Origin of the sequence: uncultured Aquimarina sp. (assembly GCF_947495315.1) — a bacterium.
Classification (GTDB): domain Bacteria; phylum Bacteroidota; class Bacteroidia; order Flavobacteriales; family Flavobacteriaceae; genus Aquimarina.
In genome coordinates this window covers 346,030-403,700 of record NZ_CANLYD010000003.1, presented here as the reverse complement: position 1 = coordinate 403,700, position 57,671 = coordinate 346,030, and the positions used below count along the sequence as shown (strand labels likewise).

56 protein-coding genes (1 of these 56 running past the window's edge) are annotated in these 57,671 nt (G+C 33.0%); 17 read left to right on the top strand and 39 right to left on the bottom strand.

The features are described 5' to 3' along the window. The 4 genes from Q0910_RS07650 to Q0910_RS07635 all read left to right on the top strand — a co-directional run. Nucleotides 1-789, top strand: partial view of an iron ABC transporter permease gene (locus Q0910_RS07650; RefSeq protein WP_299214406.1) — the 3' end only. It extends 849 nt beyond the left edge of the window; the window shows 789 of its 1,638 coding nt (coding positions 850-1,638); its start codon lies off the left edge, out of view; its stop codon occupies nucleotides 787-789. An 8-nt stretch (nucleotides 790-797) separates the two neighbouring features. Next, nucleotides 798-1,802 (top strand): ABC transporter ATP-binding protein, encoded by a 1,005-nt coding sequence (locus tag Q0910_RS07645; protein WP_299214403.1) that lies wholly within the window; start codon nucleotides 798-800, stop codon nucleotides 1,800-1,802. A gap of 120 nt (nucleotides 1,803-1,922) precedes the next feature. Beyond that, nucleotides 1,923-2,306 carry a BlaI/MecI/CopY family transcriptional regulator gene (locus Q0910_RS07640; protein ID WP_299214400.1) on the top strand — a complete coding sequence of 128 codons (384 nt, stop codon included), beginning with the start codon at nucleotides 1,923-1,925 and terminating at the stop codon, nucleotides 2,304-2,306. After that, nucleotides 2,299-3,627 carry a M23/M56 family metallopeptidase gene (locus tag Q0910_RS07635; RefSeq protein WP_299214397.1) on the top strand — a complete coding sequence of 443 codons (1,329 nt, stop codon included), beginning with the start codon at nucleotides 2,299-2,301 and terminating at the stop codon, nucleotides 3,625-3,627. The genes Q0910_RS07640 and Q0910_RS07635 overlap by 8 nt, the downstream gene beginning before the upstream one ends. Before the next feature lie 70 nt (nucleotides 3,628-3,697). Here Q0910_RS07635 and Q0910_RS07630 read toward each other — a convergent pair whose 3' ends face one another. Next, entirely contained in the window at nucleotides 3,698-6,877 is a 3,180-nt protein-coding gene (locus Q0910_RS07630; protein WP_299214394.1) for a TonB-dependent receptor, read from the bottom strand. Between the two features lie 231 nt (nucleotides 6,878-7,108). After that, entirely contained in the window at nucleotides 7,109-8,278 is a 1,170-nt protein-coding gene (locus Q0910_RS07625; RefSeq protein ID WP_299214391.1) for a FecR family protein, read from the bottom strand. A gap of 88 nt (nucleotides 8,279-8,366) precedes the next feature. Here Q0910_RS07625 and Q0910_RS07620 point away from each other — a divergent pair, with 88 nt between their 5' ends. From Q0910_RS07620 to Q0910_RS07600, 5 genes are all read left to right on the top strand, one after another. Then, nucleotides 8,367-8,924, top strand: a complete 558-nt coding sequence (locus tag Q0910_RS07620; RefSeq protein ID WP_299214388.1) for an RNA polymerase sigma-70 factor — start codon at nucleotides 8,367-8,369, stop codon at nucleotides 8,922-8,924. A 159-nt stretch (nucleotides 8,925-9,083) separates the two neighbouring features. Continuing rightward, nucleotides 9,084-9,980, top strand: coding sequence for a MerR family transcriptional regulator (locus Q0910_RS07615; RefSeq protein ID WP_299214385.1), 897 nt, complete (start codon nucleotides 9,084-9,086; stop codon nucleotides 9,978-9,980). A gap of 20 nt (nucleotides 9,981-10,000) precedes the next feature. Then, nucleotides 10,001-11,497, top strand: a complete 1,497-nt coding sequence (gene crtI / locus Q0910_RS07610; RefSeq protein ID WP_299214383.1) for a phytoene desaturase family protein — start codon at nucleotides 10,001-10,003, stop codon at nucleotides 11,495-11,497. 92 nt (nucleotides 11,498-11,589) lie between these two features. Then, a complete protein-coding gene (locus Q0910_RS07605) occupies nucleotides 11,590-12,429 on the top strand; it encodes a phytoene/squalene synthase family protein (protein ID WP_299214380.1) in 840 nt (279 codons plus the stop codon). A 27-nt stretch (nucleotides 12,430-12,456) separates the two neighbouring features. Continuing rightward, on the top strand, nucleotides 12,457-12,906 hold the full coding sequence (locus tag Q0910_RS07600) for a beta-carotene hydroxylase (RefSeq protein ID WP_299214377.1): 450 nt from the start codon (nucleotides 12,457-12,459) through the stop codon (nucleotides 12,904-12,906). A 4-nt stretch (nucleotides 12,907-12,910) separates the two neighbouring features. On the opposite strand, the gene Q0910_RS07595 is transcribed toward Q0910_RS07600, so the two are convergent. From Q0910_RS07595 to Q0910_RS07500, 20 genes are all read right to left on the bottom strand, one after another. Beyond that, nucleotides 12,911-13,471 carry a redoxin domain-containing protein gene (locus tag Q0910_RS07595; protein ID WP_299214374.1) on the bottom strand — a complete coding sequence of 187 codons (561 nt, stop codon included), beginning with the start codon at nucleotides 13,469-13,471 and terminating at the stop codon, nucleotides 12,911-12,913. A gap of 392 nt (nucleotides 13,472-13,863) precedes the next feature. After that, complete coding sequence (locus Q0910_RS07590) at nucleotides 13,864-15,609, bottom strand: hypothetical protein (RefSeq protein WP_299214371.1); 1,746 nt, start codon at nucleotides 15,607-15,609, stop codon at nucleotides 13,864-13,866. 74 nt (nucleotides 15,610-15,683) lie between these two features. After that, nucleotides 15,684-16,352: a Crp/Fnr family transcriptional regulator gene (locus Q0910_RS07585; protein WP_298544342.1), complete on the bottom strand. Its 669-nt coding sequence runs from the start codon at nucleotides 16,350-16,352 to the stop codon at nucleotides 15,684-15,686. A 355-nt stretch (nucleotides 16,353-16,707) separates the two neighbouring features. Then, on the bottom strand, nucleotides 16,708-17,778 hold the full coding sequence (locus tag Q0910_RS07580) for a M12 family metallo-peptidase (RefSeq protein ID WP_299214368.1): 1,071 nt from the start codon (nucleotides 17,776-17,778) through the stop codon (nucleotides 16,708-16,710). Between the two features lie 326 nt (nucleotides 17,779-18,104). After that, the gene (locus Q0910_RS07575; protein WP_299214365.1) at nucleotides 18,105-19,550 is read right to left on the bottom strand and encodes a nicotinate phosphoribosyltransferase; all 1,446 of its coding nucleotides are present in this window, start codon (nucleotides 19,548-19,550) and stop codon (nucleotides 18,105-18,107) included. Nucleotides 19,551-19,647: 97 nt separating this feature from the next. Further along, a complete protein-coding gene (locus tag Q0910_RS07570) occupies nucleotides 19,648-20,802 on the bottom strand; it encodes a hypothetical protein (protein ID WP_299214362.1) in 1,155 nt (384 codons plus the stop codon). A 76-nt stretch (nucleotides 20,803-20,878) separates the two neighbouring features. After that, a complete protein-coding gene (locus Q0910_RS07565; protein ID WP_299214358.1) occupies nucleotides 20,879-21,613 on the bottom strand; it encodes a metallophosphoesterase family protein in 735 nt (244 codons plus the stop codon). Between the two features lie 53 nt (nucleotides 21,614-21,666). Next, nucleotides 21,667-22,215, bottom strand: coding sequence for an RNA 2'-phosphotransferase (locus Q0910_RS07560; RefSeq protein ID WP_299214355.1), 549 nt, complete (start codon nucleotides 22,213-22,215; stop codon nucleotides 21,667-21,669). Between the two features lie 239 nt (nucleotides 22,216-22,454). Then, nucleotides 22,455-22,970, bottom strand: coding sequence for an O-acetyl-ADP-ribose deacetylase (locus Q0910_RS07555; protein WP_299214352.1), 516 nt, complete (start codon nucleotides 22,968-22,970; stop codon nucleotides 22,455-22,457). Next, complete coding sequence (locus tag Q0910_RS07550) at nucleotides 22,967-23,602, bottom strand: DUF4291 domain-containing protein (protein WP_299214349.1); 636 nt, start codon at nucleotides 23,600-23,602, stop codon at nucleotides 22,967-22,969. Before Q0910_RS07550 ends, Q0910_RS07555 begins: the two co-directional genes overlap by 4 nt. Further along, nucleotides 23,599-24,057: a nucleoside 2-deoxyribosyltransferase domain-containing protein gene (locus tag Q0910_RS07545; RefSeq protein ID WP_299214346.1), complete on the bottom strand. Its 459-nt coding sequence runs from the start codon at nucleotides 24,055-24,057 to the stop codon at nucleotides 23,599-23,601. Before Q0910_RS07545 ends, Q0910_RS07550 begins: the two co-directional genes overlap by 4 nt. Before the next feature lie 86 nt (nucleotides 24,058-24,143). Continuing rightward, the gene (gene prs / locus Q0910_RS07540) at nucleotides 24,144-24,965 is read right to left on the bottom strand and encodes a ribose-phosphate diphosphokinase (RefSeq protein ID WP_299214343.1); all 822 of its coding nucleotides are present in this window, start codon (nucleotides 24,963-24,965) and stop codon (nucleotides 24,144-24,146) included. Nucleotides 24,966-25,197: 232 nt separating this feature from the next. Further along, the gene (locus Q0910_RS07535; RefSeq protein WP_299214340.1) at nucleotides 25,198-25,878 is read right to left on the bottom strand and encodes an NUDIX domain-containing protein; all 681 of its coding nucleotides are present in this window, start codon (nucleotides 25,876-25,878) and stop codon (nucleotides 25,198-25,200) included. Nucleotides 25,879-25,975: 97 nt separating this feature from the next. Continuing rightward, nucleotides 25,976-28,243 (bottom strand): aconitate hydratase, encoded by a 2,268-nt coding sequence (locus Q0910_RS07530; RefSeq protein WP_299214337.1) that lies wholly within the window; start codon nucleotides 28,241-28,243, stop codon nucleotides 25,976-25,978. Nucleotides 28,244-28,563: 320 nt separating this feature from the next. Beyond that, the gene (locus Q0910_RS07525; protein ID WP_299214334.1) at nucleotides 28,564-29,028 is read right to left on the bottom strand and encodes a hypothetical protein; all 465 of its coding nucleotides are present in this window, start codon (nucleotides 29,026-29,028) and stop codon (nucleotides 28,564-28,566) included. A gap of 448 nt (nucleotides 29,029-29,476) precedes the next feature. Next, nucleotides 29,477-29,932: a hypothetical protein gene (locus Q0910_RS07520; RefSeq protein WP_299214331.1), complete on the bottom strand. Its 456-nt coding sequence runs from the start codon at nucleotides 29,930-29,932 to the stop codon at nucleotides 29,477-29,479. A 28-nt stretch (nucleotides 29,933-29,960) separates the two neighbouring features. Beyond that, entirely contained in the window at nucleotides 29,961-30,914 is a 954-nt protein-coding gene (locus Q0910_RS07515; protein WP_299214328.1) for a MoxR family ATPase, read from the bottom strand. 1 nt (nucleotide 30,915) lies between these two features. Then, complete coding sequence (locus Q0910_RS07510; protein WP_299214325.1) at nucleotides 30,916-32,367, bottom strand: peptidylprolyl isomerase; 1,452 nt, start codon at nucleotides 32,365-32,367, stop codon at nucleotides 30,916-30,918. Next, nucleotides 32,330-33,178, bottom strand: a complete 849-nt coding sequence (locus tag Q0910_RS07505; RefSeq protein ID WP_299214322.1) for a peptidyl-prolyl cis-trans isomerase — start codon at nucleotides 33,176-33,178, stop codon at nucleotides 32,330-32,332. The genes Q0910_RS07510 and Q0910_RS07505 overlap by 38 nt, the downstream gene beginning before the upstream one ends. Continuing rightward, entirely contained in the window at nucleotides 33,179-35,137 is a 1,959-nt protein-coding gene (locus Q0910_RS07500) for a peptidylprolyl isomerase (protein WP_299214319.1), read from the bottom strand. Nucleotides 35,138-35,318: 181 nt separating this feature from the next. Between Q0910_RS07500 and Q0910_RS07495 the strand changes: the two genes are divergently transcribed. Continuing rightward, nucleotides 35,319-35,558, top strand: a complete 240-nt coding sequence (locus tag Q0910_RS07495; RefSeq protein WP_299214317.1) for a hypothetical protein — start codon at nucleotides 35,319-35,321, stop codon at nucleotides 35,556-35,558. Nucleotides 35,559-35,647: 89 nt separating this feature from the next. Next, a complete protein-coding gene (locus Q0910_RS07490; RefSeq protein ID WP_299214314.1) occupies nucleotides 35,648-36,154 on the top strand; it encodes an OmpH family outer membrane protein in 507 nt (168 codons plus the stop codon). 47 nt (nucleotides 36,155-36,201) lie between these two features. Here Q0910_RS07490 and Q0910_RS07485 read toward each other — a convergent pair whose 3' ends face one another. From Q0910_RS07485 to guaB, 3 genes are all read right to left on the bottom strand, one after another. Beyond that, on the bottom strand, nucleotides 36,202-37,050 hold the full coding sequence (locus Q0910_RS07485) for a hypothetical protein (RefSeq protein ID WP_299214311.1): 849 nt from the start codon (nucleotides 37,048-37,050) through the stop codon (nucleotides 36,202-36,204). Next, the gene (locus tag Q0910_RS07480) at nucleotides 37,022-38,116 is read right to left on the bottom strand and encodes a hypothetical protein (RefSeq protein WP_299214308.1); all 1,095 of its coding nucleotides are present in this window, start codon (nucleotides 38,114-38,116) and stop codon (nucleotides 37,022-37,024) included. Before Q0910_RS07480 ends, Q0910_RS07485 begins: the two co-directional genes overlap by 29 nt. A gap of 83 nt (nucleotides 38,117-38,199) precedes the next feature. Continuing rightward, complete coding sequence (guaB, locus tag Q0910_RS07475; RefSeq protein ID WP_299214305.1) at nucleotides 38,200-39,672, bottom strand: IMP dehydrogenase; 1,473 nt, start codon at nucleotides 39,670-39,672, stop codon at nucleotides 38,200-38,202. 307 nt (nucleotides 39,673-39,979) lie between these two features. Between guaB and Q0910_RS07470 the strand changes: the two genes are divergently transcribed. Then, complete coding sequence (locus Q0910_RS07470) at nucleotides 39,980-40,750, top strand: phosphatase PAP2 family protein (protein WP_299214301.1); 771 nt, start codon at nucleotides 39,980-39,982, stop codon at nucleotides 40,748-40,750. 10 nt (nucleotides 40,751-40,760) lie between these two features. Here the strand turns inward: Q0910_RS07470 and Q0910_RS07465 are convergent, their stop codons facing one another. After that, nucleotides 40,761-41,270, bottom strand: a complete 510-nt coding sequence (locus Q0910_RS07465) for a DinB family protein (RefSeq protein WP_299214299.1) — start codon at nucleotides 41,268-41,270, stop codon at nucleotides 40,761-40,763. Nucleotides 41,271-41,845: 575 nt separating this feature from the next. Between Q0910_RS07465 and Q0910_RS07460 the strand changes: the two genes are divergently transcribed. Further along, the gene (locus tag Q0910_RS07460; protein ID WP_299214296.1) at nucleotides 41,846-42,211 is read left to right on the top strand and encodes a hypothetical protein; all 366 of its coding nucleotides are present in this window, start codon (nucleotides 41,846-41,848) and stop codon (nucleotides 42,209-42,211) included. 61 nt (nucleotides 42,212-42,272) lie between these two features. Here the strand turns inward: Q0910_RS07460 and Q0910_RS07455 are convergent, their stop codons facing one another. After that, the gene (locus Q0910_RS07455) at nucleotides 42,273-42,920 is read right to left on the bottom strand and encodes a hypothetical protein (protein WP_299214293.1); all 648 of its coding nucleotides are present in this window, start codon (nucleotides 42,918-42,920) and stop codon (nucleotides 42,273-42,275) included. A gap of 223 nt (nucleotides 42,921-43,143) precedes the next feature. Then, on the bottom strand, nucleotides 43,144-44,043 hold the full coding sequence (locus tag Q0910_RS07450; protein ID WP_299214291.1) for a glycoside hydrolase family 16 protein: 900 nt from the start codon (nucleotides 44,041-44,043) through the stop codon (nucleotides 43,144-43,146). A 642-nt stretch (nucleotides 44,044-44,685) separates the two neighbouring features. Here Q0910_RS07450 and Q0910_RS07445 point away from each other — a divergent pair. Next, the gene (locus Q0910_RS07445) at nucleotides 44,686-45,429 is read left to right on the top strand and encodes a slipin family protein (RefSeq protein ID WP_299214287.1); all 744 of its coding nucleotides are present in this window, start codon (nucleotides 44,686-44,688) and stop codon (nucleotides 45,427-45,429) included. 25 nt (nucleotides 45,430-45,454) lie between these two features. Here Q0910_RS07445 and Q0910_RS07440 read toward each other — a convergent pair whose 3' ends face one another. The 3 genes from Q0910_RS07440 to Q0910_RS07430 are packed head-to-tail and all read right to left on the bottom strand — an operon-like array spanning nucleotide 45,455 to nucleotide 46,906. Beyond that, nucleotides 45,455-45,892 (bottom strand): nucleoside deaminase, encoded by a 438-nt coding sequence (locus tag Q0910_RS07440; protein WP_299214285.1) that lies wholly within the window; start codon nucleotides 45,890-45,892, stop codon nucleotides 45,455-45,457. A gap of 4 nt (nucleotides 45,893-45,896) precedes the next feature. Next, entirely contained in the window at nucleotides 45,897-46,145 is a 249-nt protein-coding gene (locus Q0910_RS07435) for a hypothetical protein (RefSeq protein WP_299214283.1), read from the bottom strand. 8 nt (nucleotides 46,146-46,153) lie between these two features. Further along, complete coding sequence (locus tag Q0910_RS07430) at nucleotides 46,154-46,906, bottom strand: DUF5995 family protein (RefSeq protein WP_299214280.1); 753 nt, start codon at nucleotides 46,904-46,906, stop codon at nucleotides 46,154-46,156. A gap of 117 nt (nucleotides 46,907-47,023) precedes the next feature. Between Q0910_RS07430 and Q0910_RS07425 the strand changes: the two genes are divergently transcribed. Further along, nucleotides 47,024-48,106 carry an acyloxyacyl hydrolase gene (locus tag Q0910_RS07425; RefSeq protein WP_299214277.1) on the top strand — a complete coding sequence of 361 codons (1,083 nt, stop codon included), beginning with the start codon at nucleotides 47,024-47,026 and terminating at the stop codon, nucleotides 48,104-48,106. Between the two features lie 13 nt (nucleotides 48,107-48,119). On the opposite strand, the gene Q0910_RS07420 is transcribed toward Q0910_RS07425, so the two are convergent. The 6 genes from Q0910_RS07420 to Q0910_RS07395 form a co-directional block, all read right to left on the bottom strand. Beyond that, nucleotides 48,120-48,722: a hypothetical protein gene (locus Q0910_RS07420; protein ID WP_299214274.1), complete on the bottom strand. Its 603-nt coding sequence runs from the start codon at nucleotides 48,720-48,722 to the stop codon at nucleotides 48,120-48,122. Continuing rightward, nucleotides 48,715-49,209 carry a sigma-70 family RNA polymerase sigma factor gene (locus Q0910_RS07415; protein ID WP_299214271.1) on the bottom strand — a complete coding sequence of 165 codons (495 nt, stop codon included), beginning with the start codon at nucleotides 49,207-49,209 and terminating at the stop codon, nucleotides 48,715-48,717. Before Q0910_RS07415 ends, Q0910_RS07420 begins: the two co-directional genes overlap by 8 nt. Beyond that, entirely contained in the window at nucleotides 49,202-50,041 is an 840-nt protein-coding gene (locus tag Q0910_RS07410; protein WP_299214268.1) for an alpha/beta hydrolase, read from the bottom strand. The genes Q0910_RS07415 and Q0910_RS07410 overlap by 8 nt, the downstream gene beginning before the upstream one ends. Nucleotides 50,042-50,287: 246 nt before the next feature. Beyond that, nucleotides 50,288-50,479, bottom strand: a complete 192-nt coding sequence (locus tag Q0910_RS07405; RefSeq protein ID WP_091410689.1) for a cold shock domain-containing protein — start codon at nucleotides 50,477-50,479, stop codon at nucleotides 50,288-50,290. Between the two features lie 287 nt (nucleotides 50,480-50,766). Continuing rightward, nucleotides 50,767-50,997, bottom strand: coding sequence for a hypothetical protein (locus tag Q0910_RS07400; protein WP_299214266.1), 231 nt, complete (start codon nucleotides 50,995-50,997; stop codon nucleotides 50,767-50,769). A gap of 286 nt (nucleotides 50,998-51,283) precedes the next feature. After that, nucleotides 51,284-51,820, bottom strand: a complete 537-nt coding sequence (locus Q0910_RS07395) for a DinB family protein (RefSeq protein WP_299214263.1) — start codon at nucleotides 51,818-51,820, stop codon at nucleotides 51,284-51,286. A gap of 187 nt (nucleotides 51,821-52,007) precedes the next feature. Here Q0910_RS07395 and Q0910_RS07390 point away from each other — a divergent pair, with 187 nt between their 5' ends. Continuing rightward, a complete protein-coding gene (locus Q0910_RS07390) occupies nucleotides 52,008-52,982 on the top strand; it encodes a YitT family protein (RefSeq protein ID WP_299214260.1) in 975 nt (324 codons plus the stop codon). Nucleotides 52,983-53,296: 314 nt separating this feature from the next. Then, nucleotides 53,297-54,235 (top strand): hypothetical protein, encoded by a 939-nt coding sequence (locus tag Q0910_RS07385; protein ID WP_299214257.1) that lies wholly within the window; start codon nucleotides 53,297-53,299, stop codon nucleotides 54,233-54,235. Between the two features lie 295 nt (nucleotides 54,236-54,530). Here Q0910_RS07385 and Q0910_RS07380 read toward each other — a convergent pair whose 3' ends face one another. Both Q0910_RS07380 and Q0910_RS07375 read right to left on the bottom strand, forming a co-directional pair. Continuing rightward, nucleotides 54,531-55,940 (bottom strand): hypothetical protein, encoded by a 1,410-nt coding sequence (locus Q0910_RS07380; protein WP_299214255.1) that lies wholly within the window; start codon nucleotides 55,938-55,940, stop codon nucleotides 54,531-54,533. Nucleotides 55,941-56,049: 109 nt separating this feature from the next. Beyond that, nucleotides 56,050-57,618: a serine hydrolase gene (locus Q0910_RS07375; protein ID WP_299214253.1), complete on the bottom strand. Its 1,569-nt coding sequence runs from the start codon at nucleotides 57,616-57,618 to the stop codon at nucleotides 56,050-56,052. Nucleotides 57,619-57,671: the final 53 nt, after the last annotated feature.

The window sequence follows — 57,671 nt, the reverse complement described above, 5'->3', positions numbered from 1 at the left end:
GTCACTACAAAAAGACAGTTATTGTTATTTTTTATTGTTAGTATTCCAATAGTATTTGGTTTTATAATTCCTCTTTCACAATTAATTTATTGGTCATTCTTAACCTATAAAGATGTTTTATCATCTTCATTTTTCATTATTGCACTTCAAAGTTTAGGTATTTCTTTTTTAACAGCTTTTTTTACGGTATTCACAGCATTAATGATATTATATTTCCCTAAATGGAACCGATTAAAAGCATTAAAAAAGGTTTCTAGAATAACAATCTTAGGGTATGCAATACCAGGCGCAGTTATTGCAGTTGGAGTAATGATTCCTTCTCTTACATTAGACAAGTGGTTTATAAAAATTGCAAAAGACTTATGGAGTATCAAAATAGGATTACTTATCAATGGTACCATTTTAGTTCTTTTATATGCCTACGTTATTCGGTTTCTAGCTGTTGCGTATAATCCAATAGAAGCGAATCAATTAAAAATAGGAAAATCACTATCAGAGTCTTCTAAATTATTAGGAAAAGGAAATATTAGAACATTTTTTAATATAGAATTACCTTTATTAAAATCGGGTGCGATTGGTGCTTTTATCTTAGTTTTTGTAGATGTAATGAAAGAACTACCATTGACACTTATCCTAAAACCTTATCATGTAAACACCTTAGCTGTTAAAGCTTATGAGTATGCTAGCGATGAACTTATTATGGAATCAGCCTTACCTTCGTTATGTATTATAGCTACCGGTATCGTCCCTATAATAATACTTAATCGATTGATATTAAACGAAAAATAAAAAACTGAGTGAGTCACATTTTAAAAATAAAACAATTATCAAAATCTTTTAATAATGGAAAAGATTTGGTTATCAACGATATCAATTTATCAGTTAAAAAAGGTGAAACGATTGCTATTGTCGGCGAAAGTGGTAGTGGAAAAACCACACTTACTCGATTAATCTCTGGGTTAGAAACTCCTGATAGCGGTACAATTAGTATCAATAATACTGAAGTCGCTTCTGAGCATAGTTTTGTTCCTCCTGAGAAACGAAATATTGGACTTGTTTTTCAGGATTATGCGTTGTTTCCTCATCTAACTGTTTTTAAAAACATTGCTTATGGCCTTTCTAAATTGGAGAATAAGAAAACAAGAGTCTCTGAAATGTTAGCTTTAGTAAACTTAACTGGCTACGAAAATCGATATCCGCACCAATTATCTGGAGGACAGCAACAAAGGGTCGCTCTTGCACGAGCATTAGCACCAAAACCTAAATTACTATTACTTGATGAACCATTTAGCAATCTAGATGTAATGCTACGCGTTCAACTTAGAAATGAGATTTTTGATATTATAAAAAAAACAGAAGTTACTGCCATATTTGTAACACATGACACACAAGATGCTATAGCTATTGCTGACAAAATTATAATATTACAAGAAGGAAAAAAAATTCAGAAAGGGTCTATCAAAAAACTATACAAAAAACCTAAAGATTATTATGTCGCCTCACTTTTTAGTACAATTTCACAATTATCAGAAGAAGATTTAACCTGTTTTGGATACAATACAAAAGAAGAAGAAAATAAAAAATATGCTATTCGAATTAATCAATTCAAAATCAACACCTCATCTGATTTTAATCTAAGTATAAAAATAGACAAGACTGTTTTTATGGGGGATCATTTTATGCATACCACAATACTACCCAACAATACTGTTCTAAACTTTACATCCGAACACAAATTAACAGATCAAGTAACTATTGGGTTTGACACAGATACGATTTTATCCTTTAACAAAAAACAATGAATCTACATAATTCATTTAAAAACAACTAGTTAAACATAACTCCTTTTAACTATTACTACAAAAATAGTATAATTACTATATTTATAGTTTTATTACTAAAAATATAGTTATATTTGTCATATGAAAGATTTGACAAAAGCAGAAGAACAGATTATGAGATATCTCTGGAAGCTTGAAAAAGCATTTCTAAAAGATATTGTAGAACAATTTCCTGAACCACGCCCTGCTTACACTACTATATCCACTGTAATTAGAACTTTGGTAACCAAAAAATTTATAAGCTTTACTACTTATGGCAGAATAAAAGAGTATTACCCACTAATATCTAAAGAAACTTATTTCAAAAATCATTTTAAAGGAGTGGTTAAAAACTTCTTTAGTGGATCCATAAGTAAGTTTGCCATGTTTTTTACAAATGATGAAGATCTAAATGTGAACGAGTTAGAAAAAATGAAACTTCATATTCAAAAAAAAATAGATAAACTAAAAAAAGAAGATGAATAATTTTTTCATATACCTTATACAGGCAAGTATTTGTTTAGCTGTTTTATACAGTTCGTATTATGTTTTCTTTAGAAAATTAACTTTTCATAAAATCAATAGAATCTTATTATTGCTTTTATTACCAATATCACTATGTCTTCCTTTCTTAAATCAGGTAGAAATTCACATTGCAAATCAAACCCTTATCATACCAGATTTTGATGATATTATACCTATAGAGCATCCAACCCAAGAAGTCTCTTTGGAACCTTCAGAACCTTCAGAAAAAGATTGGAATCCGATTCATTTACTATGGTTTGTTTATAGTATCGGTATGTTTATCTATCTACTAAGACTGTTATTATCCATTACACAACTATATAAACTAAAGAAAAAATCCGAAACTTTCGTTAAAGATGGGTTTTGCTTTATTGCTGCGGACATACAGAGTATATTCTCTTGTTTTCGCTGGATTTTCCTTCCAAAAGATGAAATAAATGAAATCGATCCATCAATCTTGGAGCATGAGAAAGTACATATAAAACTTGGTCATACCATCGATCTAATAGTAACAGAAATATACTTGGTTGTATTCTGGTTTAATCCATTTTCGTATTTATTCAGAAAATCTATCAAGTCAATTCACGAGTATCAAGCAGATCAATCTATAATTAACAGTCAAATCAAAAAATCAAATTATTTAGAACTCCTGGCAAAAAATCTAGGAGCAAAGCAAAGTGTAAAATTATATAGTTATTTCAATCATTCATTAATCAAAAAACGAATAGACATGATCACAAAAACAAATTCTAATCAAAAAAATCTTATCCGATACATTTTACTCATTCCTGTTCTGGCAGTACTTTTTATGGCATTTATAAAACCTAAGTCTAATAATAATCATATTATAGAACAGGCATTGACAGAAGAAATAGTCATAGAAACTCCTCCTTCTGTTTTCCCAATCCAAAATGGATCAAAAGATGATATCACGGCTGCTTATGGTAAAAATTTTAATCATCCGATACGAAAAAAGAAGGTATTCCACGGTGGTATAGATATCAGAGCAAAAATAGGAACTCCAATTATTGCTACTGCAAACGGAACTATCACTCTTGTTAAAAACGAAGGTGATTGGGGAAATCTAATTGTCATTTCTCATGCTGATGGGTATGAGACCTGGTATGCGCATTTGGAAAGCTTCAATACTAAGAAAAACCAACAAGTTCAAAAAGGACAGATTATAGGTTATAGCGGAAATACTGGACTTTCTACAGGACCTCATCTTCATTATGAAGTAAAACATAATGGAAAAAGAGTAAATCCTATGGATTATTTTTAATAGTACTATTAGAAAACAGGCAAAGATGCTTTTTGATCCTTGCCTGTTTTAACATATTAAACTAACTCAACTAAAGGCTAAAATTTACTCTTGCAAATAAAAATCTACCAGAATATCCAAACTGTGAAGTTCTTCTGGAATATACAAATTGATCACCTGCAGTTCCTCCTTCTCTATTCTCATCAGGATACACATCTAACAAATTATTGGCTCCAATAGTTATGTTTAGATTTTCTAACAATTTTGCTGAAAAAGAAAGATCTGTAACGACTTTTCCTCCATATACGGCATCATCACTTACAACGGTTCCATCTACTCTTGGATCTCCATTAAAATCATCCGGATCTGTCACTTCACCAAAGAATACATTTCTTAATAAAATATCATATCTACCAAAAGATAAAACATTTGTTAAGCTGAGTTTAGTTCTTGGTTGCGCAAGTGTTAGGAATGCCTCTTCCTGTCCATCAAAGAAATTAACACTTTGACCTGCATTGGCAATTCTTTCTGGAACTCGGATTTCTTCTACTTCAGTCTTTGCAAATGTTGCAGAAAGGTCATTTTTAAGCACCATATCTTCTCCAAAATTTGCTTTATGAGAAATTACTACATCAATACCTTGCGACTTAGTATCTATAGCATTGACAAAGAATCTAGCACTTGTAGCTCCAGCATCCTCAAATATCTGGGTTAACTCCGGATCTCCTCCATTTCCAAAACTTCCACTATATACAATTCTATCATCAATATTAATCAAATACGCATCTGCTGTAATTGTAAAATTCTGAATTTTGGCAGTAAGGCCTAAACTAAAACTACTAGAGGTTTCTTCTTTTAGTTGAGCTATCCCAATTAATGCAGCTGCTCTACTATTATTAGTAAAAGTTCCTTGTTCAAAAGGTTGATTATCTACAAAAACTGTACTAGTTCTGCTAAAGAATTGTTGATGCAATGAAGGTGCTCTAAACCCTGTACTATTTGCTCCACGAACCGAAAATTTTTCAGTCACTTTATAACGTGTTGCCAGTTTATAATTAAACGTATCGCCAAAATCAGAGAAGTTCTCATATCTACCAGCAAGGCTTACTAACCATTTTTCCGTAAAATCAGCTTCCAGATCAATATATCCGGCAATACTGTTCCTATATTCATCTGTTTCATTATTAGGATCGTATCCTCTAAATACTTGTGATCCTCCACCGAGTACTGCTCCCGTAAAATTGTTTCTTACTAAATCAACATCAGGTGTTGTACTTGTTACAATATTACCATTGATATCATAACTAGTATAAGATGCTTCTTCTCCTGCTGTAATTGTATAATTTTCTACTTTGTACTCTGCACCCATTGCCACATTCAATCCACTAAAAATATCTTCATAAAACCTACCAATATCCAGATTGGTTGTATTCTGCATAAAACTTAAGGCTCCAGCATCAAAACTTCTGGGTGTTGCCACTCCTAAGGTTCCGTTACTAGAGTTATCAACTGTAATATCAAAGATGTTAATTCCGTACGTATTAGAGAAATCCACATTCCAGTCTTTTACCTTTCCTTTGATTCCTACAGCAATAGATTTATCAACGATATCGGTTCCAATATTTGGTAAGAATCCGTTTGGAAAAGCCGGTGTATTGGCTCTACCGTCACTCTGTGCTGGTCTTCTGTAAAACCCGGATGCCAATCCTTCGCGATAACTAATTCCTCCAAAACTATAAAACTCTGCATCTTCTCCTAATGGGATTGCCATATTGGCAAAGAATTTTCCTTCTCTCAATTTAGCGGTACCTACTTTAAATCTAAAATCTGTACGTGTTAATCCACGTGCAGACAATTCGTCTTCATCTGCATCAAAATCTAATAAACCTCTAAATGTATCGATATCTGTAGGATCTGTAACATCCAAAGCAGCTATCTGATCTCTGGTTACCTGATCTAAATATGAGATATTTTGTGAAGCCGTTTGATAATCGACTAACGTCATATCAGCTACGTTTCCTCCACTAGCCGCAAATATTCGTTCTGCTCCGTGATATCCTCTAAAAATATCTCCCTGATAATCTTTATTACGTAGTGCAGGTTCTCTTGTAGATAGAGATCCAGTAAAATTGATATATCCACCATTCTCCCCTATTGGTAATCCATAGTTAACATCCAATACTACTTTTTCACCATCACTTCCTCCATCAAATTGATTAGAATTTTTACTGAAATTAGCTCCCGTAGTAAGTGTTAGGTCCAATTTGTTTGTTCCTTTCTTTAAAACAATATTGATTACCCCAGCAATTGCATCAGAACCATATTGCGCCGCTGCACCATCTCTTAACACCTCTATCCGCTGGATTGCCGCCGTTGGAATTGCATTTAAATCTGTCCCGACACTACCAGCTCCTACAGTTCCGTTCACATTAACCAATGCTGTATTATGTCTTCTTTTTCCGTTAATTAATACCAATACCTGATCAGGTCCTAATCCACGTAGTGATGCGGGATCTATATGATCTGTTCCATCAGAAACAGTTTGCGTCTGTGAAGTAAATGATGGAGCTACATAATTAAGAATTTCATTAACTGATGTCTGCGGACCTTGTGTAGCTATTTGTGTAATATCAATCACATCTATAGGTACAGCTGTTTCTGTAGCTGTACGGCTAGGATTTCTGGATCCTACAATTACTACATCATCTAACTGTGCAGATGCATCTTTTAAGGTTACGGTTATAAAATCTTTTCCTGTTACGTCAATTTCTTTTGTTTCAAAACCAATATACGAGATGACCAGTATATTATTATCATCTGGCATATTAATAGTAAAATTTCCTTCAAAATCTGTTTGAGCACCAATGGTAGTACCTTTTACCACAATATTTGCTCCCGGAAGCGGACTTCCATTAGAGTCCTTAACATTCCCTTTTACTTCACGAATAACCTTTAGTTTTTCTTTAGTAAATGGTGCTTTTTTTAACACTACTTGCTTTCCGATAATTGAATACGAAATATCTGTATTCTCAAAAAGAATTGACAAAACTCTGTCTATAGTTTCTTTTTTAACCTTAATCGAAGTCTTTTGATTCAGATTGACCTCATCATTAATATAGAAGAACTTATACGAAGTTTGACTTTTAATTTCTTCTAATGCTTCAGCAATTGTTGCTTGTTTTAAATTCAGTTCTATTTTGCCCTGCGAAAAGCCGGAAGTTGCCATCATCTGTAAGATGGAAAAACAAAATAAAACTAGTGTAAGCCTCATTCTTAATACGATTGATTTGTGCGCCAAGTGTGAAAATAGCGTACAGTTACCCTTTTTTTTCATAATTTTGAAAAGTTTGGTTGTTAGTACTCAGTTAAATAATAATCAGACCATAAGGGGAAGTGTTGCAGCACTTCCTTTTTTTCTTTTACGGATTGATTGTAATCTTCTTATCCTTATTTTGATCTGTTCTTTTTATTCATTTCTTAAATGGTCAGATCGAATTTACCATTAATCATTTGAGTGTATTAAAATTTTATTTTGGTTCATTTCATATGTAAAATCTATAGTTTCAGAAAACACATTCAGAATCTGTCGAACATTTTCTATATCAAATTCCCCAGTAAAACGTGTGTTGTTTAATTTTTGATTAGAACTTACAATTTCCACATCGTAAGCTCTTTCTAACCTTTTGATCACTGCTGCAAAAGATTCATTCTGTATCATCATTTTTCTATACATCCAGGACGTATACAATGTTGTATTAACTTTCTTCTTATTTAGGCGCTTTTGATCTTTTGTATACACGGCCTGATACGTTGGAGACAACTTCAACATATTAGTAGAGTTATTTGGATTATTAACCGCAACTGAACCTTCTACCAATGTTGTTTTTATTGTTGCGTCTTCAGTATAAGACGATACATTAAATTGTGTACCTAATACTTGTACATCAATTTCTCCTGTCTTTACTATAAAAGGCTGTTTTTCATTCGTAGTCACATCAAAGAAAGCTTCTCCTTCCAGATGTACTATTCTGTTTTTTTCTGAAGATCCAAAATGTTGTGGAAATTTTAAGGTACTTGCCGCATTTAACCATACTTTGGTACCATCGGATAAACTTAATTGAAAGATTTTTCCTTTAGGAATAGATATTTCCAGAAATTCGGCTTTGGTTTTATCGATACTTTTAATGATTAATTGATCTTGGCTTTTTTTACCAATTATCGCTCCGCTCGCAGTAACCAAATCTTCTTTATCATCAAAATCCATATAGGTGATTGTACCGTCTGCCTGAGAGATTTTAATCTTATCTTCTTGTTCTGTATGAACTTCTACTATATTCGGGTTGGTTTTAATGACAGATATATCCGGTTTAGTATAATAATACACACCCAACAATACTCCAGCCAAAACTGCAGCATAGGACGCAACTCTGAACCATGGTTTTAAAGAAATTATTTTTGCTCCCTTGTGATCAATTGTATCAATAAAACGTTTGTAGGCCTTTTCGGAGTCCGTTCGCAACCCTTCTTTATCTGAATGCCAATTTTCTACTTCTCTTTTGAAAAGCATTTCATTCTTAGGATTTTTCATAATCCATTGTCGCAATATTTCTTTTTCTGAATTAGAAAGTTCGCCTTCCAGATATTTTTTAATTATTGTTAAATAATTATCCATTCTTTTCTTTTTCTATATACATGATGCAGAAATCTTATCAATCCCCTACTTTATTTTAATTTTTATAATTTAGCAAGTGATTGTCATTATGAAAAGCAACAACCCTGACATAGAAAAATTATTGATTGAGGGATTAATAGACGGCAATAAAGAAAGCTACAAAATCATATTTGACCAATATTATCAATGGTTATGTAACTACGTCTATAAACTCTCTAATGATGGTGTTTTGTCAGAAGATCTGGTGCAAAATGTGATGTTACGCCTTTGGGAAAAAAAATCATCTTTACTGATCAATACATCTTTAAAAAATTACCTTTTTCGTTCCTGTCATAATGAATTCTTGATGCATTTACGCAAACAAAAGAAGGAAATTGATTTGTTAGATAAATTAAAATGGGAAGCACTTTTTGAACTTTATGCAGAAAAAGAAGAAAGCCAGCAAGAAGCTGATTGGTTGAAATTAGAAAATGCGATTGAGCAGCTTCCTAAAAAATGTAGAGAAGTCTTTAAACTAAGTAGATTAGAACAAAAAAGACACAAAGAAATTGCTGAAATCCTAGGTATTTCTACAAAAACGGTAGAGGTACATATTACTAAAGCCTTACGTTTCTTAAAAACGAATGTTTCTGGATTTTTCTTTTAACAACAAAAAATAGCACATCAATTAGAAAATACTAATATCTAAAAGTTTTAACTCTCCTTTTGTAAATCTTTTTAACATTTATAGTTGATAATTTAACAAGTAATACTTTCTAAATATTTACTTTTTTATTTACATTTGTTTAACCTTTATTTAAAAAGAGTGAACAACATTAAACAAAATTTTAGTATCAAAGATCTTGAAAATTTATGTGGTGTAAAAGCACATACTATTAGGATATGGGAAAAAAGATATAATCTCTTATCCCCAGATCGTACTGAAACCAATATACGGACTTATAGTTTAAAAAGCCTACAGAAGTTGCTGAATGTTACTTATCTTGTTAATAGTGGTTATAAAATCTCTAGAGTTTCTAAGCTTAACAATGAAGAGATTGACGAATATGTAAGAAGAATAGTATCTGACAACAGTACTAAAAATCAAGCTATTAACTCACTTAAAATATCCATGCTTAATTACGATCTACAATTGTTTTTGGGTACATATGAACAATTATCAGAAAAAAGAACATTTAGACAGATCTTTACTGATGTTTTTATTCCGCTCTTAACAGAAATAGGATTGTTATGGCAAACAAATACTATTAGTCCTTCTCACGAGCACTTTATTACCAATCTTATTAAACAAAAACTATTAATTAATATAGAAAAGCTTCAGTATTCTAAATCTACGAAAACTGATAAAGCATTTATCTTATATTTGCCAGAAAACGAAATACACGAATTAGGTTTGTTATATATAAATTATGAAATCTTACTAAAAGGATATAAAGCAATTTATCTAGGGCCAAGTATACCCTTGGACAGCTTGCCTAATATGTTATCGTTTCATGAGAATACCGTTTTCCTTTCATATTTCACTGTAAGACCAGAAAAAGATAAAATAGGTGAATATGTACAAAAATTTAATGAAATAGTGTGTTCCAAACGAGAAAGTGAATTCTGGATGCTTGGTAAACAAACCATGCATATTTCTGGTAACAGTGGATCCAACCATCGTTATTTTTCGTCCATAACTGATCTTATCAAAGAATTATAGCAGTTTTTTAAACAAACCTTATGTCACACAAAAAAGTAGTAATCATCGGTTCTGGCTTTTCATCCCTTTCTGCCTCTTGTTATCTGGCAAAATTGGGATATGATGTTACTATATATGAAAAAAATGATACTGTTGGTGGTAGAGCGAGACAATTAAAAAAAGAAGGGTTTACATTTGATATTGGCCCATCATGGTATTGGATGCCGGATGTATTTGAGAAGTTTTTTAATGATTTTAATACTTCACCTTCTGAATTTTACACATTGGATAAATTAAATCCAGCGTATAAAGTATTCTTTGAAAACAAGGAAAGTATTATTATAGAAGATACCCTAGAAAAAATCTATGCTGCTTTCGAAAATGAAGAAAAAGGAAGTTCTGATAAATTAAAAAAGTTCATATCTGCTGCTAAAAGTAATTATGATATAGCGATTAAAGAGTTAGTATATCGACCAGGTATTTCTCCTATAGAACTAGTAACCAAAGAAACTATTAAGAAAATTGGTCAATTTTTCAGCACTATATCCAGAGAAGTAAGAAAAGAATTTAAGAATAAAAAATTAATTCAAATTTTGGAATTTCCAGTATTATTCCTTGGAGCAAAACCAAGTGATACTCCTGCTTTTTATAGTTTTATGAACTATGCGGATTTTGGATTAGGAACCTGGCACCCAAAAGGTGGAATGTATCAGGTTATTTTGGGAATGAAAAAATTAGCCGAATCATTAGGAGTTCAGTTTTTCACGAACGCTACAGTTGACAAAATTTTGGTTGAGAATGGTATTGCCAAAGGAATTGTTGTAAATAATTCAGAAATTAAAGCGGATATTGTATTATGTGGCGCGGACTATCATCATGGAGAAACCTTACTAGATCCGAAGTATAGACAATATTCCGAATCCTATTGGGAACGCAAAACGTTTGCTCCTTCATCTCTTCTCTTTTATGTTGGATTCGATAAAAAATTAAAAAATATACACCATCATAATTTATTCTTTGATACGGATTTTGATGTACACGCAAAAGATATTTATGATGAGCCTAAATGGCCTGATGAGCCTCTTTTTTATGCCAATTTTACTTCTGTTACGGATTCAGGTTCGGCTCCAGCCGGAAAAGAAAATGGTTTTTTCTTAATTCCTTTAGCTCCAGGTATTGAAGATACACCAGAACTAAGAGAGATCTATTTTAATAAAATCATAACTCGGTTTGAAAATTTAACCGAACAAAATGTTCAAAATAGTATTATATTTAAAGAGTCCTTTTGCGTAAAAGACTTTATAAAAGAATACAATTCATATAAAGGAAATGCCTATGGAATGGCAAACACGTTATTACAGACCGCATTTCTAAGACCTAAGTTGAAAAGTAAAAAGGTACAACACTTGTTTTTTACGGGTCAACTAACTGTTCCCGGACCAGGAGTACCGCCATCATTAATTTCTGGAAAACTGGTAGCAGGACTAATAGAATCAAAATTTAATCTATCTAGTAAACCTAAATTGCAGACTATTTGATGTGTGAATACATCCTACTACTTTGCGCAATAGACCTAACATTAATTTAAGGATTAAATCCAAAAAATTAAACCTAAACTAAAATCTAACTGATGAAAGCTTTATTTGACTCCGTTTCTTATAGTTGTAGCAAGCTTGTTACTAACTCTTACAGTACTTCATTTTCTTTAGCATCTAAAATGTTATCAGATTCTATTCGTCAGGACATCTATAACATATATGGATTCGTAAGATTTGCTGATGAAATTGTAGATAGCTTTCATGACTATGATAAGGAAACATTATTCAATGATTTTGAAACTGAAATGTATAAAGCCATTGAATATAAGATTAGCCTAAATCCTATTCTTAATTCATTTCAGCAAACAGTTCATCAGTATAATATACAGCCGGAATTATATGAAGCTTTTATGAAGAGTATGCGATTAGATCTTCATAAAAAGGACTATTTAACCAATGCTGAGTATAAAGAATATATTTATGGTTCTGCAGATGTAGTGGGTCTTATGTGCCTTAAGGTATTTGTAAAAGGAGATGATAAAAAATATGATGAATTGAAGGAAAGTGCTATGCATTTAGGTTCTGCTTTTCAGAAAGTGAATTTCTTACGTGATCTAAAAGCGGATTTTGAAGACCTAAGTCGTACGTATTTTCCGGATACTGATTTAAGACAACTAGACGAGGAGTCTAAACTTAGAATTATAGAAGAGATTCAGGAAGATTTTGATAAAGGTTTTGAGGGGATTATGCAATTACCTGTTGAGGCAAAATTCGGGGTATACACAGCTTATATTTATTATAAAAAGTTACTTAATAAACTAAAAGCTACTCCTTCTGTAGAAATCAAAAACACGAGAATCAGAGTACCTAATTATCAAAAATTTGGACTATTGGCTAAATCGTATTTTGATTACAGACTAAATCTAATTTAATAATACATTGAACGAAATTTATCTAAGATGAATGTTCTAATTTGGATATTGATTTTTATAGCTACCTTCTGTTTTATGGAATTCATGGCGTGGTTTACCCATAAATATATCATGCACGGTTTTTTATGGTCATTACACAAAGATCACCATCACAAGAATCACAGTAGTTGGTGGGAACGTAATGATTTATTCTTTGTATTTTATGCAGTAGTCAGTATGTCCTTTATTATGCTCCATGATCCTATCACTTTCTGGGTAGGAGAACCGGTAGGTTTTGGAATTTTAGCTTATGGTATTGCCTATTTTTTGGTACATGATATATTTATACACCAACGCTTCAAACTATTCCGAAATGCAAATCATTGGTATGCAAAAGGTGTTCGAAGGGCTCATAAAATACACCACAAACACTTAGGAAAGAATAAAGGAAAATGTTTTGGGATGTTATTTGTTCCTTTTAAGTATTTCAGGAGTTAGAAATTTACTCTGCCAATAACTGATCTATAGTTGTTCTCACCTTATCGGTATTCCAGTCTGCTGCACCGACTTTATGAATCACAATATTTCCATTTTTATCAATAAGATATGTTCCCGGAATAGGTTTGTGGACAAAAGGTTTAGGATGCTCTGATAGCGCCCTATAAATTGGATAATTATAACTTTTATCACTCATAAATTTATTTAATTCCGGATCATCATCCTCTGTCAAAAAAACAAATACTACTTTATTTTTATAATCATTATACAGTTCTTGTAACGATGGCATTTCTGCAATACAAGGAGGACACCAGGTTGCCCAATAGTTTAATAATACCACTTTACCTTCAGCTGTATTAAAATTCATTGATTCTGTATTTACTCCGTGAAGTTTCCAATCATAAGAGGCCACCTGGGCTCGTTCCTCTACATCCACTAAGCCAGGGCTAAAAGAAAATATTCTGGTTAGGAAAATCTGCATCATTCCTCTGGTATTCGGAATAAAAAAGAGTAGTAAAATAATTACAAAAATCAGGTTAGATATATTCTTTTTATTGAATTTCATAAAAGATTTTCTATTATATAAGTAATTGAATTTGTCAGCAAAAAAATGTTTCCTTACAAAAGTATATATAATCTATGATAAAAGATTATCTGACAATTAGTAAAATATATTTAATAGTTATTGAAAAATTAGATGTTGGAAAATAAATCTCACTCTTCAGCGGGATAAGCGCAAATACATATTTTGAAAGCTCCCGTTAATGAGGGCTTTTCATCCGCTTGGGCGGATCGCTAAATTAATAAAGCGCAACCAAAGGTCGCGCTTTAAAACTAACAAAAAAACAACAATGAACTATTGTGTTATACTTCCTGTGAGAACGGAAGCAACCTTAAGTTCACATTATCTTGAACAATAATTATTTCCTTTTTCATTTTTAGATAAGCCACTGTTAGTTATTGTCTTGTTACCTGAATAGCGTTTGACAAACTGAAACAACCGTTTAAGTCATTTGCATTCATATCCATCTCTAATCCTTGTATTCCATCCTCATATCTTAAATACCAGATTAAACACACTCCAACTCCAGCTCCATCAAAATCCACACCTTCTACCATTGCTAATGTTGGCGGTAATCCTAATATTTTCCCTTGATCATCTGTAATAACCCAAGTACTATTAGATCCTGCAGCATTCGAACTATCTAGCATTATTCCACTTACCATATCAGGTGTTCCATCTACCGTGAATGTAAAAGGTCCTCCGGATAATACTCCAGGGCTTGTATTACAATTTCTAGTAACAGTGATCGCATTAGAAAGATCAAAATCACCAGTTACATCATTCGCATTCATCCCCATTTCCAGTCCGGTAACCGCTCCGTTATACCTTGCATACCAAATTAAACAAACACCTGGTCCTGCTCCATCAAAGTCTACACCTTCTACCATTGTTAATGTTGGTGGTAAACCTAAAATATTTCCTTGGTCATCTGTGATAATCCAAGTACTATTATCACCAAACGCATTAGTGTCATCCAAGGTAATTCCTGAAACCATATCTGCAGTTCCATCTACATCAAACTCAAAAGGGCCTCCTGCAATAGCTCCAGCATTTACAACTTGATTACGAACCACAGTGATCGAGTTAGAAAGGTCAAAATCTCCAGTTACATCATTAGCATTCATTCCCATTTCTAATCCTGTTACAGATCCATTATATCGTGCATACCAAATCAAACAAGTTCCTACTCCTGCTCCGTCAAAATTCACACCTTCTACTGCAGCTAATGTTGGCGGTAATCCAAGAATATTTCCTTGGTCATCTGTAATAATCCAAGTACTATTATCACCAAAAGCGTTGGTATCATCTAATGTTATTCCAGATACCATATCAGCATCACCATCTACATCAAATTCATAAGGCCCACCAGAGATAGTTCCTGCATTTACAACTTGATTACGCACTACAGTAATTGCATTAGAAAGATCAAAATCACCGGTTACATCATTAGCATTCATCCCCATTTCTAAACCTGATATCGTTCCTTCGTAACGAGCATACCAAATTAAGCAAGTTCCAGCCCCTGCACCATCAAAGTCAACTCCTTCGACTGCAGTCAATGTTGGCGGCAGACCTAAAATATTTCCTTGATCATCAGTTACAATCCAGGTACTCCCAGAACCAAATGCATTGGTATCATCCAATGTAATTCCTGAAACCATATCTGCTTCTCCGTCTACATCAAATTCAAAAGGTCCACCAGTTATAACTCCTGCATTAGCTACTTGATTTCTTACTACTGTAATAGAATTGGAAAGATCAAAATCACCGGTTACATCATTGGCATTCATACCCATTTCTAAACCTGTAATAGTCCCATTATATCTAGAATACCAGATTAAACAAGTACCAGCTCCTGCTTCATCAAAGTTTACTCCTTCTACTGCTGCTATGGTAGGTGGTAATCCTAGAATATTTCCTTGATCATCGGTTACAATCCAAGTACCACTTGTACCAAACGCATTGGTATCATCTAACGTAATTCCTGATACCATATCTGCTTCTCCATCTACATCAAATTCGAATGGACCACCAGAAATTTCACCAGCGTTAGCGACACGTATTGTGTCGTCATCGTCACTACAGGAAACTGCGATTAATCCTATCGCAAGCATTCCTATTATTAATTTTTTAAACATTGCCTTTTGTTTTATGATTATTATTACTGTAAAAATAATTTCATAAAACTTTTTAAAATGTTAGCTAGCTAACACTAAGCAACATTTTTTAAACGAATCTCCTTTCTATTAAAATCAATTTGTTTAGATTCCTTTAGTTCATTGAGAATGATATTTAGGGTAGGACGCGATGTACCTATAAGATTAGCTATATCTCTTTGTGTATACGGATGATGTATCACAGTATCTCCTGTATTAGGACAACAATACCCGAAATCTTCTTTTAGTTCATCAAAGAATTCTAATAGTCTAGTTTTAGTATCTTTAAATAAAAGTAACTGCAATCTTCTTTCAAGACGTTTAAAGCGTAAGCCAATAAATTTATATACTTTAAGACTAAAGGTTTGATTATCACGCATAAGATCATGCATAGTTTGCACTCCAATTGGGCAAATAGAGGTAGTATTATCAACAGATTGAGCAAATTCAGTTCTTCTGTCTTCACCTAGAATTGCCTTTTCTCCAAAAAGCTCTCCGCGAGTTAAGATAGCCTTTACTACTTCCTTACCATCTTCAGAATAATATCCTATTTTCACCTTTCCTTTTTCAATAAGATACACTTTATTAGCCGAGTCTTCTTCAAAATAGATGTAATCGCTTTTTTTATATGCGTCAAAATCGTGACTCTTTTTGTACTTTTTAAATTTATGAGGACATAATACCTTAAAGAGATTTGCGTCCTCAAAAAACCAGATTGCACTCATGACGATTGTGTTTTATAAGTTAGTTACATTATGCAGTCGTAAAATATTGAATAACCTTACTTTAAAATGTAAAAAATCGACACTTAACTATATATGATTGATTCTTTGAGATTTAACATCTAAATTTATCTAGTTTAACAAGAAGAAATGATAGATAACCATTAAAGCAGTATTCAATTTTATTTCGTGTTTTTTTAATGAATTTTAGAAGGACCAAAGCGTTTTCTTAAGAAATTTGTTTTTCAAAACAAAAAAGATGCATTCGTAGAACTATTTCGAATCTTATTTTGCAGAAAAAAACCGGAAGCTTTCTCAAATAAGCTTCCGGCCTATATTTAATGTTTATTATATTTAATTAGTTTTTCACAACACGAAAAGAAGAAATAATATCGTTCCAATTATATTGTTGAAGACAATCAACACTAAAAGTGGCACTAGCTGCTCGACCACTAAAATCTTTATCTGCATAAATAATTATTTTATAGCCTTGCGCAACTTTAAAACTTGAAATATCATCATTTCGGGTGCCTCTAGCCAATAGATCATTTAAATTATAGTCACCTACTCCATATGTTTGCGAACTTCCGGAGAATGGACAATGTCTGTATACAGTTACAATATTCTCACTACCTCCACCTCCATCACCGGGATATAATGTACGAATTGCAACAAGGTCAAAATTAGTAAATCCATTCCAAGGCAATACCGAAGAATTCATAACAGAGTTAGAATCTGTAAGCGGAGTTCCTTGAATTACCGAACCACTGTTCTGATTTGTATGAAGCAAACCGAAATTATGACCCATTTCGTGGACCATAGTAAATAGCTTTCTTCCTGATTCCATATTATTGAATCTAGTGTTTATTTCGATCCAACTTCCAACTCTTCTAGAAGAATTTGGTAATAACGCTCTTGCAACCCAATTTTCATTAGAAAAACCAATAAAAATACGTGCGTCTGCATTGTTTCTGTCATTGGTAAGAGAAACTCGAAGTCCTGATCCATTGATAGCATTATATTGAGCAACTGCTCCATTGATGGCTGTTTGCCACGACTGTGGAACATTACCTTCTACAAAATAGGTAACATCACGAGCATTATCAGCACTTACGATATACGTGCCGCGACGTTGTTTATCATTAATCCCTGCATCCAAACCATCTCTTTTAATATAGTTGGTTACTTCATCTCTAGAAATTAAAAGATCTTTATCAATTATGAACATGTCACTTTCTTTATGATATGTAATTGTACTCCTCTCGAATCCTGAATTGACCAGAAAAGTATAATATTTACCTAAATCTGAAGAGGATTCAATTCCATCTTCAAATTCTTCATCAGAACAGGATACAAAGAGTGAGACTACGAATATTGTTAAATATGAAACAATGTTCCTTACTAAATGATTAATAATTTGTGTTTTCATACGTATAAGTTTAGTTAAATTACATTTGTGTGTTAGAAATTTACAAGAAGTGATTTTTATAAAAAAACTAATACGCCGTACCGTAGAAAACTATAGATCAACAACTTAAAAACACAGCTAATCTGCAAAATATCTGTGGATCTCTTTTTTTTTGATACTTAACGATTTAAAGAATATTTCAAATCGTTTAATCTTAGACTAGCAAGCTGTTGACTTTTTACGTTTTTAAGATCAAACGATTTATAATCAGAAATGGTTTCACTTAAAAGCAAAAACTCCTTAAGTATCATCTCAAGGAGTTTTTAATATTTTACTTCAAAGTTTATTTACCGAAGGATTCTCTCTCTAATAGTTGATAAACTTTCATCAATGACCAATTTCCCATCTTTAAAAACTGTTTGAAACAATCCCTGAGTTTCTTCTTCTATAGTACATTGATCTTTTAGCGTAATTTCTCCATTAGACTTGTAAAGTTGCATCAACCCTTTCGCAGATTTTTTCGTTCCATCATCTGTAATAGGATCTTTAAAAATTTCTCTTCCTTCTCCATTTACCTCAACATAAGTTGCCTTCATAGCAAATCCAAAAGTATCTCGAGTATTATATTGATAGGTAAAACTTCCTATTCCAAGTACTACATTAGTAGATGCAAAACCTTTTTCTTTAAGTCGCTCACATATTTGTGTAGCTCTATCCATAGTAATACTGTCTCCATAAATTGCTCCTATTTTTGGATTTAGTACTTTATATCCTTGCTCATTAATAGTTCCTCCGAATTCATCCCAAAGCAATTCGATTACTCCTTTGGCAATTATAGGATCTTCATGTTTGCATCCACATATGATATCTACCGGATCACCAGAATCTGGTCTAATCACTAGTTTACCTTCACGTTGGAGGATTTCATTTTTTAACTTAGGGAGATATTCCGTCAACACTTTCCAGAGATCCCAAGTATCAGAAACCACAGATAATATTCCTGCAGGATAGGTTTCTAATAATCTTCTGAAAGTACCGATCTCATCATCTTTACTACCAGCACACATTACACTATGTTCAGTAGCATTGACACTACCAATCACTAATTCTTTAGTAACATCTGCATTATAGTACATCTCATATGCTTTTGCTACTGGTAAGGTGTCACTTCCTGAAAAAGAAAGTGCGTGTCCCATACCGCTCAGAATGGAAGATTCTGTTCCAGACATTCCTCTCATAGAAAAATCGTGACCTTGCCAGGTGATAAATTCCAGATTTTCTTTATCCGTTTCTGAAGCGTAGTTACTAAGAATCTTTTGATATTGTTTTGCTATAGTTGCAGAAGTACATGGTTGCCATATGATACTAGACAATAACGTTTCTAAATAATTTGTCAACCAAAAATATTCCGATTTTGTATTTACCAAAGTAAACATGGGCACTCTGATCGGCACCTCTGTACCCTCTGGTAAGGCTTTTATCTCAATCGGCAAATAACCTAAATCGTGTAATTCTGAAATGTGCTGAATATCATAATCCACACCTAAATAATGATCTACATATTTTTTATATTCTGAAACGACTTCTTCTTTAGGAAGGTTAAAGAAACTTTCATTAAATCTCTTAATCAAATATTCTTTTACGAAATACTGCAAACCAAAAAATACTACATTATCAATTCCTTCTATTCTACTCTTTCTTGGAGTCCAATTAGAATACACTAAGGTAGTTCCATCTGGATATTGTTCTTTATGACCTAATTTATAACCGTCTGTTAATAGTAGTGGATTCATATATGTTTATTATTTTGCGTTAATTATACGCAAATATAGTTTTTATTTTGAAATTTAGAAAATATTTAAACCAATTTCTTTTGAACATCTATATACACTAGTCGTTTCGTGTGTTTTCTAAATACTCTTTAAACACTTTCTGAAAGTTAATAAGATCTATCTTTTCTTTTTTAATTTTGCTACTGTCTTTATATTCTTCGTAATATGAGTTCTCTTCTTTCTCAAAAAAACGTATACCTTTTAGTATCTCACTACTCTCTCCTGTGATGATGTACCCTCTAAAAACCTCTGGTTCTTGTAGACGTTGTTTATCTTCCTTTTGTATTTCAACAGTGAAGGCCTCTATAAACGCATCAAAAAAAGATTGCATATTCTTATTGGAAAAAATCTCTGGGTTATCAAAATACATTTTCTGTATATCTATCAGATCTAACCTGGTCGAGTATTTTTCAAAACCACCTCTTCCATAATTATACGTAGCATTATTTTGATCATATATAAACAATGTACAATTAGCTGGTAAACTTTCAATGTCTCCTTTTATATAGTAGTTAGAACCTATTTTCTCTCCTCCAATGTGATAGTTAGTTACCCACGCCTGGTTTTTCTTAAATAATCGTATTTCTATATTTTCTCCAGCTGCTGCTATTGTGGGAGATCCAATGATAAGTGTATCAGAGACCAGCACTAAAGAAGTTCTCTGATAATAATGCATTGCAAATGCATCAATGTGAAATGCTGTAGTTTTTTGCTTCTCAATTTTTCTTGAAATTATTCCTGAATTTAGTTCTCCATACTCATATCCATCCACAATTTTACCGCTCTCGTAAACAGATTTAATATTTAATTTTGGCTTATATAAATCTTTCATATACTCTTCATAATCTTCTTCATTCATCACCTCTCCTTCTTGCTCCTGTAAACCTTCTACTTCAGAGGATTCTGCTCCTAATGCCATTTGATAGACATCCAAAGAATATTGAAATTTTGCTTCTCCATTCTCATAATAATCTACTCGCGGAAATTCATCATTTCCTTTTGAAAAATATCCGTTATACGGTTTACCATCCTTATAAAAGCCTTTATACACTTTTTGAGGTTTTTCGACAATAACAAAGGAATCGTACTCAATAAAGTCATCCATATTTTGAGAATTTACAGAATTAGATAAAAGAATGTAGAATACTAAAAGAAAAGTAATTTTGGTGCTACTTTTGGTTGTATATCCTAACGGAAATTTGACAACAATCATTTATAGAATTTTAGAAGATAAAAATCGAAACTATTTTTCACAAAAAACACCCTGTTTCCAGTTAAAATAGCAGGTGTTAATTTCGGCCTTTTTCATCAGGATACAAAGAAGGTAATGGATCACTTTGCCAAAATTCTTTGGTATCGATATCCAATATGGTAAGTTTTCCGGTAAAAGCTGCTCCGGTATCAATGTTCCATAAGTTATATGCTTTTATTGGCTCACTAATTTTATAATCAGTAGTAGGTGTATGTCCAATATAAATTTCTTTATAGTGATTAAATCGTTTCGGAGACGTAAGCATATCTTCTAGCGTTTTTTCTTCCACCTTATCCGCAAGTAAAGCCGCTTCCCATAAGGTTCTATCCCAATAGTAATTAGATTCATATTCTTCTCTACCAACACCGTGCATAGAAGTAAATCCGGCATGAATGAAAAGTCTGTTTTCTGAATCTATATAGTAATTCTGTAGATCTTTAAAAAACTGTTTATGCGCATCATTGGTTAGTAAACCGGATTGAATATAACTATCTATCGTTTCTTTTCCTCCGTGAGCTAACCAAACTGGATTGGTAGCTCCTTTATCCAGCCATAAACCACACCACAAATCATGATTTCCTCTTATAAAAACACATGTATTAGATATCGAAAGATCTATTAATTTCTGAATTGTTTCTGCTGATTCACTCCACCCATCGACGTAATCTCCTAAGAAGATTAATTTATCTTCTGATGTTACTTTAGCTCTTTCTAACACCTGTATTAATGCTTTGTACCCTCCGTGAATGTCTCCGATTACTAGTGTTCTCATAACTATTTCCTTTTAGACCTCACAGGTTTTAAAAACCTGTGAGGTCTGGTACATCACTTTGTTTTAAACTCGATATACTCTGAAGCAACGGCATCTGTCAACCATACTCCATTATCGGATTGATAAAACGCTATACCATTTCGATACATATCACCAGATCTAACGGTTAGTATAATGGGCACTCCTCTTCTGGAACCTACTCTCATTGCTGTTTCTAGTTCTTCACTAAGATGTACGTGATGTCTGCTCATTTTTAGCAAACCTTTTTTTCGTATATCTTCTCTGAACTTTCCTACGGTTCCGTGATATAAAAATTCTGGTGGCTGTATGGGTGTATACTCCAAATCAACTTGTATAGAATGTCCTTGATTCGCTCTGATCTTGGTTTCATCTTCATTAAATGCAAAACGCTTTTTGTCATTTGTAGCAACAACTTCTTTTAGCGTTTCTATATTTAGTTGCTTACGCTGTGTATTTGCTTTGCTTATTAATTCGCTTACATCTGCCCAACCGTTTTCATCTAATTCCAACCCTATCTTTCCTGGATTGTGCCTTAGGATAAGGCTTAAAAATTTACTTATTTGTTTAGTATTTATTTTCATTTTTTATTATTCTTTTCTTTTTTCCATTGCCGAAAAAGGAAACAAAAAAGTCTAGTCTTATGAAATTTCATCTAAAAATATTGCTCTCTCCACTAAATTAAATTAAAACGTTTTTGTAATGTTTTATGATTGGTTTTCATAGATAAAAACTTTTTATAATTAACATTAAACTACTCACAAATTTAATTTTACGTTTCGTTCACTTCATTTTTTACATTGAAATTTCAGTAGGACGTTCTTTATACTGCTTCTATAATTTTTGCATATATTTTATAATTCTCCTCATCAAAACATATAAAGATCACTTCTTTTATATGTGTCAAACCAGGGTCATTTGTTACCGTATCGACAGCTATCTTAGCAGCTAATTCTTTTGGAAATTTATAGATTCCCGTACTGATGTTTGGAAAAGCAATGGTCTTAATACCATTCTCAACTGCCAGTCTTAAAGCCTTGGTATAACAATTAGCTAGTAACCTTTCTTTATCTTTTCCTCCAGTATTCCATACACGTCCAACGGTGTGGATCACATATTTAGCAGAAAGATTTCCAGCAGTAGTAATCACCGCTTCACCTGGATTACATTTTCCTTGAGTAGCTCTAACTTTTCTACAAGCTTCTAAAATTTCTGAACCTCCTTTTCGATGAATCGCACCATCAACTCCACCGCCACCTAATAAAGAGGTATTTGCAGCATTGACAATTGCATCCACTCTTACAGTGGTAATATCAGATTGGAGTAATTTTAGTTTCATTTTAACTTCAAATATGTATTCAATTTCTCGTTTCCAAAAATCATTAGCTTTTCGAGTGGTGTAACTAATTCTTCTAAATTATTAGATTTCACCAAGTCATATTGTTCTTTCACAAACTGTGAAACATCCTCTATTTCCAATATATCATCAGAAGCATATGATTTTATAAACTCTTTTCTTAATCCAATCTGAATTGCTCTTCTTTCTAATTTGGTCCCATAAGGATCGTGATCAGGATCCCATTGTAGCCTTACATCAGAACTAGTAACATCTGCTTGCCAATCTTCGTAAGATTTGTATAATTCAGGCTTAAAAGAAGAATATACAGCATTGTCTAAGTATTTCTCGAAAGCCTCACGCTTCAGATGTATTGCTAATACAACTTCTTGTCCTTCTTTCGTTCCCCATCCATTGCGATACATCATCCAAAGAAAGTTAGGCTTAATCCAAGTCATCCTTTCTAAGCTAAATGGACCGCCAAAAAATTGATTTTGAGCTGCAAAGTTTCCAATTGCAGGTCTATATGATTGATATACTACTATTTTCTGATCATCATATTGCGCCATAATATGATATCCTTGCTGTGGCCAGCTTTTTTCTTGTTCTTTATAATTTGTTACTTCTAGTTTCATTTCAATTTCCTCTTTACTTCATTAATCAACTCTTTTAAACTATTTACTTGTTGTATACCATATCGTTCACAAACCACGTCTACATTTCCTTTTCTCCAGAATCCATCTGGGCAACAAACAATCAGTTTTCTGCTTCTAGCAAATAACCCCAATTCTAAAAGCGTAATTGGTGACTTGGTTTTCTTATCAAAGTACATTGTGATCATATCAGACTTTTCTAACGCTTCCAATTCCCAGTTTACTTGTTCTTTAAAAACAGGATTGTCTACTTCTTGTTTCCAACTAGCATCCCAACTGGCTCTTCTTGGGTTTAAGAGTGTTACATCTTCTTCTGACAATTCTTTAATTACTTTATCCTGCCATCTTTCTGCTACACCAACTTCTATGCTTCCAGCTAGAAAAACGCTCTGGTTTTTATCTAGTATAATTTTTGTTGGTGCTGTGATTACTTTCATTGTTTTGTTTTATCTATTCTTGGATTCCAGCCTACACTTCGACAGGCTCAGTGTGACACACTGGAATGACAATACTTAACCTCTAATTATATAATAGAAAACTGCACCACTTTTTCCTCTTCTATATCTCTAAAAGAATTCGTAGTAAAAACAGTATCAAATGATTGATTTAATGCTTCAAAACCTTTGCTAAAAATCCCGTGGCTCACTACTAAGCTTAGTTTTCCTGCGTTTTTTTCTTTTAATGCTGTTGCCAGTCCTAAAAATGTTCCTCCTCCATCACAGATATCGTCTACAATCACACAATGTTTTCCTTTCAGGTCTTCTTCATATACTCTAAAGCCTGACAGCTTTCCGGTTTTTACATCTCGTTTCTTAGAACATTCTACTACTGCTATTCCTCCTAAATACTCTGATACTTTATAAATCTTTTTTAAAGCTCCACCATCAGGAGATATCAATACCACCTCTTCATTAATCTTATCCAAACATTTCTTTACAAATTCATAATTTGAAATCACTTTTACATTATTCAACAAAGCTGGTGTCACCTCAGAATGTGGGTCAAAAACCGTTACTTGATCGTATTTTTGTGCATTTATAATATCAGCATATACTTTTACACTTAGAGACTCGCCACTAACCATCACTCTATCCTGTCTTGCCGCTGGAAAATATGGAATGAGTACATTAATCAATTTCACACTCATTCTTCGCAATGCATCTGTAGCAACTAATAACAAACCGACATCATTAAATGAGTTTAACCGATGTGTAACAGTCACTTCGTTTCCGATAGATTCTTCAGAAATTTTGATGTGTGGTTCTCCTCCATTAAATACAAAAGAGGTAAATGCTATGGACGTATCAAAAGGAGTAAATGACGGATCTAAATGTAAATACTGCATAATTGTGTTATTTTTACGCAAATATAAAACGGATCAATCTAATCACAAAATATTTTGCGTAAAAATTACAATAAAAGATTAATTTGGTAGGATGCAATTGGGTTCCAGCCTACACTTCGACACCTGTCCGCCTTAGGAGGAGGCTCAGTGTGACACACTGGAATGACAAAAAAAAGATAAAAGAAAGGTATTTCTTATTACTTCTCGACTCCGCTCGAAGTACAACAAGAGCTTACTTTATATCAAAAAGGAAGCCTTCTTCTTTTAGCTTGAAGTATTGTTTATGATTGAATTTGAAAAGATTAGCTGGCCTTCCTCTGCCTTCGGATATTTTTTCTTTTAGTTCTTCTAAAATACCAAAACTTAGAATCTTCTTTCTGAAATTTCTTCTATCGATCTGCTTATCCAAAATAGTCATATACAGTTTCTCTAAATCCGAGAACAGGAACTTATCAGCAAGTAAATCAAATCCTATAGGTTCATACGTCAATTTATTACGTAGTCTCTTTTTAGCCATATCGAGAATTGTAGCATGATCAAAAGCCAATTCAGGAAGTTCATTGATATCAAACCAAGCCACATCATTTGCATCTGTATCTGCTTTTATAGTATGGTGCTCTGGTTTTACTAAACCAAAATAGGTAACACTTACCACTCTGTTTCTAGGATCTCTTCCGGGTTTCCCAAAAGAATATAACTGCTCCAAATAATCAACAGTTACATTAGTTTCTTCTTTAAGCTCTCGTTCTACAGCATCTTCCAGGCTTTCATTTTCCAACACTAAACCGCCTGGTAGTGCCCATGAATCTTTGAAAGGATCTACATCTCTTTTAATCAAAAGCACATGCAATGCTTTGTCTTTATACCCAAAGACTACTGCATCTACTGCTACTTTAATATTTTGGCGTACCATATACGCAAATTTACGAAATTCTAATTTTTAATAAAACAAAAACTCCTGAAGAATAACCTTCAGGAGTTTTAAATAATCTATTGTATCTAAGCGATTCTTAAGCGTTTTGCTTTTTAATTAAATTTAAAGCAGAACCTTCTTTAAACCATTCGATTTGAGAATCGTTATAGGTATGATTTACTTCGATTATATCTTTAGAACCATCCGCGTGAACAAACTCGATATTTAGAGTTTTTCCAGGAGTAAAAGCATCTAAGTCAAGGAAGTTAATCGTGTCATCTTCTAGAATTTTATCATAATCTGCTTCGTTTACGAAAGTAAGACCCAACATCCCTTGTTTCTTAAGGTTGGTTTCGTGTATACGAGCAAATGATTTAACGATTACCGCAACAACACCTAAGTGTCTTGGTTCCATTGCTGCGTGCTCACGAGAAGAACCTTCTCCGTAATTATGATCTCCAACTACTATTGAAGGAACACCTGAAGCCTTATAAGCTCTTGCAGTATCTGGCACACCGCCGAACTCACCATTTAATTGGTTTTTAATAAAATTCGTCTTTTTACCAAAGGCATTGACAGCTCCTATTAAACAGTTGTTAGAAATATTATCTAAGTGACCACGGAAACGTAACCAAGGACCAGCCATAGAAATATGATCGGTAGTACATTTACCAAAAGCTTTTATTAATAATTTAGCACCTTTGATTTCATTACCAATAGGCTCAAACGGTGTTAACAACTCTAATCTTTCAGAAGTTGGACTCACACTCACTTCTACACCAGAACCATCTTCTTGCGGAGCAACATATCCAGCATCTTCTACTTCGAAACCTTTTGGTGGTAACTCCCATCCTGTTGGCTCATCAAACATTACCTCTTGTCCATCTTCATTAAGTAACTTATCCGTTAATGGATTGAAATCCAAACGTCCTGAAACAGCAATAGCTGCTGTTAACTCAGGAGATGCTACAAAAGCGTGAGTATTAGGGTTACCATCTGCACGCTTAGCAAAGTTTCTGTTAAATGAATGAACGATACTATTCTTTGGTGCATTTTTAGGATCGCTATATCTCGCCCATTGCCCGATACAAGGTCCACAGGCATTCGTAAAGATCTTAGCATCTAGTTTTTCGAAAATCCCAAGAATACCATCTCTATCTGCAGTATATCTTACTTGTTCAGAACCAGGATTTATTCCCAACTCCGCTTTCATTTTCAATCCTTTATCCAAAGCTTGCTGCGCAATCGATGAAGCTCTTGATAAATCCTCATAAGAAGAGTTTGTACAAGAACCTATTAATCCCCATTCTACTTGTAATGGCCAATCATTAGCTTTTGCTTTTTCGGTCATACTTGCACCAACTTCTGTGGATAAATCCGGTGTAAATGGTCCGTTTAATAATGGTCCAAGCTCAGATAGGTTAATTTCTATAACCTGATCAAAATATTGTTCTGGATTCGCATATACTTCTGCATCTGCTGTTAAGTGTTCTTTTACTTGATTAGCTGCATCTGCAACATCAGCTCTATCTGTAGCACGTAAATAACGCTCCATGGATTCATCATAACCAAATGTAGATGTTGTAGCACCAATTTCGGCACCCATATTACAAATAGTTCCTTTTCCTGTACAAGACATTGAAGTTGCTCCAGGTCCAAAATATTCTACAATAGCTCCTGTTCCACCTTTTACGGTAAGAATTTCTGCTACTTTTAAAATCACATCTTTTGGTGCAGTCCAACCAGATAATTTGCCAGTTAACTTTACACCTATTAATTTAGGAAATTTCAATTCCCAAGGCATTCCTGCCATTACATCCACTGCATCAGCTCCACCAACACCAATGGCTACCATTCCTAATCCTCCTGCATTTACAGTATGTGAATCCGTACCAATCATCATTCCTCCTGGAAATGCATAGTTCTCAAGCACTACTTGGTGTATAATCCCAGCTCCCGGTTTCCAGAATCCAATTCCGTATTTATCGGATACTGACTCTAAGAAATCGAATACTTCACTACTAGTATTCATTGCTGATTTCAAATCCTTATCTGCACCAACTTTTGCTTGAATCAAATGATCACAATGCACTGTTGTTGGCACTGCAACTTTCTTTTTTCCTGCTTGCATAAATTGCAATAAAGCCATCTGAGCGGTTGCATCTTGACATGCGATTCGATCTGGTGCAAAATCCACATAGTCTTTTCCTCGCGTAAACGCTTTCTTAGTTTTAACGTCCCAAAGGTGTGAGTACAAAATTTTCTCTGCTAATGTTAAAGGTTTTCCTGTTACTTCGCGAGCAGCATCTACTCTCTCCGCAACTTGAGCATAAACCTTTTTTATCATATCGATATCGAATGCCATATAGTTGTGTTTTATGTATTGAAAAGTCCGACGAAAATACAAATTTTAAAGGATTTTATTAAATGAATAGCGTTAATAATCCTTTTTTACGTTTTTAAAAAAAATATCATATTTATTTGTAGAAATCGTCAATTATAGAACTATTAAAATGGTAATCATACAAAAAAATATCTAATATTTTAACTGTTATCCTCTAGAACCACGAAAACGTTATAGTGAATTGTTAAATTATTGCATTAAAAACAACCATTTTTAGCATTGAAAGTAAAAAAAAGTGAAGCTTTATCAGCTTCACTTTTTAAACATAACGTAAACTACATTTAGCGATCCCCTTTCTTTTCTTTCTCAGAATTGGAACCTCTTCTTCTTTTTTTCTTCTTTATTTCTCCGTATTTCTTTAATTGTTCATCACTAAGAGATGCTTCGAATTTACTTTTCTCAGTCTTCATTGCCTCCTTATGTGATTTTTTCATTTCCTTCTGATCATCACTTAGCGTTGACTTTAATGCTTTATACTTTCCTCTTCTAGAAAGGTCTTCATTTTGAACAATTGCCAATTGCTCCTCGGTATAGGTTGCCTCTAAAGCCTTTTTATGCTCAGTACGCAACTGTCTTTGATACTCTAATTGCGCTTTTTGATCTTCAGACAAACTTTCATTAAACTCTTTTCTTAATTCTCTTTTTTGTCGGCGATCTTCTCTGTTATCTGCCATATCTTCTGATTGGGCCGACATTGTCAAAATTCCCAAAAACAAAATCATCATATAGGTTACACTATTTTTCATCTATCTATTTTTCTTAATTATTCAACTTTATTTTAATGAACGTTCAATATTAAGACCAACAGAACTCAAAAAGGTTTAATTAGGATAAACAAAAATTAATAAAAGTCTGTACAAATACATTAGTATAACCTGATACCAGTATCTCAATAAATTTGTATAATATTATTAAAAGTAAAAGTTTTTTAGTTATGCTAATTCATTTCTTTACAAACCCTTAAAAGAGAACTAAAGAAATGTTAAAAGAGGGGTTATTCCCCTTTAATATTTTATTTTCGCACCTTGAAATTGAAGATATCTGGAAATGGTTTTCCCCAAGTACCCATTTCCAATAAAATTCAATTGTTCGTAATTGCACAAAGCCCATTTCCTACTTAAATGGGCTTTTATTTTTATATACAAAAAAAGGAATATCTGTAATATTCCTATAATTGAATTAGCATATAATCTTTTAAAATTTGAAATTAAATTCATTTCTCTTCCAAGAATTCCCATATTTCCTGGTTAAAAAATCTTTCATTACATTATTATAGCTTTTTACACTGTCGTTAGTAATGCATTTCGGAAGAAAACATCCGCCTATTTCTTTAAATCTAAAATGATATTTTTTTTCAGTCGTACTAAGAGGAATTATAAAGTTTTGTTTTAATTGATTGGAAAAGCTACTATCTACTGAACTGCTATCTAGTTTATTTGAAAAATCTCGATAAGCTTTCGCAATATATATTGCTCTCTTCTCTGTTATTATTCCCGTTATCAATAATGTGGGTTGACCTTCACGAATATGTTTATACGCAGAAGTTCTAGAAATAACATCTCCATACAATGTGCATTCAGAATTATTAAAATCTTGTTGAGCTTCAACATAAATAGAGAAGAACAATGTCAAAAAAATAATTTTATACATTCTTCAACTATTTTTATTAAAACCGCCTTTAAAACAAACTCTGAATAATATCCTCAATACTTACTCCTTCTGCTTCTGCTTTGTAGTTTTTGATCATACGATGGCGTAGTATTCCCATTGCTACTGCTTGTACATCTTCTATATCCGGAGAAAATTTTCCTTTAATAGCTGCATTTGCTTTTGCAGCTAAAATTAAGTTCTGGGAAGCCCTTGGACCGGCACCCCAATCGATATAACTCTTAACTAAATCTGTTGCGGATTCTCCATTCGGTCGCGTTTTAGAAACCATTCCTACAGCATATTCCACAACATTATCAGCCACTGGAATACGACGAATTAAATGCTGAAAATCTATAATTTCCTGTGACGTAAATAAAGGGTTAATGGTTGCAGAAGTATCTCCTGTAGTACTTTTTACGACTTCTACTTCTTCCTGAAAACTAGGATATTTTAATTCTATTGCAAACATAAACCTATCTAATTGTGCTTCTGGCAAAGGATATGTTCCTTCCTGCTCAATAGGGTTTTGTGTTGCCAATACAAAATAGGGTAAATCTAACTTATAATTATGTCCTGCTACAGTTACTGATCTTTCCTGCATTGCTTCTAATAAAGCGGCTTGCGTTTTAGGTGGAGTTCTGTTAATCTCATCCGCCAGAATGATATTAGAAAATACAGGTCCTTTTATAAATTTAAAATGTCTTGACTCGTCTAAGATTTCACTTCCTAAAATATCACTTGGCATTAAATCCGGCGTAAACTGAATTCTTTTAAAATCCAATCCCAAAGCCTTGGCGATAGTGTTCACCATTAAGGTTTTTGCCAGCCCAGGAACTCCTATGAGTAAAGCATGACCTCCAGAAAATACAGAAATCAGTATCTGATCGATTACTTCTTCCTGACCTATAATTATTTTAGCAATTTCTTTTTTGAGTTCGGTATGTTTGCTTACCAGTTTTTCTACTGCTGCAACGTCAGACATATTATTTTTCTTTTTTTAACCAGTTACCGCTAAACTCACAGTCTCTGTACTCTCCATTAATTTTTATGTAGGTATCATTAATTTTTTCTTCCTGCCACTTACGTATTGCTTCAATTTGTTTTTTTCTAAGGGCTAGTTCTTGTATTTTCAAATAGTCTTTAGAATAGTCTGCAATATGCTCATCAAAACGATTCAGCACCGTAATTAATTTAAACTTTTTACGACCTTGACGATCTTGATCAGGAATTACTAATGAAACTTCATTAGTTTTCAATTTTGATACTTGATCGTACAATATAGGATCAATTTTGGTAAGTTCAAAACGTGTATCTCCTGTTGTAGGATTTAATAATTGCCCTCCATCTTCTTTCGTTTCCTTTTCGTCACTGAACTTTCTTGCAGCATCCTTAAAACCAATGGTTCCATTAACTACTTCTGCGCGAACAGAATCTACAAGTTTTTGAGCTACCTCTACACTTTCTCTAGTAACATCTGGAATTAAAAGAATATGCCTTACATCAATTTCTTCTCCTCTAACCTTATCCAATTGAATAATATGCCATCCAAAATCAGTTTTAAAGGGCTCACTAACTTCTCCCACCTGCAAACTAAATGCTACATCCTTAAATTCTTTAGCAAACGGTGTCTGACGGTTCAGCGTATATTTCCCTCCTTTTGATTTGGATCCAGGATCCTGAGAATATAACACGGCTTTTGTTGCAAAGCTACTCCCATTCTCTAAAATATCTATTCTAAACTGTTTTAGTCTATCAATTACTTTTTGTTCTTCTTCTTCAGGTATTTTAGGGTCGATTACAATTTGCGCTAGTTCTAATTCTGTACCAAAAAGCGGTCTTTCATCTTCTGGAATTTCATCAAAAAACTCTCTTACTTCTTCTGGTGTAACCTCTACGTCTTCTACTATTTTAGAACGCATTTGTTCTGCCAATCTGTTTCCTTTATTAATTTCGAAAAGCTCTTTTCTAAAATCCTCTTCGCTTTCTTTTCTATAGAATTTTAGCACTTTATCCAACGTCCCAAGCTCTCGGGTCATATAACTTAACTGTTGATCGACCATAGAATTCACCTCAGCATCTGTAACGAGAACACTATCCTGAACTGCATGATGTGCATATAACTTATTCTCGAATAAACTTCCAGCCAATTCACAACGGCTAACATCTGTTGCAGAAACGCCCTCACTTATCAATTGTTGATATGCAATCGTAACATCGCTATCCAATATTACATATTCTCCTATAACAGCAGCAACCCCGTCTATCTTAATCCTTTCAGATGGCTTTACAGAATCCTCTTTCTTTTCTACCTTCTTTTTTACATCTTCAATGATTTCCTGAGCGTATATCTGAGTACCTGCTCCAAATAGCAATAATGCGACAAGACAAGTAACATTCTTAATTATAGATTTCAAATTGTTTGTTTTTAATAGCATCTTTCGTAATATCCTTTTCTAATTTTTTTATAAGCTCTCGCTTCCTCTTATTTAATATAATCTGTCGTATCGTTGGCTTTATATATTCTAAAGGTGCCGTTTCATTTTTCTTAAGCACTTCTTTAATCTTAATCATATACACTCCCAAAGAATCACGCAATTGTACATATTTACCCTTTTTCAAGACCTTATTCCTATCCTGAGTTTTAAGAACTGGTATCTTATTTAATACCTGATCAAATTGAACCCAAATAGAATCACCAAAAGAAAAAGTAACAAATTCTAACTTTTTTGTCAGCAAATCTTCTTCATCCTCTTCTTTAAAACGATTAAAACGTGTTTGCGTTGCAACAATATTATTATAATCAGGTGGCAAATGTAAGTAACGTAACTTTACTAATTCTTCATTAAGATTAAAATTTTCTAAATTTTCTGAATAATAAGAACTCATATCTTCTTCTGTAATCTCCATATTAATAGATTTATTGATCACAGCATCTTTATATGCATTAATATATAAAGTACTCTTATAATCTTCTACAAGGTTATCAAATTCCTGAAGTTCTGTTTCGTTTAAGTTACGTTTAGACTGATCTATAAACAACTGTCTTGTTGCCCAAATATTAATGTAATTGTTTATTATATTAATACTATCCTCTTTTGTAGTGGCATCAGGTACGAGATTTTTAATATCGTCTTTATACAGATATGTTTCGTTTACTCTTGCTACTACTTCTCTATTTGCCTCACGATTTATATTTCCGCAAGAAACAAATAAAACAAACAACACTATGATTGAGAGATATCGCATTTATATGGATAGGTCTTTTTTAATTTTTTTTAAGGTCTTTTTGTTTAACTCTACAGAATATTTCTTTCTAAGTTCATTTAACCAATTTTTTTCAAGATTTTCTTGAAAATCATTAATTACTTTACCCTTAGTTTCTTCAAACGTTTTGATTCTAGCGGGTATTACCTCTTCTATTTTTACGAGCGTTATATAATTATTTTCATTAACACTAACAATTTGTCCTTTCTCTCCAGAAAAATTATTAGTAATAGGAGCTTCACCTTTAATTAACTCCTCTTCAGAGAAAAATACTTTATCTGTATCCGACGTATTCACTTCTTTTTTAATTTCTTCAGCAGATTTACCCTTTTCAATAAGAACCTTCACTTTTTCTATTAATTCTTGATTAGATGAAGATGCTTTTACAACTTTATATGTTTCCTCTTGAAGATATGTTTCTTTCCTGGATTCATAGAACTTTTTGAGTCCAACAGAATCCGTCTTTGCCGCGTTCCATATTTTGGACTCCATAAGATCAAACAACAACAATCCGTCTCTATATTCCGAAATCACATTAGCAAAATCCTGATTATCTTCTTCCAGATGCTCTTCATAATATTGAAGTAACTGAGCAGATTCATATTCATCATACATGAAATCCACATAAATAGACACATCCGAAATTCTATTTTTACCAGCACCTCTTTGTTGTATAAACTTGGCAAAATCCATATATGAATAACTTTGATCACCTATAGAAAATATAGGTTTCTCCATCATCGGGTCATTGGCTGGAACTTCCCATTTTTCTTTAAAAATAGTAGTCGGCACAATCTTTTTGAAATACGTTATCACTTCTTCATTTCTTTTTAAAGCATACTTTTCTTTAAGAGAATTTATAAACGACTTAGTAATTAACTGAGACCTACTATCCTTTTTTATTTTTTGAGTAAGCTCTCCTTTAATCTCTTCAAAAGTTTTAGGAGGATGTTTTTCTAATAATTTTATGATATGCCAGCCATATTTTGTTTTAACGGGTGCAGAAACTTCTCCTGATGATTGTAAAGCAAAAGCAGCTTTCTCAAAATTCTCAGAATTTAAGGCTCCCTGTCCAAAACGATTTATTTTACCTTCATTAACAGCAGTATTACGATCGTCACTATATTGTTTTGCCAAAGATTCAAAAGAAGCATTTTGTTTTAATTGAGAACTAATCTCTTTAATTCTTTCTTCTGCTTCATCTTCCGTTCTTTCTTTATTGAAAGCGACCATTATATGAGCTACTGTAACTTCTCCTAATGCTTTTTGTTTATCATTAACCTTTACTATATGATACCCAAAACGTGTTTTGAATGGTTCTGAAACTTCTCCTACTTTCGTTGTAAAAGCAGCTTGCTCAAAAGGGTACACCATTCTAAATGCTGAAAACCAACCCAAATCACCTCCGTTTTTATTTACAGAAGGATCTTGACTATACTGAACCGCTATTTCTTTAAAATCGGTCCCACTAACAATTTTATTTCTAGCTTCAGTGATCTTCTGATATGCTACTAAGGTATCTTTAGGAGATGCACCAGATTGAACCTGAACTAAAATATGACTCGCATTTACTCTTTCCTGCAAACGGTCATATGCCTCTTTTACCAGAGCATCCGAAGCTTTTGTATCCGTAAGATACCCTGAGGACAGTTGCTTTTTATACCCTTCAAGTTCTTTAATATATGATTCTTTTTTATTCAGTCCTTGTTCTTTAGCTTCCTCTAACTTTAATTTATAGTTAATAAAAAGCTCTAAATATTCGTCGATATCCTTTTGAGATTCATCTTTTACCAGATCAATATTTTTAAGATATACCCGCTTAAATTCTGATGTATAAACAGGTGAATTATTAATCATTAGAAGTACAGGGTCTTTTTGTTGACCATATACTAGGGAGCAAAGTATTACTCCTAAAAAAAGTACAATAGATTTTTTGTGCATAGTTCTCTTTAATAAAGTCCCCAATCGGACAAAAATAACAATATTAATGCGTTTTGCAAGCTCTTTCTTGTAACGAATGATAATAGTAATATAGTATTAAATGCCTTTTAAAATTTTACTAATCTCCTTATCTTGTGATTTTATATCACTTTGCTAATATCTAAACAATTAATAATACACATTGGAAAGAAAACTAAAACTCATTTGGGATTTCAGAGGTCCCGCAGCAAGTAAAACAGCAGAGCATCACGAAATTCATCTTAAAGAATATATCATTTCAGAAAAATTATCTATGAATCTTACTGGTTATCAAGACATCAACGAGATGCATAGCATTGCTTTTATGGTGGTTGTAGATTCTGAAATGAAAGCTATAAGAGATGCTTTAAAACCTCATCGCGGTCAATTATATGAAGAATAGATTTTTAAAAAATATTTTTCTTGGCACGTATATTGTCTTAGACCTTATATATTTGCAAAAATTTTAAATCAAGAATTAAAAAAATCACAATGAAGAACATACTATTTCCGATTTTACTATTGATCATTAGCGCACAAACAATTGCACAATCTAAGGTAGGAACAATTGATAGCGAATTTATTCTTTCTAAATTGCCGGAGCTTACTAAAGTACAAGAAGAGTTAAAAGCATACAATACTAAGTTAGAAGCTGATCTAAAAGTAAAAGTCGATGATTATCAAACAAAAGTAAAAGCGTATCAGGAAGGTGTAGCGACAATGACTGAGCCTATGAAAAAAACTAAGCAAGAAGAGATTATCGCTTTAGAAAATGATATTGCTAAATTTCGCCAGAATGGATCTCAACTGGTTCAGATAGAACAAAACAGATTATTACAGCCTTTGTATACTAAAATAGGTAAAGCATTAGAAGAGGTTGCCAAAGCTGAAGGATATACTCAAGTATTAACAATTACAACGAGTGGATTAGCTTATATTGATCCAAATTTTGATCTTACAAAAACAGTGATGACTAAACTAGGCATTCCTGTACAATAAATAATTAATTAAGAGATACTTATAACACATGAAAAAAGCGCTTCAAACTATTTTGAAGTGCTTTTTTCATGTATTTCTTTGAGTTTATCTTCTATTTGCATCAAGTATATCTCATTATACACTTCTTTATAAGGGTCAGATTTCTTATACCCTTTAGACACTAATGTTCTCGCTTTTTCTATATGTATTAGGGCCTGATTATTATCCCCTATCTCTAACAATGTTATTCCTTTATAATAATAAGATAATGAGGATTTATCATATACCTTAATTCCTAAATCAAAATCAGCAATTGCTTCCTTATATTTTTTTAAAGCCGCATAGCTAATACCTCTATATGGAAAGGCAGAAGGATCAATATATTCGGTTCCTTCTTCATCGATTGCTTTGGTAAACTCTACAATGGCTTCTTCGTGTCTTCCTAACGCTTGCAAGACTTCTCCTTTTAAGAAATTCACGTTATTACCCCAAGCATAATCAACTTTTCCTGGTCTGTAATCATCATATTTATTAAGATATTCTATAGCCCTATCATAGTCCTTATATAAATCTGTCATTAACCAAGAAGTATAATACAAAGCCTCTTCTGGGTCTAATTGTAATGATTTCTGTAACAAAGGAAAAGAAATATGATAATCCCCTATTTTACTGTGTGCCACAGATTTTTCCCTATGATAGTATTCATTGTCAGGATTAAGCATAAGTAAGGTGTCAAAATATGCCTGACGAATTGTATTGGCCTGATAATAATAATCACGTTCGTACTCTAACTCTTTTGTTTTTAAAATCTTTTCTTCTGCTGTTAGATTTTTAAAATCAATATTCTGAGTTTCTTGACATGAACAAAAAGTCAAAAACAGAAGAATATTAAGGATATATGCGAATGATTTTTCCATCTTTTATTCTAAAACTTATGTAAATATAGGTGTCCATAACTTTATTGGTTCTTTGATTTCTTCCGGGAATCCAATCTTGTAAACCTTTTGTTATTTCAAAAATTTGATTGCTAATCGTATCAGAAAATTCTTTTAGATTATAGTCATAGTCAAATGCTTGTTTTTCAAACATTCCTGCTTTTCCTTTACAATTAACCACAAAACGGACTTGAAATATCCCAGATTCTTTTGAACCTTCCGGAACTTTATATGCTTCAGTAAATATTTTTCTAATGTGATACAGCCCTCCATTATACTCAGTTCCCTTCCCATAATAACGATCTACTGGATAATTTTTATTAATGTACGGGTTGCACAACTGAAAAGAAACTGGATCGACACTTTTTTGAGGTTTAGGAACTGCGTTGTACGTTATTTTCTTAAAATCCCCATCAACAAAACCAAATGCTTCAATTTGATTTTCAGAAACTGATAGTATCTGCTCTATAAATTGAAAATCTCCATCGCATGCTAGTTGATTCCCTTTTTTAAGTAAAAACACTTTATCCCCATAAGAAATTAATTCGAAACAATGCATCAGGTATGTATCAGTACCCTTAGGTATGTACTTGATTTTATAATCTTTTCCGAAATAAAATACTCCTTTTTCATTTTCCCAATAACTGGATAACAATAGTTCTCTAAATTTAAACGTATCAACCGGATCAGAAGGTATTGTGCGATGCGCTAACCATTTTCCAAAATAAAGTTTATCGCCATTTACCCTATATCTTCGAATAGGAAACGCAAGTGTATCAAATAATAAAGAATCTTGTATAAACTCTAATTTATATGACGTTTTGCTTTCTACAGACAAGCTTTTAAGATGTAAAGAATCCTCTCTAAAACTTAGTTCACGAGTAATTGGTCTGTAAAAACCATTATCTAGATGGGCCGCTTGTATAAGCCATTCTCCATGAGCTGTTTCTTTGCTTAAAAACGACTCTTCGCCAGTATTACAACCATTAATAACTGCTATCACTAGTGATAACAAAATAAATGGTTTTACAAAGTTTCTATTTTTCAATGACTTACCTTTTGACTAATAAACATACAAAAAAAACGCTTCAAATTAATTTTGAAGCGTTTTTTGTACTATTTCATACTAAACTATCTACTATAATTAGGAGATTCTTTGGTTATAGTAACGTCATGTGGATGACTTTCGTTGATTCCACTTGCTGTAATTTTCACAAAACGACCAGTTTCTTTAAGTGTCGCTATATCTTTAGACCCACAGTATCCCATTCCGGCACGTAATCCTCCAACAAATTGATGAATACTTTCATAAAGCTCTCCTTTATAAGCAACGCGACCTACAATTCCTTCTGGAACTAATTTTTTAATATCGTCTTCTACATCTTGAAAATAGCGGTCTTTTGATCCTTGCTTCATTGCTTCTACAGATCCCATTCCTCGATAAGACTTAAATTTTCTACCTTCATAGATAATGGTTTCTCCGGGAGATTCTTTTGTTCCTGCTAACAAAGATCCTAACATCACCGTATCTGCTCCCGCGGCAATTGCCTTTGGTATGTCACCAGTATATCTGATTCCTCCATCCGCAATAACCGGAACACCAGATCCTTTGATCGCTGAGGCAACCTCTAAAACTGCTGAAAACTGGGGAAACCCAACTCCTGCAACCACTCTAGTCGTACATATAGATCCTGGTCCAATCCCTACTTTTACCGCATCTGCACCAGCTTCTACTAAATACTTAGCTGCTTCTGCAGTTGCAATATTACCAACTACTACATCTAGGTCCGGAAACTTCTTTTTCACTTCTTTAAGAACAGCCACTACTCCTTTAGTATGTCCATGTGCTGTATCAATAATTACAGCATCTACTCCAGCCTTTACTAAAGCTTCTGCTCGATCTACTGCATCTCCTGTTACACCAATCGCTGCAGCTACTCGAAGACGTCCTAAGCTATCTTTATTAGCACTTGGCTTCAGTGTGAGTTTGGTGATATCTCTAAACGTTATCAAACCTACCAGCGTATTTTTGTCATTTACTACAGGTAACTTTTCGATCTTATTATTTTGTAGTATAACTTCTGCTTCCTGTAATGAAGTTCCTTCTCCTACCGTAACTAGATTCTCACTGGTCATTACTTCTGATATAGGTCTTTCATTATTCTTTTCAAACCGTAAATCTCTATTGGTAACAATACCTAGAAGTTTATGATCTTCATCTACAATTGGTATTCCTCCAATACTATGCTCTCGCATATTATTTTTAGCATCAGCTACTTTTGCGTCTAATGGTAAGGTAACTGGATCTATGATCATTCCACTTTCTGCTCTTTTAACCTTACGCACCTTCATCGCCTGTTCCTGGATAGTCATGTTTTTATGTAACACGCCTATACCTCCTTCTTGTGCCATAGCAATAGCCATACGGCTTTCTGTAACCGTATCCATAGCTGCAGAAACTATAGGAACATTAATGCTAATATTTCTAGTAAATTTTGTTTGAATACTTACTTCTCGTGGTAACACTTCAGAAAATGCAGGGACTAAAAGTACGTCATCATAGGTAAGACCTTCTCCAACGATTTTGGATTCGTGTGCTGTCATCGCAATTAAGATTTAATTGCGTGCAAATATAAGCCTTTTTTAAAGGAATCCTATAAAACAGCAAGAGTAATATCCTTTTTATTTTCAGATAAATAGAAGCAAAAATATCACATCCTGATTTACTTTTAAAAAACACTTAAAACAACGTTAAACACTGGCTTTAAACCTGTTAAAAAGAATTTTAGCTAATGTACTATTGAAAAAACGTTGATAAAATATCTATTTATTTAACATTAATTTAATATTTAAATAGTATATTTCGTTCAGGTAGATCCCAAATCGCCTGTGCCCCAAAAAAGAATAACCTATGAGAATTAGTATTAGCCTGCTATTGGTATGCTTATGTATCAATATTACGAATGCCCAGTTTACAGAATCCCCGCTTACCAAAGTTCAATTCAAAACTTCAAAACAAACCGAACGTAAGAAATCTAAAAAAAGTTTATTTACCAAAAGAATAATACCGATTACCTTAATTGCTTCGGGTATTCTTCTATCAACTAGTGATTTTGAGAAATCATTGCAAAAAGATATCAGAGGCTCAGTAGGAAATGATTTTTATTTTGGTCTTGATGACTATACTAGATATGCTCCAATTGTTCAGATGTATGCCGCAGATATTTTTGGGGTTGAGTCCAAAAATCATTGGTTTGATCAAACTAAAAATCTTTTAATATCATCCTTAGTAACAAGCGCTGCTACTACCATTCTAAAACGAGAAGTGGGTAAACCACGACCAGGAGATCCATCTAAATTAAACTCTTTCCCTTCTGGACATACTTCTATGGCTTTTGTTTCTGCGGCTGTGTTATACGAAGAATTTATAGATACTAGTCCACTTTTAGCATATAGCGGATATCTTTTCGCAGTTACTACAGGTAGTCTGAGGATGATGAATAACAAACATTACTTGTCTGATGTGCTAGTTGGCGCAGGAATCGGAATCTTAACGACTCGATTAGTATATCATTATGACCATCTTATCTCTTGGAATCCTTTTAAAAACTCAGAAGATATTGCTTTTGCTCCTCAGTTTACAGGTGATAGTGTAGGGGTATACTTTTCTAAATCTTTTTGATCTTAATGAGTTAACAACCTTCTGCATAAGAGAAATTCTCTTTAGACATATATTTCAAATAATCTAATTTTAATCTTGTAATTTGGTTAAAATGTAGATAATCGTGCGCCAACCAATTGGCTAGAAATTGTGAAGCAGTCATTGGTCCTAAATCCGAATGTCTTGTTATATTTTCCCATTTTGGGTTTGCTAGAGAATTTAGCCAGATTACTGAAGCTTTTCGCTCTTCTAAAAAACGATGTAACACTACTTCATACTCTTGCTTTGCATATCTTCGTTCCTCAACCCAGCCTTCGGGATCAATTGGTGTGAATGGCTGATCAGGAGTATCAAGTATATGTTTCGTTCTTTTTCTAAAATCTTCTCGTTCTTCATCATACAGATGACCAACGATCTCTAATAAACACCATCTGTTTGGTTTATCTTTCCACAAGTACTCTTCTTTGGGAACACCCTGTAAAAGTTGTTTAAAAACTAGTTTGTTTCTTTGTAAACCTTCAATTATAGTTTTATGTTTCATATTACATTATGATTTCTAAATTATCGCGCTAGCTAAACATATGCTTTAAAAGATAGAGAGGTTCCTAGCTTCCAAAAAGTTGGGGCCTTTCAAAATACCCTTCATTTTACTGTTTTTTTAGTTATTTATAATCTTCTCAAACATATATAACCAAAAAATATTACCCCTAACAGAAAAGGGTAACAAACCCCTATGAAAATCAGTTATTTCACTCTTTATATATATGATAGTATGGTTTACTTTTGGAAAAACAATATTGAAGTTCTTATAATTATTTGAGTTAGCCAAATTCAATATATGTAATAAACAAAAAGCCTAAGAAATTGTAACACCAAAAACTCTCTCTTTGAGTATGGGCCAGTCAGAACCGAGGGTAAGAAAAAACTAGATAAATGTAATTGTATACATTTCTGACAACAGTGGAAGTATTCAAAACTAAGTGGTAATTATTTTTTTAGGCTTTTTTGTGATATTCTATTTCGAACTATTGAAAACATGAATCTATTATACCAAATCTCTTCTATTAATTACAACTACTTATCTGGCACTCATTTTAAATCTAAAAATGCCTAATTATGATCACCATTAATTCTAAAAGAATTATCAGTTTTTTAATCGTACTTGCCATTTCGTTTCTGGGGGTTACTTGTGGAAAAGAAAAATGTCCAAAACCAGATGCAGAAAGTATTCAAGCAACAATTACTATTGCTGCTGGAGGATTAGCTATTAGTGGCAGTGCAGGATCTGTAAAACCAGGAGCTACCGTAACCATTACCGATGCTGCAGGTATATCTACTACAGTTACCGCAAACAATGACGGAAGCTTTTTTGCTCCCTTTGGTCAGTCCAATGCTGGAGTAGGAGATTCATTATTCATTACTCAAAAAACCAACAATTGTGCAGAAAGTGATGATGCAAATGTAACAATACAGCGACCTTAATAACCAACCGCGAAAGGGTTGGCAAATATTTAGTAGTATTGCCGACCCTTTTAAAATCAATTTAGTTATTGTAGGGATCCATTATACTAACGGGTTTATGTCCCTGTTCTTTTTTAAGTTGCTTTTTATTAAAACTTCCTTCGAACTCGTTAGAGTATATATTTCCTGTATCATCCAAACTTGTAGTCGTTTCTACATTTAACTTAAATCTAAATTTCGACTTAATTTTTCCTTCTAAACAAGGAACAGTAAAATCCCAATATTCATTTGGATTGATATATACTGAATGATAACTATTGCCGCACCAACTACTTGGAAGATATTCAATGTCTTGCCATTTATTCTTATGAAAAACTTGTCGAATGATGGAAATCCTGCTGTCCTGAGCTGATAGTTGAATAATAGAATCGGTATTATTGATCAAAAATACTTTAAACCCTTTCACTCCTTTCTGAAATTCGGCTATAGAATCGGCATTAACAACAAGTTGAAAGTCTGAAGTCCTCCTTATTTCCTGAATAAATTGATCATTTTTTATAGGTCCATTAGATGCCTGATAAAAACCTCCTGGAGCTTCTGTATCAGTCTTACTGGTTCCTGCGTAAAAATATCCTCGAAGTTTATATTGTACATCAAGACATTTTAACTCCTGAGCTTTAGCATATCCAAAGCATATTATTAACAAAGTGGTAAGTATACTATTTTTCATATCAATTGGTCTTCAAAACTTATACCAAAACTAGTGATTGCTACACCTAGCAAAAACTGATATTTCGCTAAACCATCTTTTGATTGAGTTAACCTATTGATTCACTTAGTTAACGTACTTTAAAGACTATTACATCTTAGATCTTTTATCAACTATAAAGCACAAAAAAACTGTCTCGAAATAACCACGAGACAGTAAATTTAGCTTTAATAGTATTGTTCTTTTAGAGACTTCGTTTATCCAATCTAACATAATCTACGTACATATAGGTATTCCATAAAATATTTATTCTGGAATTATTAAAAATACCTGTATCTGAACCTACATTCAAATTAAATATAATATTGTGGTCTTTAAAATTCTCTAGTTTTAAGTCATTATCCACACTATTAGTGTAGTTAGCAACACGATTACCATCTACATAAATTTGAACCGTTACCGAACCATTTCTATTGATCCACCTTTGTTGATAGGTGTGCCATCCTTCTCCTACATTGTAGCCTCTTTCGGCATTGTTACCAAGCTGATTTTGTAAATAGTTTTGACCATAAAATAAGTTACTGGCAAATCTTGCAGAATTACCAAAAGAATATCCTTCCATAATATCAATTTCTCCACGAGTAGGCCAGGTATTACTTCTTTCATTCACCGTCCAAAATGCGGGCCATGCTCCATAAGTTTCTGCAAATCCTTTATAATTGTTTCCTTCTCTAGCGATTAATTTAATTCTTGCAGTCAATCTATACTCTTCATTTCTTCCAGGATGAAAATCAAAATTGGATTTCACATGACCAGATTCATAGGAGTCGTTACCCGATTTATAGGCTTGCAAACGCAAACAACTACGGCCATCAAGACTTGCTATTTCTGCATTCCAGTTTCTGTAAGTACAACGACTAGAATTATAATCCGCTCTATTATGCGTTCTTTCCCATTTGTTCAAATTACCATTAGCATTAAAATTATCCGTAAATTGTCTACTCCAAGGCCCAGCCTTTTCATATGACTCATCTATACTTTCGATAGCATTCGAAGATTCTTCGAGGATGATATCTTCCTTTTCACAGGCAGATGTAAAATAAATTAATAACAAAACTCCAAAAGATTTGACTAACATTCTCATAATATTACATTTTGGTTAATGATTATGTTACCAAATTATGAACGATTTTATTAATTTATTAAATAAATACATTAAACTATATTGAATATTCAGTTTTAATATTAATTTTTTAGCAATAATTTAGAACAGAATATACAAGACCTAAGATCCTACAAGGATTTATACGAATTTGAACAACGCAAACGTTTGCGTTATTTTTATCGCATTTTTTTAGCTGAATTCTAAAAACATAAGAAAATTTTAAGATGTTTTAGTATTAAAAACGCTTAAAATCAGACTGATATCTTCTTGACTATATTAAGAAATGTCGTGTTTATGTTTCCAAAGGAGAAAGTAACTTACTTTTATCAATTACAAATCAATTATTTACAGCGTTTTTCTAACATTGTTGATGTTTGTTCTTTGATAACTTACTTCCCATAAATAATTATAAGCTTAGTGTAGATACAAATCGTTAAATGTTTTGTACTCCTTTCCATTTTTCGTAACTTTAAAAGGAACTCCTTAAACAAAAATGGAAGTTTTCTACTTTCTTTTTATGTTACATTTTTGAAGCCAAAAAAGTTATACCCTTTCCCCTCCTTAGTTTCTTTTTAAGGCTTTTTACAATTACTAAGTACTTAATACAAAACACAAGTCAAAATGAACCCAATAACAGTTGCCAGTATTATCTTTGTAGTTTTTCTATTCGCTGGAATACGCATCGTTTTTGAATATAAAAGAGCCTTAAAATTCCGTTTTGGAAAATATATTAAAACCCTACAACCGGGTTTTAGATGGATTATCCCTATTGTAGAAACGATCCAAGTCGTAGATATTCGTGTAATCACAATTAATGTGATCTCGCAGGAAGTAATGACAGAAGACAATGTGCCTTGTAGTATTGATGGAGTAGTTTTTTTTAAGATCAATGACCCTGAAAAAGCAGTATTGGAGGTAGAAGAGTTTAAATTTGCTATTACACAATTATCTCAAGCAGCATTAAGAGATGTATGTGGTAAGGTAGAATTAGACACCATTTTATCTAAACGTGAAGAAATGGGTAAAAATATCAAAGGTATTGTAGAGCAGGAAACCAGACAATGGGGTATTGAAATTATCGATGTCAAAATAAAAGATATTCAGTTGCCAGAAAATATGCGAAGAATGATGGCTAATCAAGCGGAAGCGGAACGATCAAGAAGAGCTCAAATTATCTTAGCACTGGCAGAAGAACAAGCTGCAGGTAAGTTACTGGAAGCAGGTAAATTAATCGATCAATCTCCCTCTGCCATAAAATTAAGACTGTATCAAACGCTATCTAATATTGCTGCAGAAAAGAACTCTACAATTATTTTCCCTTTCCCCGAAGAGGTATTGAGTAGAAAAACTGAAGAAACGGAATGATATTTTATCTTTAATTGAATTTCATTTACTCCCCGATATCTTCATTCCAGATTTCGGGTTTGTTTTTTATAAATGTATTCATTAAATCTTTGCACTCCTGATTGTCGAGGACAATTACTTCTACTCCATTTTCTTTTAAAAGAGCTTCAAAACCCAAAAACGTTTCGTTTTCACCAATAACTACTTTGGGTATTCCGTATAGTAATATAGCTCCTGTACACATAGAACAGGGTGACAATGTAGTATATAATGTACATTTCTTATAAACAGAAGCAGGTTGTCTACCTGCATTCTCAAACGCATCCATTTCTCCATGAAGTACTACACTTCCTTCTTGAACCCTTTTATTATGGCCTCTGCCCAGGATCTTATCTCTATATGCAATGACAGACCCAATAGGTACACCGCCTTCTTTAAGTCCTTTTTTTGCCTCTTCTATTGTAGCTTGCATAAATTTATCCATAGGTTTATAGTTTGGGAATTTTTAATTCTTCTTTTTTAATATCAAAAGTCTCTTCTAACCAATTAGTTATTTGCCATATATGAGTATACTCCTTTCGTTTTCCAAAGCGGTTAATGAAAGTTTTGGAAAACGTTTGATGATGGATAATCAAATAATATTTGATTCCTATTTGCTTAATTTCTAGTAAAGAATATGTTTTATCCTCTAAACACTTTATTAATAACTTGAATAAAACAAAATTTTCGTTCTCCATAAGTTTATTCAATGTAACAATTCCTGAATTTTCGCCAAGACAGAACCACGCTCACCTATTCTGACAATCCCTAATATGACTCCTGCAATAAATCCTGGATTAGTAATTATTAAGGCTTTTTGTGCTACTTTTTGATCTCTTTGTTCGATTAGTACTTTTAATTGATCATTTGGAATAGCAGCTACTTCTTTGGCAAATTTCCAGGCTCCATCTCTAGCTAACTCCATGCTAAAGTCGATAAGAAAATTATCTACTTTACGAGTAAATTTTAGAATCTTTTTTAGTGTTGGCCAGATATTCGTCAAATCATTTTCAACTTCTACTACTAAAGATGAAAGAATCTCATTGATTTTATCAAAATCCACTTTAAGATCTTCTATATTTTTTCCTATAGAAACTTCTGCCGCTGCAATGCCCAGATCTAAATTAATATGTGCATTCATTCCAATTAATAGATGTTGTAGCACTATTGGCCAATAGTCTGTAGATACATCAAAAGCAATTTTCCAAGAATCTGTTACTGGTTTGTTTTCCTGATAGTCAAAATAAGCATCCAGATATCTACTAGCAAAAATCACATCCAGCTTTTCCATCCTTGGACCATCATCAAAAAAATCATTCTCTATACCTTCCTTGACTTTTAAGGTTACCCTTCTGTACAAAGCAGCAAAATATCCTAGTGGATCATTATTGGTTTGTGACTTAAGAATAATATCATCTAAAGAAGCGATGACCTCATCAATGGTTATGATTGGTTCCAAAATGTAGTTGTATAATGTTGATTACCTCTAATGTACTAATAATACCATTTGAATTTATTTAAAATTTCATTTCTCTTAACTTAATTTTCAGTAAATTTAATAAGACACTGATTTGCAATGAAAAAGGCAGCTTTATTATCAGCTTTAGTATTCGGATATACTTCGTTTTGGGCTCAGTCAAATCCTACTTTTTATGGTATAAAATCACATTACGGTTTTATCATAGCACATTCACCAGAATTAAAACCTATTTCGCAAACGAATCCTTATGGAATACAACTAGAATATAGCTGGCTAAAGACTAGTGACAAGGCCTGGAAAACCTGTTTTTGCTATGGTAGGTCAGGATTTTCTTTTGCTTATTATAATTATAATAATCCTGATGTATTAGGTAGTTCTTATAACTTGATTTACTTTGTAGAGCCTTATTTTACATACCGAGGTCCTTTAAAGTTTTCTCTGAGAGGTTCTATAGGAGGTACCTATCTCAATAAAAAATTTGATGAAGAAACAAACCCTGAGAATTTATTATTCAGCACGCATTTTAGTTTTTATCTAGCTTTGTCGCTTAATCTTAACTACCATATTAATGATACTTATTCCATCAATCTATCTGCGAACTACAATCACATTTCTAATGGAGGCCAAAAACAACCTAATAAGGGAATGAACTTTCCGACGCTTTCTATAGGTGTAGACAAAGTCATCAACAATACATCATTAAAACGAAAACCCAAATCCTTGCGTTCTTATGACACTTCACTAGATTATTATATAGGCACATTTGCCAGTCTGAGATCATCTGATAGAGATGCTGAAGCTTCCAATCATCTTTTGATTGGGTTCATGGGTGGAATTCTAAAACCGGTATCTGGGATCAATGGTTTAAATACCGGTATAGAATTGTGGTACGATTACTCTGACCGAGAAATAGCAAGACAGCAAGGAATCAACGATTCTGCTTTTTCCTCAGCCATTACTGCTGGGCATCATTTCTCTATTGGTGACTTTTATTTCTTACAGCAGTTTGGTTTTTATTTAACACGTCCAAAGAATATTCAAGGAAATTGGTTATACCAGCGATATTCTTTTTGGTACAGCATTGGTTCCTCTAAACGCTGGACTATTGGAGCGTCTCTAATAGCCTATGGTAAGGTTGCAGACCATATGGATGGCAGATTAATATATCTTATCAATTAGCCTATTATTTACGTTATACAATCTCTTCTGTCATTCTCTTTTTTAACTGGATGATTTCTAACAAAATCTTTATTTCTTTCTTAATATTTTTTCGAACGGCAACAAAAGGGATGATCGCACCGATGATGTATGAAACATCTATTAAAATCATTTGCCAAGTTTCAAAATACAAACTAAACTCTGGAGTAATCATATAAAAACCTATCGTATACAAACCTATGATTCCAATAGTTATGGGTCCGTGAATGGTTTTTCTAAAGTTATAAAAAGTAATCGTATCATTTGTTGTCTGTAATGCATCATCCAACATATTTATCTTTTTTGTTTTAGATACACTAATGATCTCTATAATAATTCTTGTTAATAATCCACCAACCATTAATCCTACACCTACTCTACTCAATAGCTCCTGCACCGGAGCTACAAAATAGAAAAAAGCGATTATTCCTATTAATACTATGGATAACACCGAGATATTTCCATAATGAAAACGCGTGCTCCAACTTTTCTTTTTTCTTATTGATGAGAACAAGTCTTCTATGTCATATGATGTGCTTTCAATACTGCTTTTATCCTTTTGCCATTGATTCTGCAATGCTTCAAATTCGTTATTCATTATCTAATATTTTTTTAAGTCTTTTTTTAATCCTGTGAATCTTTACTCTTACATTCGTTGGTTTTATTCCCATAACTTCTGAGATGGTATCATAATCCTGCCCATCTAAAACCATCATAATTAATAATCGATCTAATTCTTCTAAGGTACCTATAGCAAGATAAAGGCTCTGATTTTGATCTGAAGTTGATTCTGAAGACTCCTCTGTCAGCGCATATTCAACTTTCTCTATAGATACCTTTTTCTTCTTTTTTTCTTTTCTGATATACTGCAAGCAAGTATTTACTGTAATTCGATACACCCATGTTTTATGACTGGATTTCCCCATAAAGCTCTCCATTGCATTCCAGATATTGATAAATACTTCTTGAGACAAATCATTGGCTAAATCAGTATCTCCTTTCATATAACCCAGACACATTTGTAGTACCATCGGATAACATTGCTTATAGATTGTTTCGAAAAGTTGCTGGTTCTTTTTACTCATTAATCAAGAAAGCATTTACTTTTTTATAAAATAATTCTGGTTGATCGAACATAATAAAATGCTTACTATCAGGTATCATCTCTATGGTTTTATCAGATAGGGTAGCATATTGTTTCTCATAATTTGTTTTTGCCATTTCAATAGTAGGAAAAGCTGCTCCTAAAATTAAAGTTTTTGCAGTAACTTTATCTAGTACTTTTCTAAGATCTAATTTTAAAAGATCTGTATATCCGTAAACATACGTTTCTCGATCTGCTTTTAGTATCCAATTAAGCAAAGTATCGACTTTATCCTTTTTATTAGTCATGTTTTGAGCCATCATCATGGCGGTTTGTTTAAACTGATCGTCATTCATTGCTAACATCTGTTTATTATATGGGCTTTCATACTGAATCTGGCTTTCTGGAACGCCTGGCATCATTAACTCGCGCATACAAGGGATCGAATCCACAAGTACAAGATTCTTTATTACATCAGGTAAGGCAGCGGCAATATCTACTGCTAGATTTCCTCCCATACTATGTCCAATAATAGTAACATTAATCAGCTCATTCTCTTTAATATAATCAATCAATTCTTTCTTTATCGTATCATACCATGGCATTGCAATAGGTGTATTACCATCAAATCCAGCATATGATATTAAGTGATGTTCTTGATCACCTTGTATATGAGAGACAGTCTCATCCCAGATTGATCCAGGATTAGTAAAACCAGGTAAAAATAAGATCGGACTTCCGTTTCCTGACACCTCTACGGTAATCGCGGGAGCTTGACTAAAAGCCAGATTAATAATTGCAAATAATACAAGGGTGATTTTTAAATTTCTCATGATGTTTTGTTTTGATTTCCTCTTTGATGCAAAAGGTTACAAATTGTTACAACACCATTCCAAAAAAATAAAAAAAAGAACTAACTATCTGTTTTTCAGGTTTTAAAATTCAAAAAAAATATTACACTTTATAGTAGTTTTAGGATCATATATAATAATTAACTACAGATATTCAATAACATAATCCATTAAAAAAGCCTATCAAAATTGATAGGCTTGTCTATTAAAAAAGTTATGTAGTATATATTAAATTACTTTTACATTTACTGCGTTTAAACCCTTTTTACCTTCTTGTAGATCAAATTCAACTGCATCGCCTTCACGAATTTCGTCTACTAATCCTGAAATGTGTACAAAATGTTCTTTGTTTGAACCTTCTTCCGTTATGAATCCAAATCCTTTGGCGTCATTGAAGAATTTTACTGTTCCTTTGTTCATTGTTAAAATTTAAATTAATTACTTATTGATTTGCAAAGATGATGCCAAACCTGAGTTTTGATAATTAGGCACATCTTCGTTAATCGTAAAGCTACGAATAAAAATTTTATATTAGTTATGGGAATACCTTAGATTATTTTAATTAAGCTTCAATTTGCTTTTAATCTAACTATTTCGAATTGAGAATTTTAAAAATTTTAATCATTTGCGCTTGTTCCATATGTCCCCAGAATAGGAATATCAAATAATCTAAAGTACACTCCTAATTGTGCTCTATGATGCACTATTTAGCGCAATACAGGTCTGATTACCTCATATTTGGTCATTTTCATAAAAATTTGATCTCCACTATATATTGTCCATATTGGAAGAAAGTCATCTTCCTTAGCATTACTTAATATTTTTTTACTCTTTTTCCAAGATGTATCCAAAAGTGCTAATAATTCTTCTGCATTTGTTACAGGTATTAGTTGATAAAGTGATGTAGTAAAATCCAGTTTATCTGTAGTAAGTCCCATTTCTGTCGAACCGGGAATATCTGTGAGGTGTAATCATAACATCTTTCCATCCATACTCTTTTCATGAGATTTCCAATCAAATTTATCAACTGGAACTTTTGCCAGAAACTTATGCAGAATATTGATTTCGATTTCTAATTGTTTTCCTAATGAAGGGATAATTTGCTTATTGTTTATTAGTTTGATTAGTCCAATTATTTAGACTACTAAAGACACAAATATCCCTTTTAAGGTTATCTCAATTTTTCAAGCTTATAGGATTCCAATCTTTATATAATAGTAATATCTATTCCATTGGTTTATAATTTAAAATAGTCAGATATTGTGGCCAAGGACCAACTTCGTCTTTGTATTGCTTAGCAATTACTCTAACAATTTGAGCAATATGTCCTAAATCATGTACAACCCAAGCAGCCAAGAGTTGGCTCAATTTGACCTCTCCTAATTCGGGATGCATTCCTTTACGATTAAGATCACCAGAAGAAAGGTTTTTTGATTTTAATAGCATAAGGTTACTGTTTCTGAGAGTTTCGAATTCTATGAGTAATGCCGAGAGTGTTTTTCCTTTACTGTTTTCGAATTGTGCGAACCTATCAAAAGGTTCAAACGTTTTATCAGGAACATCACTCAAAATAATTTCGGTTCTAACTATCCAATCAGTCTTTTCTCCATGAATTAAATGCCCCATCACATCAAAAGGACTCCAAGTTTTCCCTCCTTCGTTTTTATAAATCCATTCAGAAGGCAATTCCTTCAGAAAACCTTTTAGGAGTATTGGGGTTCTTTCTAAAATCAATATTGCTTTATCTAACTCAAACTTCATAGTAGATCATTTTTATTTTATCTGTTGTTTCTAATTTACCTTATTTTTTTGTCATAAAACAGTTTTTCCGTTTCCAGTATTTATACTAAAAACTAAATTCACGGTTTCGTACAAAAAACACCCAAAACAGCTATTATTAAAACACTCACAATCAATCATTCCTGTCAATTTTGACTATATTTAATAAATGAATCCACTATTACAATATATCCTATTACTGCGCGCCAAAAAAAGGTTAAAAACCAAAAGTGGTAATCAAGCAATTCTGAAACGACAGATTGTAACCGAGTTAAGAAAAGGACACGTAGAGTTTGTTCATTCTGTAAAAGAAATAATATTTATATCGGCGGGAGTTCTTTCTGCTGGATTTGGACTTAATGGCTTCTTACTCCCTAATCAATTTATTGATGGTGGTGCCACAGGAGTTTCTCTATTGTTACAAGTATTCTCTAATATATCCTTGGGGTTACTACTTATTATTGTGAATCTTCCTTTTATAATTTTAGGGGCCAGAACTATAGGCAACGTATTTGCTATCAAAAGTATTATCGCTATTACCGCTTTGGCTATCGCAGTACATTTTATACCCTATCCCATAATAACAGAAGATAAATTATTGATTGCTTTTTTTGGAGGTTTCTTTTTAGGTTTAGGAATCGGTATGACAATGAGAGGTGGTGGTGTTATTGATGGTACGGAGGTCTTGGCAATTTATCTAAGTAGAAAATGGCACATGACTGTTGGAGATATCATACTATTGATTAATATCGTTATATTTTCGGTGGGTGCTTATTTACTTTCCATGGAAACTGCATTATATGCAATTCTTACGTATTTAATCGCAGCTAAAACCGTGAACTACATAGTTGATGGAGTCGAAGAATATATCGGTGTTACCATTATTTCTAAAAAAAATGAAGAAATCAGGTTAATGCTAACCAATAAAATGGGGAAAGCATGTACTATATACCATGGAAAACAAGGGTATGATAAACCTAATAGAGAACGTGCTAACTTCGAAATAGTATATACAGTATTGACCCGTTTAGAAATAGCTAAACTGAGTACCGAAATTGACAAAATAGATAGAAATGCATTTATTGTGATGGACCAGGTTAAAGATATTAAAGGAGGCATGATAAAAAGAAAACCAATGCAATGAGATTTACTCTCGTTAGTATCCCTCTTAACGTTATCCAAAATCCAATATCATTTCAGTAAATCATATTAAAAAACAAACATTAATCACAACTATGGATAGCATTAGTTAACTTTTATGCATAGACATAAAGTTCTATATTTTCATTTAAATAATATTATTCTTTGAGAGGGTAACAAAATGGTATTGTCTTTGATATATAAGTACTAAAGCAAATAGGTTGTGAATTGGTCATAACTATTTGAAAAGCAATAAAAATAACCTAACTTTATTCGTTACCAAGGGAAAAAATCACACAAATACAATTTATTAAAATCATGAAAAATACTTCAATTATATTGATCCTATCATTACTTTTTTCTTTTGTTGTAAAAGGGCAATCTCCTATTGAAGGAGGATATATACAACTTACTAATGATGAATATAATGAGCTAATAGAGATTAATCAAGAAAATGAGCTTAATGGTAAATATTATGTAAGAGAATTTAAGGACAAAAAACTGATAGGTATTCATAAAATTGAATATCGAAAAGGTAAAAAGCACGGAGAATGGTTGCATTTTCTAATTTTCAGAAAAAAAGGATCTTTAGATTTATCAACAATAGAGAATTATGAAGATGATCAAAGAAATGGTTATTATTATAATTCTGACAATGGCTTTACTTTTACTGAAGAAGGAAATTATGAAAAAGGAAAAAAAGAAGGTTTATGGTATATTACGAAAGGTGGATCTAAAGAAAAGGTTAACTACAAGAATGGAAAGAAACATGGCGATTATTGGCGTCAGGATGCATCCGGTGTTATTGTGAAAGGAGCATATAAAAAAGGTGAAAAACTTGATGATTGGACGATCGAAGACCTTTCTGGAAACACCAAAACACAAGGAGAAGATACTAGCACTACTTTAACTTCTACAACTCCTGTTGGTACAACCGGAATACAAATAATTGAAGGTAACATTCATAAACCAGATGGATCTATTGTACCCATTGCTGTTGTAAAATTGCAATTATCTGATACTTCTTGTACATACGCTTTTTCAGATTACGATGGTAAATTCAGTATAGAAATGGATACTAGTAATATTACACCAGATAGTTATTTTGAAATAGTTATAGAAGGCTTTCCTAAAAAAACAGTTCCTTTTTCAGAATTCTCTAATCAGGATACTATTGTACTGGAAAAAGGCAGAAAAAAAGTAAGCTATGATGAGTATCGCAGCTATTATGAATCTATGAAAGATTGTCATTTATAATCTCTAGAACGACATTTTTCCCTGTGTATTCTGAAATAAGGATTACTAATTCCATTTAGTCTAAACAACAAAACGGTAGGGTATCACCTACAATTAAGCGTTATATACTAAAGGGAATGTTATGATATTTTTAAAAACACATTTTAGATTCAGTTTTAAATTGGTAATGAATTTTCTAAAAGAATTACCTTCTTCTTGCGGGTATGCCATACGGAGATAGTTTTATGATAAATCAAAAAAAGGCCTCTATTTACTGAAATAACAGAGGCCAAGTACTGAAAATACTTTTTTACAATTACGTTACATCGTCAAATGCCTTCTTGATCGCTGTAGCAATTGGTGTGCGTTCTGTATGAACATCTACAGGTGTATTAGGTGAACCATAGCCTGGAGAAGGTTGATTCCAAATAGTTGCATTATTTTCCAGATTTCCTCCACGAGCAACTGAATAAATCCCAAAACCATCTTGATCCCAAAACCCATTAGGAAAACCTGAAGCTGCTCCTCCATACCAAGTATATATATCCGGGCTACCTCCTTGATTCCACCACTCGTCACAATACTCAAAATAATACAACCCAAGACACAATCCTGAATCATACGGTTTAAGTGGTGAAGTCGGTTGAACTCCATAAGCTTGTGGTAGTACATTAGTAAGGACATTTGCTGTAAGTGTCTCTGTAGCATTATCCGAATAAATTGTTGATGGATCAGTTGGAGTAGAATGACCTGTAGCCGGAATTCCATATTCTGTAAAAATTACCGGTTTAATAGCATCACCCGTCAAAACGTTGTAACCTGCAGGAGGAGAAAAGGAATTATCAATAAAAATAGATCTAAACGTTTGTGTTTGATACGTATTCACTCCCCAAAAATCAATTGATGGGCATGCAGCCATATAAGTCTGACAATTTTGTGTAATTAGTGGATTATCATGAACTGCCATACCAACTAGCTTATTTGGTGCAGCTGTTTTTGCGATTTTTGAAAATACTTCAGCTTGCGACCACCAAAACTTAGCTTTCGCTTTGTCTTCATACAAGTGCGTATTATCATCTAGCTCATTCTGCACTATAAATCCCATTACAGCTTTGTGTGTTCCTACCGATTCTACAGTTTCCTTTAGCACTTCCTTCCAGAAAGTTTTTTGATTTTGTGATACTGCTGCTGGGTTATCGTAAAGTTCTTTCCAAAACATCCCTTGTGGTAAAGGTACTCCAACAAGAACCGATAGTCCAACCTCTTCACAGGCATCTAAAAAATTATTATGAGTAAACTTATGAACTGTTGAATCCCAAGGATATGATGGATAATCATATTCATATACTTCCTTACCACCAACATTTTTCGGGTATCCTGATTTGAGTTGTACCTGACGTGAAAGCATTGAATAGACCCGGATGGTATTTACACCAAGTGCCTTGATTCTTTTTAAATCTTCTCGATTTGGACTTCCACTAGCCCAAAGTACATCCCAGCCAGTAATTTTGTATCCCGTCCCAGAAAAAGTATCCCAAAACCAGTCGCCCATACCTGGAGCATTCCCGTTGGATCCATTAATAGGGCACGGAGAATAACAAACGCCTTTAATTTTAAATTCCATCGGTGTAGATGTGCCTATTTGTTTTTCAAGTTTTGATGTTGATACACCATTAACAGTCTTGGTTGAGACGAACCAAGAAGTTGTGTTCATTGTTCCTGACATAAGTTTTCTTTTAATATATTTTTATATTTTTTTGTAGCAAATTTCTGACAGTAATTTATATAGAAAATATGGGGGAATTAACCCGTGAAAATACCTGAATTTATAGTGTTCAATGTTTAACTCGTTTTAAGTCTAAATCTTGAAAATCGAAACTAAAATCAATATTAGGAGAGATACCTTTCATTTTTATGCCTATTCCTTTGCCTTCTTCGTTTAAACTAAATGTGGCAAATGCATCTGCATTCATGTCGGTATATTCCCATTTAATTGCAAATGTAGTAGCTTTATAAAAATACATTTGACCATTCAACTTTGGTGATCGTTTGGATATAAACCAAAGCTTACCATCCTTCATTGCAATTTCTACTTCGCCAAACCAGTTGTCTTTATAAGTCCCCGCATAGTTATTTAAATCAATGATGGAAGATTTGTTTTCCTCAACAACCTTCCATACTTCAGTAGTCAACGCATCTGACTCGTTACCCCTAGTTTTTGTTCTATCTGCCAATTCTTTAATCCAGTCTCTTTCTTCAATCTCTAAATAAGAATCAAGTATCATCTCTGGAATGGAACTATATGCGCTTCCTCCAGATGATGAATTCGTTAAAACTACAATTCCCAAATTAAGTTCAGGAACTAAAACTGTTTTAGAAAGCATACCTGGCAAACCACCGGTATGGGAAACAACAATTTTCCCTTGTTTATCTATGATGAACCAACCTAAACCGTAGGCTGCAAAATGTTGCTTTGTTCTCGGATTTGGTTTTGTAGTAAACCCTAAGTTAGTGTGGGGCTTCCACATCTGATTTTGTTGTTTTTCTGAGAATAATTCATTAGACAAATCCTTTCCATATTTACCCCTATTTAATTGCATGGTCATCCATTTACTCAAATCATCGACACTTGCATAAATACCACCCGCTGCAGCTACAAGATCTCCATCATAAATTGGTAATTGTCTTATTTGCTCACCTTCTGAATCGTGTGGCAATGCAAGATTGGCATTTTTTTGTAGTCTCGAATTTGTGGGTACTGAGTTATTCATACCTAATGGTGCAAATATTTTTGATTGCACAAAATCAGACCAGCTCATTCCGCTCACCCTTGCCACTACTTCTCCTGCTACTATATACAATAAATTGTCATAATCATATTTAGTCCGAAAGTCAGAAGTAGATTTCTGGTATTGAAAACTAGTAAGAACATCTTTAATGGTAAAATCTCCTCCATCAGGAAAAATCATCAGATCACCTGCTCCAAGGCCTAAACCACTTCTATGAGTTAGAAGATCTACAATAGTAAAATTAGCGGTTACATAATCATTGTACATTTTAAACTCAGCAATATGATCGATCACCCTATCCTGCCAATTAAGTTTACCTTCATCTACCAGAATCGACAATGCGGCAGCTGTGAACGCCTTAGAATTAGAGGCAATAGCAAACAATGTGTGCTTATCTACCTTATTCTTGTTTTCAATAGATTTAACTCCGTACCCTTTAGAATGAATTAGATTTCCATCTTTTACAACAGCTACGGCAATCCCAACAGAAGGAGTTGAATCTAATGCTCTGGCAACAAGAGCATCAATTTGAGCTGAATTAATCTCTTGGCTAAAAAGTGAGTTACCTATGAAGAGACATAGTATCGATGAGATAAAAAGGACTAATTTTTTCATAATTACTTTATAATTGGTTCTAACATTATATGTGTCTTAATAGCGTAAAATGT

Bases quoted from the DNA above. Each gene is read 5' to 3' on its own strand.
- Q0910_RS07520 (WP_299214331.1), bottom strand. From the start codon at position 29,932: ATGTATAAAATTATTTTTTTGACATTGTTCTTCTCTATTTATGTTGAA.
- Q0910_RS07625 (WP_299214391.1), bottom strand. From the start codon at position 8,278: ATGGATAATTATTTAACAATAATTAAAAAATATCTGGAAGGCGAACTT.
- Q0910_RS07535 (WP_299214340.1), bottom strand. From the start codon at position 25,878: ATGGTACGCCAAAATATTAAAGTAGCAGTAGATGCAGTAGTCTTTGGG.
- Q0910_RS07405 (WP_091410689.1), bottom strand. From the start codon at position 50,479: ATGAACAAAGGAACAGTAAAATTCTTCAATGACGCCAAAGGATTTGGA.
- guaB (WP_299214305.1), bottom strand. From the start codon at position 39,672: ATGACAGCACACGAATCCAAAATCGTTGGAGAAGGTCTTACCTATGAT.
- Q0910_RS07490 (WP_299214314.1), top strand. From the start codon at position 35,648: ATGAAGAACATACTATTTCCGATTTTACTATTGATCATTAGCGCACAA.
- Q0910_RS07400 (WP_299214266.1), bottom strand. From the start codon at position 50,997: ATGGGACTTACTACAGATAAACTGGATTTTACTACATCACTTTATCAA.
- Q0910_RS07585 (WP_298544342.1), bottom strand. From the start codon at position 16,352: ATGAGTGCAATCTGGTTTTTTGAGGACGCAAATCTCTTTAAGGTATTA.
- Q0910_RS07570 (WP_299214362.1), bottom strand. From the start codon at position 20,802: ATGATTGTTGTCAAATTTCCGTTAGGATATACAACCAAAAGTAGCACC.
- Q0910_RS07415 (WP_299214271.1), bottom strand. From the start codon at position 49,209: ATGAGTAAAAAGAACCAGCAACTTTTCGAAACAATCTATAAGCAATGT.
- Q0910_RS07440 (WP_299214285.1), bottom strand. From the start codon at position 45,892: ATGGATAAATTTATGCAAGCTACAATAGAAGAGGCAAAAAAAGGACTT.
- Q0910_RS07580 (WP_299214368.1), bottom strand. From the start codon at position 17,778: ATGAAAACACAAATTATTAATCATTTAGTAAGGAACATTGTTTCATAT.
- Q0910_RS07600 (WP_299214377.1), top strand. From the start codon at position 12,457: ATGAATGTTCTAATTTGGATATTGATTTTTATAGCTACCTTCTGTTTT.
- Q0910_RS07560 (WP_299214355.1), bottom strand. From the start codon at position 22,215: ATGAAAATAAATACTAAACAAATAAGTAAATTTTTAAGCCTTATCCTA.
- Q0910_RS07460 (WP_299214296.1), top strand. From the start codon at position 41,846: ATGATCACCATTAATTCTAAAAGAATTATCAGTTTTTTAATCGTACTT.
- Q0910_RS07470 (WP_299214301.1), top strand. From the start codon at position 39,980: ATGAGAATTAGTATTAGCCTGCTATTGGTATGCTTATGTATCAATATT.
- Q0910_RS07385 (WP_299214257.1), top strand. From the start codon at position 53,297: ATGAAAAATACTTCAATTATATTGATCCTATCATTACTTTTTTCTTTT.
- crtI (WP_299214383.1), top strand. From the start codon at position 10,001: ATGTCACACAAAAAAGTAGTAATCATCGGTTCTGGCTTTTCATCCCTT.
- Q0910_RS07375 (WP_299214253.1), bottom strand. From the start codon at position 57,618: ATGAAAAAATTAGTCCTTTTTATCTCATCGATACTATGTCTCTTCATA.
- Q0910_RS07605 (WP_299214380.1), top strand. From the start codon at position 11,590: ATGAAAGCTTTATTTGACTCCGTTTCTTATAGTTGTAGCAAGCTTGTT.
- Q0910_RS07515 (WP_299214328.1), bottom strand. From the start codon at position 30,914: ATGTCTGACGTTGCAGCAGTAGAAAAACTGGTAAGCAAACATACCGAA.
- Q0910_RS07435 (WP_299214283.1), bottom strand. From the start codon at position 46,145: ATGGAGAACGAAAATTTTGTTTTATTCAAGTTATTAATAAAGTGTTTA.
- Q0910_RS07640 (WP_299214400.1), top strand. From the start codon at position 1,923: ATGAAAGATTTGACAAAAGCAGAAGAACAGATTATGAGATATCTCTGG.
- Q0910_RS07555 (WP_299214352.1), bottom strand. From the start codon at position 22,970: ATGAAACTAAAATTACTCCAATCTGATATTACCACTGTAAGAGTGGAT.
- Q0910_RS07420 (WP_299214274.1), bottom strand. From the start codon at position 48,722: ATGAATAACGAATTTGAAGCATTGCAGAATCAATGGCAAAAGGATAAA.
- Q0910_RS07500 (WP_299214319.1), bottom strand. From the start codon at position 35,137: ATGCACAAAAAATCTATTGTACTTTTTTTAGGAGTAATACTTTGCTCC.
- Q0910_RS07545 (WP_299214346.1), bottom strand. From the start codon at position 24,057: ATGAAAGTAATCACAGCACCAACAAAAATTATACTAGATAAAAACCAG.
- Q0910_RS07465 (WP_299214299.1), bottom strand. From the start codon at position 41,270: ATGAAACATAAAACTATAATTGAAGGTTTACAAAGAAACAAACTAGTT.
- Q0910_RS07630 (WP_299214394.1), bottom strand. From the start codon at position 6,877: ATGAGGCTTACACTAGTTTTATTTTGTTTTTCCATCTTACAGATGATG.
- Q0910_RS07380 (WP_299214255.1), bottom strand. From the start codon at position 55,940: ATGTCAGGAACAATGAACACAACTTCTTGGTTCGTCTCAACCAAGACT.
- Q0910_RS07485 (WP_299214311.1), bottom strand. From the start codon at position 37,050: ATGGAAAAATCATTCGCATATATCCTTAATATTCTTCTGTTTTTGACT.
- Q0910_RS07425 (WP_299214277.1), top strand. From the start codon at position 47,024: ATGAAAAAGGCAGCTTTATTATCAGCTTTAGTATTCGGATATACTTCG.
- Q0910_RS07505 (WP_299214322.1), bottom strand. From the start codon at position 33,178: ATGCGATATCTCTCAATCATAGTGTTGTTTGTTTTATTTGTTTCTTGC.
- Q0910_RS07525 (WP_299214334.1), bottom strand. From the start codon at position 29,028: ATGAAAAATAGTGTAACCTATATGATGATTTTGTTTTTGGGAATTTTG.
- Q0910_RS07575 (WP_299214365.1), bottom strand. From the start codon at position 19,550: ATGAATCCACTACTATTAACAGACGGTTATAAATTAGGTCATAAAGAA.
- Q0910_RS07510 (WP_299214325.1), bottom strand. From the start codon at position 32,367: ATGCTATTAAAAACAAACAATTTGAAATCTATAATTAAGAATGTTACT.
- Q0910_RS07395 (WP_299214263.1), bottom strand. From the start codon at position 51,820: ATGAAGTTTGAGTTAGATAAAGCAATATTGATTTTAGAAAGAACCCCA.
- Q0910_RS07410 (WP_299214268.1), bottom strand. From the start codon at position 50,041: ATGAGAAATTTAAAAATCACCCTTGTATTATTTGCAATTATTAATCTG.
- Q0910_RS07450 (WP_299214291.1), bottom strand. From the start codon at position 44,043: ATGAGAATGTTAGTCAAATCTTTTGGAGTTTTGTTATTAATTTATTTT.
- Q0910_RS07550 (WP_299214349.1), bottom strand. From the start codon at position 23,602: ATGAAACTAGAAGTAACAAATTATAAAGAACAAGAAAAAAGCTGGCCA.
- Q0910_RS07565 (WP_299214358.1), bottom strand. From the start codon at position 21,613: ATGAGAACACTAGTAATCGGAGACATTCACGGAGGGTACAAAGCATTA.
- Q0910_RS07620 (WP_299214388.1), top strand. From the start codon at position 8,367: ATGAAAAGCAACAACCCTGACATAGAAAAATTATTGATTGAGGGATTA.
- prs (WP_299214343.1), bottom strand. From the start codon at position 24,965: ATGCAGTATTTACATTTAGATCCGTCATTTACTCCTTTTGATACGTCC.
- Q0910_RS07635 (WP_299214397.1), top strand. From the start codon at position 2,299: ATGAATAATTTTTTCATATACCTTATACAGGCAAGTATTTGTTTAGCT.
- Q0910_RS07590 (WP_299214371.1), bottom strand. From the start codon at position 15,609: ATGTTTAAAAAATTAATAATAGGAATGCTTGCGATAGGATTAATCGCA.
- Q0910_RS07390 (WP_299214260.1), top strand. From the start codon at position 52,008: ATGAATCCACTATTACAATATATCCTATTACTGCGCGCCAAAAAAAGG.
- Q0910_RS07595 (WP_299214374.1), bottom strand. From the start codon at position 13,471: ATGAAATTCAATAAAAAGAATATATCTAACCTGATTTTTGTAATTATT.
- Q0910_RS07530 (WP_299214337.1), bottom strand. From the start codon at position 28,243: ATGGCATTCGATATCGATATGATAAAAAAGGTTTATGCTCAAGTTGCG.
- Q0910_RS07455 (WP_299214293.1), bottom strand. From the start codon at position 42,920: ATGAAAAATAGTATACTTACCACTTTGTTAATAATATGCTTTGGATAT.
- Q0910_RS07445 (WP_299214287.1), top strand. From the start codon at position 44,686: ATGAACCCAATAACAGTTGCCAGTATTATCTTTGTAGTTTTTCTATTC.